The organism is Micromonospora sp. CPCC 205546, from assembly GCF_036902715.1.
Taxonomy (GTDB): domain Bacteria; phylum Actinomycetota; class Actinomycetes; order Mycobacteriales; family Micromonosporaceae; genus Micromonospora.
Genome location: NZ_JBAKHL010000001.1, coordinates 113,465 through 168,525 on the forward strand (window position 1 = coordinate 113,465; position 55,061 = coordinate 168,525).

General features: G+C 74.3%; 58 protein-coding genes (2 of these 58 running past the window's edge). 27 read left to right on the forward strand and 31 right to left on the reverse strand.

Translation table 11 applies throughout. The features are described 5' to 3' along the window. A protein-coding gene (locus V6U77_RS00510) for a GNAT family N-acetyltransferase (RefSeq protein ID WP_334604042.1) crosses the window boundary here: on the forward strand, positions 1 to 26 show its end. 877 nt of this gene lie to the left of the window's left edge; 26 of the gene's 903 nt are visible here — the last part of the coding sequence; the start codon falls outside the window, past its left edge; its stop codon occupies positions 24 to 26. A gap of 46 nt (positions 27 to 72) precedes the next feature. Here the strand turns inward: V6U77_RS00510 and V6U77_RS00515 are convergent, their stop codons facing one another. The 5 genes from V6U77_RS00515 to V6U77_RS00535 form a co-directional block, all read right to left on the reverse strand. After that, on the reverse strand, positions 73 to 810 hold the full coding sequence (locus V6U77_RS00515; RefSeq protein ID WP_334604043.1) for an alanyl-tRNA editing protein: 738 nt from the start codon (positions 808 to 810) through the stop codon (positions 73 to 75). Between the two features lie 11 nt (positions 811 to 821). Further along, complete coding sequence (locus V6U77_RS00520; protein ID WP_334604044.1) at positions 822 to 1,709, reverse strand: alpha/beta fold hydrolase; 888 nt, start codon at positions 1,707 to 1,709, stop codon at positions 822 to 824. Continuing rightward, positions 1,706 to 2,020, reverse strand: coding sequence for a DUF2516 family protein (locus tag V6U77_RS00525; protein WP_210832681.1), 315 nt, complete (start codon positions 2,018 to 2,020; stop codon positions 1,706 to 1,708). The genes V6U77_RS00520 and V6U77_RS00525 overlap by 4 nt, the downstream gene beginning before the upstream one ends. A gap of 70 nt (positions 2,021 to 2,090) precedes the next feature. Next, positions 2,091 to 2,912, reverse strand: coding sequence for a hypothetical protein (locus V6U77_RS00530; protein ID WP_442934343.1), 822 nt, complete (start codon positions 2,910 to 2,912; stop codon positions 2,091 to 2,093). Further along, entirely contained in the window at positions 2,912 to 3,535 is a 624-nt protein-coding gene (locus V6U77_RS00535; protein ID WP_334604046.1) for a helix-turn-helix domain-containing protein, read from the reverse strand. Before V6U77_RS00535 ends, V6U77_RS00530 begins: the two co-directional genes overlap by 1 nt. Positions 3,536 to 3,697: 162 nt before the next feature. Here V6U77_RS00535 and V6U77_RS00540 point away from each other — a divergent pair, with 162 nt between their 5' ends. Together V6U77_RS00540 and V6U77_RS00545 are read left to right on the forward strand one after the other, a co-directional pair. Continuing rightward, positions 3,698 to 4,339, forward strand: a complete 642-nt coding sequence (locus V6U77_RS00540) for a GNAT family N-acetyltransferase (RefSeq protein WP_334604047.1) — start codon at positions 3,698 to 3,700, stop codon at positions 4,337 to 4,339. Between the two features lie 107 nt (positions 4,340 to 4,446). Then, positions 4,447 to 5,244, forward strand: a complete 798-nt coding sequence (locus V6U77_RS00545) for an alpha/beta fold hydrolase (RefSeq protein ID WP_334604048.1) — start codon at positions 4,447 to 4,449, stop codon at positions 5,242 to 5,244. Between the two features lie 69 nt (positions 5,245 to 5,313). On the opposite strand, the gene V6U77_RS00550 is transcribed toward V6U77_RS00545, so the two are convergent. The 4 genes from V6U77_RS00550 to V6U77_RS00565 all read right to left on the reverse strand — a co-directional run bounded on the left by V6U77_RS00550 (position 5,314) and on the right by V6U77_RS00565 (position 8,842). Then, positions 5,314 to 6,273: an asparaginase gene (locus V6U77_RS00550; protein WP_334604049.1), complete on the reverse strand. Its 960-nt coding sequence runs from the start codon at positions 6,271 to 6,273 to the stop codon at positions 5,314 to 5,316. Positions 6,274 to 6,369: 96 nt separating this feature from the next. Next, the gene (locus V6U77_RS00555; RefSeq protein ID WP_334604050.1) at positions 6,370 to 7,212 is read right to left on the reverse strand and encodes a 3-keto-5-aminohexanoate cleavage protein; all 843 of its coding nucleotides are present in this window, start codon (positions 7,210 to 7,212) and stop codon (positions 6,370 to 6,372) included. Positions 7,213 to 7,304: 92 nt separating this feature from the next. Then, complete coding sequence (gene ygfZ, locus V6U77_RS00560; protein ID WP_334604051.1) at positions 7,305 to 8,417, reverse strand: CAF17-like 4Fe-4S cluster assembly/insertion protein YgfZ; 1,113 nt, start codon at positions 8,415 to 8,417, stop codon at positions 7,305 to 7,307. Then, positions 8,414 to 8,842, reverse strand: coding sequence for a Fur family transcriptional regulator (locus V6U77_RS00565; RefSeq protein WP_334604052.1), 429 nt, complete (start codon positions 8,840 to 8,842; stop codon positions 8,414 to 8,416). The genes ygfZ and V6U77_RS00565 overlap by 4 nt, the downstream gene beginning before the upstream one ends. A gap of 67 nt (positions 8,843 to 8,909) precedes the next feature. On the opposite strand from V6U77_RS00565, the gene V6U77_RS00570 reads away from it, so the two are divergent. Beyond that, on the forward strand, positions 8,910 to 9,758 hold the full coding sequence (locus V6U77_RS00570; protein WP_334604053.1) for an aminotransferase class IV: 849 nt from the start codon (positions 8,910 to 8,912) through the stop codon (positions 9,756 to 9,758). 12 nt (positions 9,759 to 9,770) lie between these two features. Here V6U77_RS00570 and V6U77_RS00575 read toward each other — a convergent pair whose 3' ends face one another. Further along, complete coding sequence (locus tag V6U77_RS00575) at positions 9,771 to 10,364, reverse strand: FABP family protein (protein WP_334604054.1); 594 nt, start codon at positions 10,362 to 10,364, stop codon at positions 9,771 to 9,773. Positions 10,365 to 10,537: 173 nt separating this feature from the next. After that, a complete protein-coding gene (gene mtfM / locus V6U77_RS00580; RefSeq protein ID WP_267897534.1) occupies positions 10,538 to 10,642 on the reverse strand; it encodes a small membrane protein MtfM in 105 nt (34 codons plus the stop codon). Positions 10,643 to 10,654: 12 nt separating this feature from the next. On the opposite strand from mtfM, the gene V6U77_RS00585 reads away from it, so the two are divergent. From V6U77_RS00585 to V6U77_RS00595, 3 genes are read left to right on the forward strand one after another with little or no spacing between them, the layout of a single operon-like run. Further along, a complete protein-coding gene (locus tag V6U77_RS00585; protein WP_334604055.1) occupies positions 10,655 to 11,029 on the forward strand; it encodes a DsrE family protein in 375 nt (124 codons plus the stop codon). A 55-nt stretch (positions 11,030 to 11,084) separates the two neighbouring features. Further along, a complete protein-coding gene (locus V6U77_RS00590) occupies positions 11,085 to 11,465 on the forward strand; it encodes an SCP2 sterol-binding domain-containing protein (RefSeq protein ID WP_334604056.1) in 381 nt (126 codons plus the stop codon). After that, on the forward strand, positions 11,462 to 13,507 hold the full coding sequence (locus V6U77_RS00595) for an amylo-alpha-1,6-glucosidase (RefSeq protein WP_334604057.1): 2,046 nt from the start codon (positions 11,462 to 11,464) through the stop codon (positions 13,505 to 13,507). The genes V6U77_RS00590 and V6U77_RS00595 overlap by 4 nt, the downstream gene beginning before the upstream one ends. 8 nt (positions 13,508 to 13,515) lie before the next feature. Here the strand turns inward: V6U77_RS00595 and V6U77_RS00600 are convergent, their stop codons facing one another. From V6U77_RS00600 to V6U77_RS00625, 6 genes are all read right to left on the reverse strand, one after another. Continuing rightward, the gene (locus tag V6U77_RS00600; RefSeq protein WP_334604058.1) at positions 13,516 to 14,370 is read right to left on the reverse strand and encodes a hypothetical protein; all 855 of its coding nucleotides are present in this window, start codon (positions 14,368 to 14,370) and stop codon (positions 13,516 to 13,518) included. Between the two features lie 97 nt (positions 14,371 to 14,467). Beyond that, on the reverse strand, positions 14,468 to 14,791 hold the full coding sequence (locus V6U77_RS00605) for a DUF1416 domain-containing protein (RefSeq protein ID WP_334604059.1): 324 nt from the start codon (positions 14,789 to 14,791) through the stop codon (positions 14,468 to 14,470). A 3-nt stretch (positions 14,792 to 14,794) separates the two neighbouring features. After that, positions 14,795 to 15,643, reverse strand: a complete 849-nt coding sequence (locus tag V6U77_RS00610; RefSeq protein WP_334604060.1) for a sulfurtransferase — start codon at positions 15,641 to 15,643, stop codon at positions 14,795 to 14,797. Between the two features lie 205 nt (positions 15,644 to 15,848). Continuing rightward, positions 15,849 to 15,926 (reverse strand): Ms5788A family Cys-rich leader peptide, encoded by a 78-nt coding sequence (locus tag V6U77_RS00615; protein ID WP_325050676.1) that lies wholly within the window; start codon positions 15,924 to 15,926, stop codon positions 15,849 to 15,851. 204 nt (positions 15,927 to 16,130) lie between these two features. Beyond that, positions 16,131 to 16,919, reverse strand: coding sequence for an LmeA family phospholipid-binding protein (locus tag V6U77_RS00620; protein ID WP_334604061.1), 789 nt, complete (start codon positions 16,917 to 16,919; stop codon positions 16,131 to 16,133). Positions 16,920 to 17,001: 82 nt separating this feature from the next. Next, positions 17,002 to 18,063, reverse strand: a complete 1,062-nt coding sequence (locus V6U77_RS00625; RefSeq protein WP_334604062.1) for a hypothetical protein — start codon at positions 18,061 to 18,063, stop codon at positions 17,002 to 17,004. A 246-nt stretch (positions 18,064 to 18,309) separates the two neighbouring features. On the opposite strand from V6U77_RS00625, the gene V6U77_RS00630 reads away from it, so the two are divergent. The 8 genes from V6U77_RS00630 to V6U77_RS00665 all read left to right on the forward strand — a co-directional run bounded on the left by V6U77_RS00630 (position 18,310) and on the right by V6U77_RS00665 (position 26,097). Next, entirely contained in the window at positions 18,310 to 19,029 is a 720-nt protein-coding gene (locus tag V6U77_RS00630) for a winged helix-turn-helix transcriptional regulator (protein WP_334604063.1), read from the forward strand. A gap of 82 nt (positions 19,030 to 19,111) precedes the next feature. After that, positions 19,112 to 20,101, forward strand: coding sequence for a polysaccharide deacetylase family protein (locus tag V6U77_RS00635; protein ID WP_334604064.1), 990 nt, complete (start codon positions 19,112 to 19,114; stop codon positions 20,099 to 20,101). Between the two features lie 102 nt (positions 20,102 to 20,203). Next, a complete protein-coding gene (gene mshD, locus V6U77_RS00640) occupies positions 20,204 to 21,130 on the forward strand; it encodes a mycothiol synthase (RefSeq protein WP_334604065.1) in 927 nt (308 codons plus the stop codon). 284 nt (positions 21,131 to 21,414) lie between these two features. After that, positions 21,415 to 22,518, forward strand: coding sequence for a phosphate ABC transporter substrate-binding protein PstS (gene pstS / locus V6U77_RS00645; RefSeq protein WP_334604066.1), 1,104 nt, complete (start codon positions 21,415 to 21,417; stop codon positions 22,516 to 22,518). 49 nt (positions 22,519 to 22,567) lie between these two features. Next, complete coding sequence (gene pstC, locus V6U77_RS00650; RefSeq protein WP_334604067.1) at positions 22,568 to 23,659, forward strand: phosphate ABC transporter permease subunit PstC; 1,092 nt, start codon at positions 22,568 to 22,570, stop codon at positions 23,657 to 23,659. Further along, positions 23,656 to 24,744, forward strand: coding sequence for a phosphate ABC transporter permease PstA (gene pstA, locus V6U77_RS00655; RefSeq protein WP_334604068.1), 1,089 nt, complete (start codon positions 23,656 to 23,658; stop codon positions 24,742 to 24,744). Before pstC ends, pstA begins: the two co-directional genes overlap by 4 nt. A gap of 20 nt (positions 24,745 to 24,764) precedes the next feature. Next, positions 24,765 to 25,541 carry a phosphate ABC transporter ATP-binding protein PstB gene (pstB, locus tag V6U77_RS00660; protein WP_334604069.1) on the forward strand — a complete coding sequence of 259 codons (777 nt, stop codon included), beginning with the start codon at positions 24,765 to 24,767 and terminating at the stop codon, positions 25,539 to 25,541. Positions 25,542 to 25,683: 142 nt separating this feature from the next. Continuing rightward, entirely contained in the window at positions 25,684 to 26,097 is a 414-nt protein-coding gene (locus tag V6U77_RS00665; RefSeq protein WP_334604070.1) for a VOC family protein, read from the forward strand. Positions 26,098 to 26,130: 33 nt separating this feature from the next. Here the strand turns inward: V6U77_RS00665 and V6U77_RS00670 are convergent, their stop codons facing one another. Further along, positions 26,131 to 26,964 carry an NUDIX hydrolase gene (locus V6U77_RS00670; RefSeq protein ID WP_334604071.1) on the reverse strand — a complete coding sequence of 278 codons (834 nt, stop codon included), beginning with the start codon at positions 26,962 to 26,964 and terminating at the stop codon, positions 26,131 to 26,133. A gap of 71 nt (positions 26,965 to 27,035) precedes the next feature. Between V6U77_RS00670 and V6U77_RS00675 the strand changes: the two genes are divergently transcribed. After that, positions 27,036 to 28,004, forward strand: a complete 969-nt coding sequence (locus V6U77_RS00675) for a Gfo/Idh/MocA family protein (RefSeq protein WP_334604072.1) — start codon at positions 27,036 to 27,038, stop codon at positions 28,002 to 28,004. A 50-nt stretch (positions 28,005 to 28,054) separates the two neighbouring features. Here V6U77_RS00675 and V6U77_RS00680 read toward each other — a convergent pair whose 3' ends face one another. From V6U77_RS00680 to V6U77_RS00690, 3 genes are all read right to left on the reverse strand, one after another. Beyond that, positions 28,055 to 29,059: an inorganic phosphate transporter gene (locus V6U77_RS00680; RefSeq protein ID WP_334604073.1), complete on the reverse strand. Its 1,005-nt coding sequence runs from the start codon at positions 29,057 to 29,059 to the stop codon at positions 28,055 to 28,057. A gap of 4 nt (positions 29,060 to 29,063) precedes the next feature. Then, positions 29,064 to 29,690 (reverse strand): DUF47 domain-containing protein, encoded by a 627-nt coding sequence (locus V6U77_RS00685; RefSeq protein ID WP_088998168.1) that lies wholly within the window; start codon positions 29,688 to 29,690, stop codon positions 29,064 to 29,066. A 143-nt stretch (positions 29,691 to 29,833) separates the two neighbouring features. After that, complete coding sequence (locus tag V6U77_RS00690) at positions 29,834 to 30,739, reverse strand: PPK2 family polyphosphate kinase (protein ID WP_334604218.1); 906 nt, start codon at positions 30,737 to 30,739, stop codon at positions 29,834 to 29,836. A 356-nt stretch (positions 30,740 to 31,095) separates the two neighbouring features. On the opposite strand from V6U77_RS00690, the gene sigJ reads away from it, so the two are divergent. After that, positions 31,096 to 32,049: an RNA polymerase sigma factor SigJ gene (sigJ, locus tag V6U77_RS00695; protein WP_442934344.1), complete on the forward strand. Its 954-nt coding sequence runs from the start codon at positions 31,096 to 31,098 to the stop codon at positions 32,047 to 32,049. 50 nt (positions 32,050 to 32,099) lie between these two features. On the opposite strand, the gene V6U77_RS00700 is transcribed toward sigJ, so the two are convergent. Next, positions 32,100 to 32,606: a DUF402 domain-containing protein gene (locus V6U77_RS00700; protein ID WP_334604075.1), complete on the reverse strand. Its 507-nt coding sequence runs from the start codon at positions 32,604 to 32,606 to the stop codon at positions 32,100 to 32,102. 138 nt (positions 32,607 to 32,744) lie between these two features. Here V6U77_RS00700 and V6U77_RS00705 point away from each other — a divergent pair, with 138 nt between their 5' ends. Beyond that, positions 32,745 to 34,913: an ATP-dependent DNA helicase gene (locus tag V6U77_RS00705; RefSeq protein ID WP_442934345.1), complete on the forward strand. Its 2,169-nt coding sequence runs from the start codon at positions 32,745 to 32,747 to the stop codon at positions 34,911 to 34,913. 129 nt (positions 34,914 to 35,042) lie between these two features. On the opposite strand, the gene V6U77_RS00710 is transcribed toward V6U77_RS00705, so the two are convergent. Continuing rightward, complete coding sequence (locus V6U77_RS00710) at positions 35,043 to 36,347, reverse strand: AI-2E family transporter (RefSeq protein WP_442934346.1); 1,305 nt, start codon at positions 36,345 to 36,347, stop codon at positions 35,043 to 35,045. A 153-nt stretch (positions 36,348 to 36,500) separates the two neighbouring features. Between V6U77_RS00710 and V6U77_RS00715 the strand changes: the two genes are divergently transcribed. Next, complete coding sequence (locus V6U77_RS00715) at positions 36,501 to 36,839, forward strand: GroES family chaperonin (RefSeq protein ID WP_088998164.1); 339 nt, start codon at positions 36,501 to 36,503, stop codon at positions 36,837 to 36,839. 100 nt (positions 36,840 to 36,939) lie between these two features. Continuing rightward, complete coding sequence (locus tag V6U77_RS00720) at positions 36,940 to 37,107, forward strand: hypothetical protein (RefSeq protein ID WP_334604077.1); 168 nt, start codon at positions 36,940 to 36,942, stop codon at positions 37,105 to 37,107. Between the two features lie 63 nt (positions 37,108 to 37,170). Here the strand turns inward: V6U77_RS00720 and V6U77_RS00725 are convergent, their stop codons facing one another. Both V6U77_RS00725 and V6U77_RS00730 read right to left on the reverse strand, forming a co-directional pair. Continuing rightward, entirely contained in the window at positions 37,171 to 38,661 is a 1,491-nt protein-coding gene (locus V6U77_RS00725) for a PrsW family intramembrane metalloprotease (RefSeq protein WP_334604078.1), read from the reverse strand. A gap of 113 nt (positions 38,662 to 38,774) precedes the next feature. Beyond that, positions 38,775 to 39,713 carry a DMT family transporter gene (locus tag V6U77_RS00730; protein WP_334604079.1) on the reverse strand — a complete coding sequence of 313 codons (939 nt, stop codon included), beginning with the start codon at positions 39,711 to 39,713 and terminating at the stop codon, positions 38,775 to 38,777. On the opposite strand from V6U77_RS00730, the gene V6U77_RS00735 reads away from it, so the two are divergent. Continuing rightward, positions 39,712 to 41,103 carry an aminotransferase-like domain-containing protein gene (locus V6U77_RS00735; RefSeq protein ID WP_334604080.1) on the forward strand — a complete coding sequence of 464 codons (1,392 nt, stop codon included), beginning with the start codon at positions 39,712 to 39,714 and terminating at the stop codon, positions 41,101 to 41,103. The two genes, V6U77_RS00730 and V6U77_RS00735, sit on opposite strands and share 2 nt — an antisense overlap. 84 nt (positions 41,104 to 41,187) lie before the next feature. Here the strand turns inward: V6U77_RS00735 and V6U77_RS00740 are convergent, their stop codons facing one another. Then, complete coding sequence (locus V6U77_RS00740) at positions 41,188 to 42,444, reverse strand: FUSC family protein (protein WP_334604220.1); 1,257 nt, start codon at positions 42,442 to 42,444, stop codon at positions 41,188 to 41,190. Positions 42,445 to 42,518: 74 nt separating this feature from the next. On the opposite strand from V6U77_RS00740, the gene V6U77_RS00745 reads away from it, so the two are divergent. Beyond that, a complete protein-coding gene (locus V6U77_RS00745; protein ID WP_334604081.1) occupies positions 42,519 to 43,160 on the forward strand; it encodes an HD domain-containing protein in 642 nt (213 codons plus the stop codon). A 51-nt stretch (positions 43,161 to 43,211) separates the two neighbouring features. On the opposite strand, the gene V6U77_RS00750 is transcribed toward V6U77_RS00745, so the two are convergent. Further along, a complete protein-coding gene (locus V6U77_RS00750; protein ID WP_334604082.1) occupies positions 43,212 to 43,541 on the reverse strand; it encodes a DUF4031 domain-containing protein in 330 nt (109 codons plus the stop codon). 103 nt (positions 43,542 to 43,644) lie between these two features. Here V6U77_RS00750 and V6U77_RS00755 point away from each other — a divergent pair, with 103 nt between their 5' ends. Continuing rightward, positions 43,645 to 45,045, forward strand: coding sequence for an FAD-binding oxidoreductase (locus tag V6U77_RS00755; protein WP_334604083.1), 1,401 nt, complete (start codon positions 43,645 to 43,647; stop codon positions 45,043 to 45,045). A 99-nt stretch (positions 45,046 to 45,144) separates the two neighbouring features. On the opposite strand, the gene V6U77_RS00760 is transcribed toward V6U77_RS00755, so the two are convergent. Continuing rightward, positions 45,145 to 46,962 (reverse strand): glycerol-3-phosphate dehydrogenase/oxidase, encoded by a 1,818-nt coding sequence (locus V6U77_RS00760; protein ID WP_334604221.1) that lies wholly within the window; start codon positions 46,960 to 46,962, stop codon positions 45,145 to 45,147. Positions 46,963 to 47,039: 77 nt separating this feature from the next. On the opposite strand from V6U77_RS00760, the gene V6U77_RS00765 reads away from it, so the two are divergent. Further along, a complete protein-coding gene (locus V6U77_RS00765; protein ID WP_442934347.1) occupies positions 47,040 to 49,481 on the forward strand; it encodes a S8 family serine peptidase in 2,442 nt (813 codons plus the stop codon). Between the two features lie 19 nt (positions 49,482 to 49,500). On the opposite strand, the gene V6U77_RS00770 is transcribed toward V6U77_RS00765, so the two are convergent. Beyond that, positions 49,501 to 50,091 (reverse strand): dienelactone hydrolase family protein, encoded by a 591-nt coding sequence (locus V6U77_RS00770; protein ID WP_334604084.1) that lies wholly within the window; start codon positions 50,089 to 50,091, stop codon positions 49,501 to 49,503. 63 nt (positions 50,092 to 50,154) lie between these two features. Here V6U77_RS00770 and V6U77_RS00775 point away from each other — a divergent pair, with 63 nt between their 5' ends. From V6U77_RS00775 to V6U77_RS00785, 3 genes are all read left to right on the forward strand, one after another. After that, positions 50,155 to 50,745, forward strand: coding sequence for a helix-turn-helix domain-containing protein (locus V6U77_RS00775; protein ID WP_334604085.1), 591 nt, complete (start codon positions 50,155 to 50,157; stop codon positions 50,743 to 50,745). Between the two features lie 99 nt (positions 50,746 to 50,844). Then, positions 50,845 to 51,771: a GNAT family N-acetyltransferase gene (locus V6U77_RS00780; RefSeq protein ID WP_334604086.1), complete on the forward strand. Its 927-nt coding sequence runs from the start codon at positions 50,845 to 50,847 to the stop codon at positions 51,769 to 51,771. A gap of 91 nt (positions 51,772 to 51,862) precedes the next feature. Next, on the forward strand, positions 51,863 to 52,060 hold the full coding sequence (locus V6U77_RS00785; protein ID WP_334604087.1) for a hypothetical protein: 198 nt from the start codon (positions 51,863 to 51,865) through the stop codon (positions 52,058 to 52,060). 56 nt (positions 52,061 to 52,116) lie between these two features. On the opposite strand, the gene groL is transcribed toward V6U77_RS00785, so the two are convergent. Further along, on the reverse strand, positions 52,117 to 53,739 hold the full coding sequence (gene groL, locus V6U77_RS00790) for a chaperonin GroEL (protein WP_088998150.1): 1,623 nt from the start codon (positions 53,737 to 53,739) through the stop codon (positions 52,117 to 52,119). Positions 53,740 to 54,012: 273 nt separating this feature from the next. After that, positions 54,013 to 55,061 carry the 3' portion of a hypothetical protein gene (locus tag V6U77_RS00795; protein WP_334604088.1) on the reverse strand. The gene runs 190 nt beyond the window's last position, so 1,049 of the gene's 1,239 nt are visible here — the last part of the coding sequence; its start codon lies beyond the right edge, outside the window — the gene reads right to left on this strand; it ends in the stop codon at positions 54,013 to 54,015.

Sequence of the window (55,061 nt, forward strand, 5' to 3'; positions counted from 1 at the left end):
AGCGGGAACGCATCGATCTCGTGTGACGGCCCGGCTCCCGGCGCCGACGACCGGCGCCGGGAGCCACCCGGTTCAGTCGGCCAGCCGTACGCGGACCCGACGGTTGGCCCGCCCCTTGCTCTCCACCTTGACCACCTGCACCTTGCCGATCTGCGCGGTGGAGGCGACGTGCGTGCCGCCGTCGGCCTGCACGTCCAGCCCGACGATGTCGACGATCCGCACCTCCTGCTCCTCCGGCGGGATCAGGTTCGACTGGGTACGGATGATGTCGGGCAGCGCCAGGGCCTCCGCCCGGGGCAGCACCCGCACGGCCACCGCCCGGTCGGCGGCCACCTCGGCGTTGACCAGCTCCTCGATGCGGCTCTTGAAGTCGGCGGGCACCTCGGGCAGGTTGAAGTCCATCCTGGCCTCGCCCGGCTCCATGTTGCCGCCGGTGACGAGCGCGCCGAAGTCGCGGAACACCACGCCGCAGAGCACGTGCAGCCCGGAGTGGGTCCGCATCAGCCGGGTGCGCCGGTCGTCCTCGACCGCCCCGGTGACCGCCGTTCCCGCCGGCGGCAGCGGGTCACCCTCGGCAGGGACCAGCCACAGGTCGTCGCCCTTGCGGGTGCCGACGATCCGGGTCTGCACCCCCTGCCAGAGCAGTACGCCGTGGTCCGGCGGCTGCCCGCCGCCGCCCGGATAGAACGCCGACCGGTCCAGCACGATGCCCTGCTCGGGATCGGCGTGCAGCACCGTGCACTCCCACTCCCGCAGTGTCGGATCGGCCAGGTCCAGCCGGTGCGTACGACCGTGGTGTGTGACGCCCATGACAGGGCACGTTACTCGTTGAGGAAGGCGGATATCCGGCTTCGCAGGTCGGCGCGTTCCGTCCAGAGGACGCCGGGCCGGTCGTACACGTGCAGGGTGGCCCGGGGCAGCGCGGCGGCGAGCTGCTCGGCGACCTCGACCGGGTGCAGGTCGTCGCCGGCGCAGCCGATGACGAGGGCCGGCGCGGTGACCGCGGCCAACGCACCGGCGTCGCGCAGGGGCGCCTGCTCGGGCAGGGTCGCCAGTCCCGGAGCGAGCCCGTCGCGCAGGAGCTGGTCGAGGCGCTGCCGCAGGTAGGCCCAGCCGGCCGGGGTGTTGCGTACGGCGGGCGGCAGCTCGGCCTGGACCACGTCGGCCACGGCGGAGGCGTCGCCGCTCTCCACGGCCTCGAACAGCGCGGTCAGCCGGGCCCGGGCGACCTCGCCGCGCGGCCGGTCGAACGCGGCGGGCAGGAACACGACCAGCCGCTCGAAGCGTTCGGGGCTCTCGGCCAGCAGCCGGCAGAGCGCGCCGGCGCCGAGGCTCGCGCCGAAGGCCCTGGTGGCACCGCCGAGGTCGGCGACCGCGCGCAGGTCGCGGGCCAGGTCCAGGTAGCTCCACGGGCCGGGCGGCGCGTCGGAGCGGCCATGCCCGCGGAACTGGAAGAACAGCTTGCGGCCGGTCACCCCGCTGCCGAACGGCCGGGTGGTGGCGATGCCGTTGCCCAGCCCGTGGGCGAACACCGTGACCGGCTCACCCGTACCGGTGACGAGCTGCTCCAGGCGTACGCCGTGCGGCGTGGTGATCAGCTCGGTCTCCGGCTCCGGCAGGGCCGGGCGGCCGGTGCGCGGGCCACCCGGGCCGGGACCCCAGGTGCGGGGCCCGCCGTCCGGCGGCGGCGGCCAGCGGAAACTCCTCACCAGAACCCTTTGCCGTCGCTCAGGTCGCGCAGCCCCACCCGGACGTCGAGCAGGTAGATCAGGCCGGCGGCGATGCCGACGAGCCCGAAGAGACTGATCGGGCCGAAGCCGAGCAGGGTCAGCACCAGGCAGACGGCGAGGATGCCGATCCAGCCGCCCTTGGGCAGGGTGCCGATGGCGGAGAAGGCGTCGGAACGTTGGGTGATGGCGTGCACCAGGGCGATGCCCTGCACGATCAACGCGAAGACGAGCAGGATCAGCTCGATCACGTAGCGAACATCGAAGGCGAAGAGCGGCGCGGCGTAGGCCATGTCGGCAAGCTTATGCCGGTGAGCCCGGATACGTCCGACAGGACGTATCCGGGCTCACCGGCGCGACGAACTACTCGGCGGCCGGACGGGTCCGCTTGGTGGCCCGGGGCAGCTTCGCCGACGGGGTGACGGCCTGCTCGGCGGCGGACTTGGTGGCCCGGGTGGCCTTGGTCGCCCGGGTCGTCGCCTTCTTCGCGGCTGCCGGCTTGGCCTCCAGCACCTCGGCCACCTCGGCCGGGGTCGGCACCTCGGCGGTGGCGGCCGGCTTCGCGACGTCCGGCTCAACGACGGCCGGCTTCGCGACGGACTCGACCGGGGTCGGCGCCGCGGCGGCGGTGACGGTCGGCTTCACGGCGACCTCGGCCGGCACGGTCTCGGTCTCGGTCGCCTCGATGTCGGCGTTCACGGTCTCGGCGGCCTCCAGCACGCCGGCGCCGACGACCCGCTCGCCGCGGCTGACCAGCGCGACGTACGCGGCCTGCGCCCGCTCCTGCGCGGCCTGGGCACCGGCGACCACCACGGCGGCGTTGCGGGTCGCCAGCGCCCGGAGCCGGTCCAGGTCCGCGACCTCACGCAGCCTGTCCAGGTCGGCGACCTCGCGCAGCTTGTTCAGGTCGGCGGCTTCGCGCAGGCGCTTGAGGTCCAGCTCGGTCGGGACGGCCTTCTCGCGCAGTCCGCCGGCGGTCAGGTTCGCCGTACGCAGCGTGTCGTTGGCCTTCTGGCGCAGCTCGACGCCGGTCACGACGGCCTTGCCGCCCAGGTCGGCGACGACCTTGGTGCCGAGGTCGGTCACCACGGCGGGGAGCTTGCGCAGCTGCTGGAGGGCGAGCTCCCCGGCGCCGGCGGCGGCGTAGATCGGGGCCGGGATGCGACTGGTCTTCGGCTGGGTCATCACTTCTCCTCTTCGGCCGCGTCGGCGGCCTTCCGGACCGCACTGCGGGCGGCCTTCTTCTCGGGGGTGTCGGTCAGAGCGGGAGCGGGGCCGGCCTCGGTGACGGCGACCGACTCCAGGACCGCCTCGGTCGGGGTGCCCTCCGGCGTGGTGGGGCCCGTGGCGGCGAGGTTGGCCAGGTCGGGCGCCGCCCCGGCGGGATCCGGCGCCGCCGCGCCGGGGGTCGCGTCGGGTCCGGTGGCCGGCGCCGCGCCGGTGGCCGCCGCGGTCGCCTCGGCGACCCGCACGTTCTCCCGGCGGAACGTCTCGTAGATCTGGGTGAGCGACTGCTTCTGCGCCATGGTCAGGTCGGGGTCGACGGAGATGGCCGCGAGAACGCCCTGGCCCTCCTTGTCGTCGAGCAGCCCGGCCCGCAGGTACATCGCCGGGGTGGAGACCCGCAGGGCGCTGGCGAGCTGCTGGAGCACCTCCGCGCTCGGCTTGCGCAGGCCGCGCTCGATCTGACTCAGGTACGGGTTGCTGACCCCCGCCTGCTCGGCGAGCTGCCGCAGCGAGATCTTCGCGTTGCGGCGCAGATCGCGGATGAACCCGCCGACGTCGGGAAGGTCCTTACCAGTGGCCATGACCCGACGCTAACGCGCCCTGCTAGCTCCTGCAAGCAGAACGCTAACCAGAGTTAGCGAGGTCTCACTTCCGGTTGTCTCCGCCGTCGTACCCGTCGGCGCACCGGTGGCCGCCGGAAATCCGGTGGCGGCACGGCGGTTCCGACCGCCACGATCGAACTCGTGCTCGTCGACCTGTGGCCCCTGTACGGCCTCACCATCTCCACCTCACGACTTCAGCTCCGCCTGCCCCGCGACGAGGAGCTGGCGGAACTCGCGCACCTCGCCGGCCGGGGCGTGCACCGTCCGGACGAGCGCCCGTTCCTGACACCGTGGACCGACGGCGGCCCGGAGGATCGGGCGCGCGAGGTGCTGCAGGGCCACTGGGGCCGGCTCGCCGATTGGAGTGACCCCGCGTGGCGGCTCGGGCTCGGCGTCTTCCGGGACGGCGATCCGCTCGGCGTGGTCACGCTCGGCGCATGCGACTTCCGGGTCGTCCGAGAGGTCACGACGACGTCGTGGCTCGGGATCGGACACCAGGGCATGGGCTACGGAACCGAGGCCCGCGCCGGCCTGCTCACGCTGGCCTTCGACCACCTCGACGCCCGTGCCGCGCGCACCGAGGTCTTCCAGGACAACCACTCGTCCCAGGGGGTCTCCCGCAAGCTCGGCTACGAGCACGACGGCATCTCCGTCGACGCCCGCGGTGACGAGGCCCTCGTGTCCGACCGCCTACGGCTCACCCGCCAGAAGTGGAGCCGACAGGAGCGGCCCGCGGTGACGGTCCGGGGCGTGGCGGCCTGCCTGCCGCTGTTCGGGCTCTGACCGGGATCCCCACACCACCCGGCGGGCGCGCCTGGGTCCGCTCGCCCGACGCCCGCGCCGACACCGGGCGGTTGCGCCCCCGTCCCCCCGGTGCGTACCTTGCCGCAGTGGCCAAGATCGAAGTGAACGGCGCCCTGCTCGCGTACGACGACACCGGCAGCGGCACGCCCGTGGTCCTGCTGCACGCCGGCATCGCGGACCGCCGGATGTGGCGCGAGCAGGTCGGCCCGCTGGCCGCGCGGCACCGGGTGATCGCCCTCGACCTGCGCGGCTACGGGGACTCCGAGCTGCCGCCGACCCCGTTCGCCCACCACGACGACGTGGCCGGGCTGCTCGACGCGCTCGAGATCCCCCGGGCCGCCCTGGTCGGCTGCTCGTTCGGCGGCGCCGTCGCCGTCGACACCGCGCTGGCCCACCCGGAGCGGGTCACCGCGCTGGCCCTGTTCGACACCGCCGTCTCGGGTAACGAGTGGTCCGACGAGACGAACGACCTCTGGGACAGCCTGGTGGGCGAGGTCGACCCGGAGGACTTCGCCGCCAGCGCCGCCGGTGAGGTGCGGTTCTGGGTGGTCGGCCCGGGCCGCGAGCCCGCCGACGTCGACCCGGAGCTGCTCGCCTTCGCCCGCGAGATGGACCAGCGGGCGCTCGCCGCCGAGCTGGCGCTCAGCGCGGTCGACGTCGCCGAACTCGACCCGCCCGCGACCGGCCGCCTCGGCGAGCTGCGGATGCCTGTCCTGGTGGGCGCCGGCGCCGCCGACGTGCCCGACATCCGCCGGCTCGCCGACCGGATCGCCGCCGAGGCGCCCGCCGGCGTCCGCCTGCCCGACGTGCCGGACGCCGGCCACCTGCTGCCGCTGGAGCGACCCGCCCCGGTCAACGCCGCCCTGCTCGACTTCCTGCCCTGAGATTTGCGCCGTCGTCGACGGTGGCCGGGGGCGGCGAACCCGTTGATCGCCGCGTGACGGGCGGGGCGGTCACCAGAGGGAGCGCACCGCGCCGACCGGCAGGCCGCCGCCGAAGATCGGCAGCTCGGCGTACTCGGCCAGCACCGGGGCGTCCAGCCCGAGCCGGCGCAGGGCGGAGACGAGCACCGGCATCCGGGCGCGGCCCGCGCCGTCGTCGACCTTGAGTGCGACCGCCCCGACGCCGGGCACCGCGGCGGCGATGACTCCCTCGGCGCCCACCTTGGCGAGCAGCCCGGGAACCCCGTGCATGAGCCGGCTGTCCTCGGCCCGCGTGCCGCCGACCAGGTCCGGGTGCGCGCGCATGGCGTCGGCGACCGTGCGCGGCACGGAGCCGGGCTCCGCCGAGACGAGCCGGAGGTACGCCCCGGCCAGCCCGGTCAGCGACACGGCGAGGACCGGGGCGCCGCAGCCGTCCACCCCGGTCGCCGCGGCCCGCTCACCGGTGAACTCCTCCACCGCGTCGCGCAGCCGCTGCTGCAACGGGTGCTCCGGGCGCCAGTACCCGTCGAGCGGCCAGCCGGCCGCCAGGCAGGTCAGCAGCATCCCGCTGTGCTTGCCGGAGCAGTTCATCTGCGTACGGGTGGGACCGCCGCCGGCCCGCAGCACGGCCGTGCGCGCCTCGTCGCCCACCGGCAGGTCCGGCGGGCAGTGCAGGGCCGACTCGTCCAGCCCGGCGCGGGCCAGCAGCGCGCCGACGCGGGCCAGGTGGAAGTCCTCCCCGGCGTGGCTGGCCGAGATCAGCGCCACGTCGGCGGGGTCGGCCAGCGCCAACCCGGCGCGGAGCATCCCGACCGCCTGCATCGGCTTGTTGGACGAGCGGGGGAATACCGGGGAGGTCACGTCCCCGGCGCCGGTCACCGTCGCACCGGCGGCGTCGAGCACCACCACCGAGCCCCGGTGCACGCCCTCGACGAACCCCGACCGGACCACCTCGGCGAGCGGCGCGCCGCCCTCGTACGTCTTTCCCACAAGGTGGAAGGTACCGGCATCGCCGGCCGCGCCCGCCAGGCGGGTGAGCAGGACCTCGGCGGCCCCGTGTACAGCAGCGCCGGCCGGGGTCGCCGCTTACCGCCCGGCGGCCGGCAGGCCGAGCAGACCGCGCGCCTCGGCGGTGGTCAGCGGCGGCCGCTGGGCGAGCTGGGCGAAGCCGACCGCCCGGGCGACGAGCTGCATGTTGGACTCGACCGGGCGGCCCTTGGCGTACGTCACCGTGTCCTCCATGCCGACCCGCAGGTGCCCGCCGGCCGAGAGCGAGGCCAGCATGACCGGGATGGTGCTGCGGCCGATGCCGGTGGCCGAGAAGGTGGTGCCCTCGGGCAGGTCGCGCAGCGCCTGGTGGGCGGCGACCAACGCCGGCGTGGTGCCCGGCATGCCGCCCGGCACGCCCATCACGAAGTCGACGTGCACGTGCCCGCCGGCCGGCAGCCCGTACTTGCCGAGCAGCCGTTGCAGGGCGCTCAGGTGACCGAGGTCGAAGATCTCGTACTCGGGCACGATGCCGCGCTCCTGCATCCGGGTGTGCAGGTCGACGATGAACTCCCAGCGGTTGAGGAAGACGTCGTCACCGAAGTTGAGCGTGCCCATCGTGCAGGAGGCCATGTCCGGCCCGGCGTCGAGCACCGCGAGCCGGGCCGCCTCCGGGTCGGTGACCGCGCCACCCGAGCTGAGCTGCACGATGAGGTCGGTGTTCTCCCGCAGTGCCGCCACGGTCTCCCGCAGCCGCCCCTGGTCCAGGGTGGGCCGCGCCTCGTCGTCGCGGATGTGGACGTGGATCACGGCGGCACCGAGCGCCTCGCACTCCTTGGCGGTCAGCAGCAGCTCGTCGAGCGTCACCGGCAGCGCCGGCACCTCGGCCTTGGCCGACTCCGCGCCGGTGGGGGCAACCGTGATCAACGTCCCTGTCGTCATGCCCGGATCCTAGACCGAGGTCGGCGAGCCAGTCGACCGGAACTTTTCCGGCCTGAGCACCGTAGAGCAGAGATTCTTTCGCCGACGAGCGGTCAGGCCGGATCGATCGCGGCGGCGGACTCCCCCACCAGGAGGCGGGCGTCGTCGGCGACGTTGCGCTTGACGACGGCCAGGGCGACCTGACCCAGTTCGTGGTGGTGCACGGCCGTGCCGACGAAGCCGACCGCCCGCCCGTCGAGGGTCACCGGAGTGCCGGCGACCGGCGGCTGGTCGGTGGTCACCCCGTCCAGGTGCAGCAGTACGAGCCGACGCGGCGGGCGGCCCATGTTGTGCACCCGGGCCACGGTCTCCTGACCCCGGTAGCAGCCCTTGTCCAGGTGGACGGCGCGGGCGACGAGGTCCACCTCGGCCGGGATGGTCCGGTGGTCGGTGTCCACCCCGACCCGGGCCCGTCGGGCGGCCACCCGCACCGCCTCGTACGCCCACAGCCCCGCGACCGGCACCCCGTCGCCCCGCAGCTCGGTGACCACCTGCTCCATCGCGGCCCGGGGCACCAGCAGGTCCACGCCGAGCGGGCCCCGACGCGCCCAGCCGCCCACGGGCAGCGGGCGCACGTCGTACAGCGCGGTCGGCCGTGGCGGCAGCTCGCCGGCGCGGAACTTCGGACCCGGCACCGCGACGACGTCGGGCGCGGCCAGCCCGGTCACACCCAGGATCTCCACGGCGGCGGGCGCCTCCGGCCCGACCAGTGAGAGCAGCGCGTGCTCGGCGGTGACGTCGCGCGGCTCGACCTTGCTGAAGAAACGCATCCGCTCCAGGTACGCCAGCAGAGCCCCGGTGGCCCCCGGCTCGGTGTCGAGCCAGGTGGTGATGCCGTCCTCGGCGACCATGGCGTGCTGCTCGACGTGCCCGTGCGGCGAGAGCACCAGCAGCTCGGTGCCCTGACCGGCGCCGAGCTGCGCCAGATGCTGGCTGGTGAGGGTGTGCAGCCAGCCGATCCGCTCCTCGCCCGGCACCGCGACGACGCCCCGGTGCGACCGGTCGACCAGCCCCACCGCCGTGTCGAGGGTGCGCTGCTCGCGCATCGGGTCGCCGTAGTGCGCCGCCACGCCCCGCACGCCGGCCGCCGCGTGCGCCGGCTCCGGCTGGTCCCGGCTGGCCTCGTCGATGCTCTCGACGCTCACCGCGCCCGCGATCTCGATCATTTCCGGTCCCCGTTCTCGCAGCGGCCGCAGACCCCGAAGAACGACACGTGGCCGATGTCCACCCGGAATCCACGCTGGCTCGCCAACTCGTCGGCCAGCGGGCGCAGCAGCTCCGGATCCATCTCGTCGATCGCGCCGCAGTCCCGGCAGACCAGGTGGACGTGCTGGTCCTCGCCGGCCGCGTGGTAGGTCGGCGAGCCGTGCGAGAGATGGGTGTGGGTGACCAGGCCGAGTCGTTCCAGCAGCTCCAGCGTGCGGTAGATGGTGGTGATGTTGACCCCTGCGGCGACCTCCCGGACGGCTGTGTGCACCTGCTCCGGGGTGGCGTGCCCCAGGTCCAGCACGGCCTGGAGGATCAACTGCCGTTGCGCCGTCAGCCGCAGCCCACGGGCGCGGAGCATTTCCGCGAGGGAGGATTCGGACACCGTCCGATCATAGTTCGCCGCGCCGCGTCCGCCGCCCGTCGACCGGTCGCCGCTACGCTCGGCGGTCATGGTGACGCCGAGGACCGCCGTGCCGGGGCGGGGGCTGGTGCCGCCCGGTGAGCCGGTGCTGCGCGGCGACGACCGGGGCGTGCTGCACGGCGACGGGCTGTTCGAGACGATGCACCTGCGCGACGGGCAACCCTGGCTGCGCGACGCGCACCTGGCCCGGCTGGCCCGGTCGTCGGCGGCCGTCGACCTCGCGCTGCCCGCCGTCGAGGTGCTGGTGGAACTGCTGGACGCCGTGTGCGCCGGCTGGCCGGTCGAGGTGGAGGGGGCACTGCGGCTGGTCTGCACGCGGGGCCCGGAGGACGGTGGCCCGCCCACCGTCTACGCCACGCTGGCCGAGGTGCCGGCGGCGGCCCGGGCGGCGCGCCGGGACGGGATCACCGTGGCGACCCTGCCGCTGGGGGTCGCGGCGCGGGCCCGCGCCGAACTCGACTGGCTGCCGGCCGGGATCAAGTCCACCTCGTACGCGGTGAGCACCGCCGCCCGCCGCTGGGCCGCCCGCGCCGGCGTGGACGACGCGCTCTGGGTCTCCTCCGACGGGTACGCGCTGGAAGGGCCCACGGCCAACCTGGTGTGGCTGACCGGCGACACCCTCTGCACGGTGCCCGCCGCCGGGACCGGCATCCTGCCGGGCGTGACCGTCGCGTGGCTGCTCGCGCACGCCCCCGGGCTGGGCCTGCGCGCCGCCGAGCGCCTGGTCACCCCGGCCGAGCTGCGTACCGCCGACGGCGCCTGGTTCAGCTCGTCGGTCCGGGGCCTCGCGGAGATCCGCACCCTGGACGCCGTCCCGCTGCGCCGCTGCGCGCGCACCCCCGACCTCCAGGCGCTGCTGGGCTTTCCCCGCCCGTGACCTCGGGCGGGGTCAGCCGGCCACCCGGGTGAGGCGTGCGGAGAGGTGCGGGGAGAGGGGATGCCCGACGGCCGCCATCTCCTGGGCGTAGAGCAGGGCACCCTCGACGATGCCGAAGAGGCGGTGCCCGGCCGTCACCTCCTTGGCGGTCGACGTGCGGACCACCGCGTCGGTGACGAACTCGATCTGGGTGCCCTTGCGCTTGCCGATGTGCAGCTCCATCACCCCGGTGGGGACGGTCATCAGCGCTTCCAGCTCGTCGGTGACCCGGTCGCCGTCCAGCACCGGCCGCCACCAGCCGACCTCGCGGCCCGCCGGGCGGACCGGCCGGCTCTGCTCGTCGAGCAGCCAGGCACGGGACTCGTAGAACAGGAACGGCCGGCCGTCGTGGCTGATCCGGATCTCCTGCGCGAAGTCGAAGTCCTCGATGGTGGGGAAGCCGCCCCGCCCCCGGCCGCGCCACACCCCGACGTACGGCAGCAGGCCGTCCAGCGTCGGGTGCAGCTTCGGGCCGACGCGCAGGTCGTGGCTCTCCTCGTACGGGTACGGGTCGACCGGCGGCGCGTTCAGCCACGGCGGTGGCTGCAGGGGGTTCTCGTCGCTCACCGGGCCACCTTCGTTCGCGACTGCGGGGCTCGCAGACCCGGCTCACTCCTCGCGCTCACCGGGCCACCTTCGTTCGCGACTGCGGGGCTCGCAGACCCGGCTCACTCCTCGCGCTCACCGGGCCACCTTCGTTCGCGACTGCGGGGCTCGCAGACCCGGCTCACTCCTCGCGCTCACCAGCGTCCTCTCGATATGCGTACGGCCAGGTAGACCAGGCCACCGGCGAGCGCGCCCAGGCCGGCGACCAGCAGGCTGACGAACCCGATCTCGGTAACCATCGCGGACATCCTATGCTGGGCCCCATGGCCCGCACTCTCGTCGTCAAGGCCACCGCCGGGGCGGACGCCCCGGAGCGGTGCGCCCAGGCCTTCACCGTCGCCGCCACCGCGGCCGCCGCCGGGGTGCACGTGTCGCTCTGGCTCACCGGGGAGTCGACCTGGTTCGCCCTGCCCGGCCGGGCGCAGGAGTTCGACCTGCCGCACTCGGCCCCACTGGGCGAGCTGCTGCACGTGATCCTGACCACCGGCACGGTGACCGCCTGCACCCAGTGCGCCGCCCGACGGGACATCGGGCCGGACGACGTGCTGCCGGGCGTCCGCATCGCCGGCGCCGCGGTCTTCGTGGAGGAAGCCATGGCCGAGGGGACGCAGGCGCTGGTCTACTGACGGCGGCCCGCCGATACCGACCCGGACACGTCGGGCGGATGCCTACGATTCGGGTGTGACCGAGGCGACGGAGCGATTCTTCGAATCACTGCCGGCGCGCGCCCCCGAGGTGCTGGTCAGTCCGGTCAGCGGGACGCTGCAGATCGACCTCGCGCAGGACGACCAGACGGTGCACTGGCTGGTCCACCTACGCCAGGGCGAGATCGACGTGAGCCGCGACCGGGGACCCGCCGACGCGATCTGGTACACCAGCGCCGACCTGTTCGACCGGCTCGTCACCGGCCGGGCCCAGGCGATCTCGTCGGTGTTCCGCAACGAGAGCAGCTTCAGCGGCGACGTCGTGCTCTTCCTGCTGTTCCACCGGTTCTTCCCCGACCCACCCGGCACCCGGGACCCCCGCACGGTCGCCCGCGAACAGGTCGGGCGCCTGCGGTGAAGGACCTGGTCAGCATCCTGGACGGCAACACCTTCCTGGTCAGCGACGACCGCGGCGACATCGAGCCGTCCCTCGACTTCCCGACCGGGCTCTTCTCGTTCGACACCCGGCACCTCTCGACCTGGCTGCTGACCCTCGACGGTGAACGGCTGCACCCCCTCTCCGTCGACACCGCGGAGTCCTTCCGCACCCGGTTCTTCCTCGTCCCGGGCGAACCGACGCACTACCTGGACGCGAAGGTCTCGATCATCCGGAGCCGGGCCATCGGCGGCAGCTTCGAGGAGGAGCTGACGCTGCTCAACCACTCGGGGAAGGAGACGGAGTTCGTCGTCCACCTCGACATGGCCGCCGACTTCGCGGACCTCTTCGAGATCAAGCACGCCCGGCACAAGCAGGGCCTCACCACCGCCACCGTCGGCGACGGGGAGCTGCGCCTGGGCTACCGCCGGGAGCGGTTCCACCGCGAGACGGTGATCAGCACCAGCGCGCCCGCGCACATCGAGGTCTCCGGCATGACGTACCGGGTCCGGGTCGGCCCGCACGGCGAGTGGAAGACCCGGTTGCACGTGTCGACCATCGTCCACGGCGCGCGCGGCGAGGACATCCGGGCCAACCTCCCGCAGTACATGGGCAGTCGCAACCCGGACGCGATCCGGGCCGAGCAGAACGAGGTCCTCGCCCGGGCGCCGAAGCTCGGCTGCGACTGCCAGCCGCTGGCCGGGGCGTACCGGCAGAGCCTCAACGACCTGGCGGCGCTGCGCTACGAGTCGATCACCCTCGGCGTACGCCTGGTGGCCGCCGGCCTGCCGTGGTTCATGACCCTGTTCGGCCGGGACAGCATCATCACCTCGCTCCAGGTGGTGCCCTTCCTGCCGGAGCTGATCCCGCCGACCCTCATGATGCTGGCCGGCCTGCAGGGGCACCGGATCGACGACTTCCGGGACGAGGAGCCGGGCAAGATCCTGCACGAGCTGCGCTACGGCGAGACGGCGGGCTTCGAGGAACAACCCCACTCGCCGTACTACGGCTCGGCCGACTCGACCCCGCTGTTCGTCATCCTGCTCGACGAGTACGAGCGGTGGACCGGCGACGACAAGCTGATACGGGGCCTGGAAGCGCAGGCCCGGGCCGCCCTCGCCTGGATCGACACGTACGGGGACCTGCTCGGCACCGGCTACCTCTGGTACCAGACCCGCAACCCGGACACCGGGTTGGCGAACCAGTGCTGGAAGGACTCCTGGGACGCGATCTCGTACCGCGACGGCCGGTTCCCCGGTTTCCCCCGCGCCACCTGCGAGCTCCAGGGCTACGCGTACGACGCGAAGATCCGCGGTGCCCGGATGGCCCGGAAGTTCTGGGGCGACCCCGCGTACGCCGACCGGCTGGAGCGGGAGGCGGCCGAGCTGAAGATCCGGTTCAACCGGGACTTCTGGATCCCCGACCGGGGGTACTACGCGCTCGCCCTGGACTCCGACGGGCGGCAGGTGGACGCCCTCACCTCCAACATCGGGCACCTGCTCTGGAGCGGCATCGTGGACGAGTCACGGGCCGGGCGGATCGCCGCGCACCTGATGGGGCCGCGGCTCTACTCCGGGTGGGGCGTCCGCACGCTCGCCACCGACGAGGGGCGGTACAACCCCGTGGGCTACCACGTCGGGACGGTGTGGCCGTTCGACAACTCGATCATCGCCTGGGGACTGTGGCGGTACGGCTTCCGCAGGGAGGCCGGGCAGATCTGCGACGCGATGCTGGCCGCGTCGCGCTTCTTCGACGGGCGGCTGCCGGAGGCCTTCGCCGGCTACGATCGGGCCCTCACCGACTATCCGGTGGAGTATCCCACCGCGTGCAGCCCGCAGGCCTGGTCGGCGGGCACGCCACTGCTGCTGCTCCGGGTGATCCTGGGGCTGGAGCCGCAGGGCGACCACCTGATCATCGATCCCGCCGTGCCCGAGGGGATGGGGCGCGTCGAGCTGCTCGACATCCCCGGCCGCTGGGGCCACGTCGACGCCCTCGGCCGCAGCCGCACCCCGCGCGGTCGCTGACCCAGCGGTCAGGCGGGGCAGCCGGTGTTGGCCGAGACGACGATCCGGTCGCCGGAGAGGTCGGCGACGACGGTGACCGGGCCACGCCGGTAGGCGTACGCCTGTGGGGCGTCCAGCACCGGGACGCGGGTGACGGGGGCCAGGGCGGCGGCCGGGGACGCGGGGGCCTCGACGCCGGCGGAGCGCGCGGAGCGGGCGGTGCCGCCGCCGGGGCAGGGCGCGGTGACCAGCTCGGGGGCCGGACCGGCCGGAGCCCCGAGGGCCCGCAGCGCCTCCCCGAGGGCGTCGGTCTCCGCAGCGGCGGCACCGGCCGCGGGTACGTCGTAGCCGTCGCCCACCGGCCGGCAGCCGGTGTCGGCGATCAGCCGGACCCGGCCGTCCTCCGCGACCCCGCCGGAGACGGTGACGAACTCGCCCGCGTCGGCGCGTAACCGGGGACCGTCCGAGGTGCTGCGGACCCCCGCCTGCCAGTCCGCCGGCAGCCGGTCGGCGACCTGCTCCAGCAGCGTCGCCTCCCCGCCCGCCGCGACGAAGACGTCCACCCCGCGTGACAGGTCGGCGCCGTCGGCGAACGGGGTGACCCGACAGCCACGGTCGATCTCGGGCGGGGTCAGCACGGCGGTGTCGCCGGCCGCCGCGACCAGTGCCCCGACCGCGCGGTCGACGACGCGACCGGCCTCGGTCAGGGTGCGCTGCTCCCGGACGGTCGGCGGGTCGTCGCGCACCGACGTCCAGGTCAGCGCCGCCAGCAGCACCGCCCAGGCCACCGTGCCGGCCAGCAGCCAGGGCAGCCACCGCCGGGGGGACGCCGGCCGACCGGGACCGGTAGGCGGGGCCTGCCCCGCCGCTTCCACGCCGTTCACGGGGGCAATCGTGTCACGCCGCCCGGCCGCGCCCGGAGACGGTCGTGGCCCGCCACCTGCGAAGGGGACGGGCCACGGGCCGATCTGGGCGCGGGGGTCAGGAGGCGACCGTGACGGCGACCTCGTTGATGCCCCGGGCGGCGGTCACGGCGGTGTCGCCGTTGCCCTGCCGGGAGAGCGCCCGCAGGGTCCAGGAACCCGGCGCGGCGAAGAACCGGAACTGGCCGGCCGGCGAGGTCACCACCTCGGCGGTGAACTCGCCGGTCGAGTCCAGCAGGCGGACGTACGCGCCCGGGACGGCCTCGCCCGCGGCGGAGCGGACGACGCCGGTGATCACGGTCTCCTTCTCCAGGTCCAGGCTCGCGGGCAGCGGGGCGGCCTGGTCGGGAGCGGCGCAGCCGGCAGCGGTGGGTGCGGTCATGGCTCAGGCCTCCCCGGGCTCGTCGCCGAGCGCGACCGGCACGCCGACGAGCGAGCCGTACTCGGTCCAGGATCCGTCGTAGTTCTTCACGTTGCGGTGCCCGAGCAGCTCCTGGAGCACGAACCAGGAGTGCGAGGAGCGCTCGCCGATGCGGCAGTACGCGATGGTCTCGCGGCTGTCGTCGAGCCCCGCGTCGGCGTAGATCCTGCGCAGCTCGTCGTCGGACTTGAAGGTGCCGTCCTCGTTGGCCGCCCTGGACCACGGCACGCTGATCGCCGTGGGGATGTGCCCGGCCCGCTGCGCCTGCTCCTGCGGCAGGTGGGCGGGGGCGAGCAGCCGGCCGGCGAACTCGTCGGGGCTGCGCACGTCGACCAGGTTCTTGGTGCCGATGGCGGCCACGACCTCGTCGCGGAAGGCCCGGATCGAGGTGTCCGGCTCCTGCGCCACGTACCGCGTCGCCGGACGGGTCACCGCGTCGCGGACCAGCGGACGGGCGTCGAGCTCCCACTTCTTGCGACCGCCGTCGAGCAGCTTCACGTCGCGGTGACCGTAGAGCTTGAAGTACCAGTACGCGTACGCGGCGAACCAGTTGTTGTTGCCGCCGTAGAGGATCACGGTGTCGTCGTTGCTGATGCCCCGCTCGGAGAGCAGCGCCTCGAACTGGCTCTTGTTGACGAAGTCCCGGCGCACCTGGTCCTGGAGGTCGGTCTTCCAGTCCAGCTTGACGGCGCCGGCGATGTGGCCGGTGTCGTAGGCCGAGGTGTCCTCGTCGACCTCGACGAAGACGACGCCCGGGGCGTCGAGGTTCTTCTCGGCCCATTCGGCCGAGACGAGTGCGGTGTCGCGACTCATCAGATCACTCCCTGGTGCAGATGAATGGTGAACCAGCACGGTGGCATCGAAAATCACGATGATCGCACCACGCGCAGGATCCACGGTTGGACGGATCTCGGGTTTGTGCGACGGCGCCGCTGCCGGGCGTTGGGAGAGAGCACGGGAGGAGAAAGAGCTCCTGCGTGCCGATGGCCGCGCCAGGCGGCCTAGGACAGCCCCGCCGTCAGATGGCGGGGCGACACAGGCAGGTGGCCACGCGGCACAGGTCGACCGCGCGCCGTTTGGTGAGGAGCGTCCCCATGAGCAGGGAGCCTATCAGTCGGGCGCGTGGGCGCCACCGGGCCGACCAGCATCCGGGACACCCCGGGCGGGGCACCCGGGCTCCGGCCGCGCGGCGCTCCGGCACGGCGCGCCGCGCGCGTCGTCGCCGGGAACAGCCGGGGCACCGCGCGGGTCAGCGGGAGCCGCGCCGGTCGTCGCCGGGAACAGCCGGGAGCCGCGCGGGTCAGCCGGTGGCGGAGTTGATCGGCACGTTCCTGGCGTCCGCGGTGACGGCCAGCCCCTCGGGCAACGGCCGGACCTCCCGGACAGCGAGTTGGAACGGCAGCTCGGGCAAAGGCACGTCGATGGAGATGCTGCGGGCGTAGTTGTTCAACAGGGTCCGGGCCAGCGGCAGGTTCGGCAGGCCGTCGGCGTTCAGGTCGTTGAAGCGCAGCGCCACCTTGCCCTCCTTGCCGACCGTGACGTCGGCGGTGCCGGTCACGGTGAGCCGCTTACCGAGGATGTCGACCGGGGCGGTGACGGCCAGCCGGCCGTTCTGCTCGCCGAGGGTCAACCCCGGCCGGTCGAGCAGCTTGGCGAGGCTGTCGTAGCTGATGGTGCCCGTTCCGTCGACCGTCTCGGCGACCACGTCGCCCTGGCCGGAACGGATGGTGTCGAGCGAGGCGCGCACGTTGCGGGCGTCCACGTCGAGCTTCGGCAGCGCCACCGCGTCGCCCCGCACCGAGCCCTGCACGTCACGCAGCGCGATGGAGATGCGCTCGTAGCGGCCGTCGAGCACCTGGGTCAGGAACGGGACCCCGCCGACCTCCACCTCCGGCGGCGAGGACTGCGCCCCCTGCTTGGCGATCTCCTGCCGGACCTGGTCGGCGATGGCCCGCTCGGCCACGCCGACCGCGACCCGGTCGGCCACCACGATCAGGCCACCGAGGACCAGCAGCAGCACGACGAGGGTGATGAGCACCTTGCGCCCGCGTCGCCGGGGCCGCTCCTCGTACGTGTCGTCGTGCGCCACGCCGCCTCCTGTTCGTCAATGCCGGGGGTGCCGCGGAGCGGCCCATCGGTGGTACCCGGACGGGGAAAACCTCAACCCGGTGTCAGAGAACGAGCTTGCACATGGCGTACGCGGCCGGCGCGGCCAGGGCGAAGCCGCCGAGCGGCCCCTGCATGTGCCGGGCCACCCACATGGTCGGCGGCTCCCCCGCCATCAGCCGGCCCGCCTCGGCGTAGCCGACGGCGAGGTCGGCCAGTACGGCGGCGACCGCCGTGACCAGCCCGATGATCGCGGCCCGGGTCGGGGTGAAGGGCGTCACCAGGTAGCCGCCGAGGAGGGCGCTGACCAGCGTGCCGGCCATCGCGCCGGCGACCACGCCGGCCGCGCCCCGGGGCACCTGGGGGGCCAGCCGGGGCCACGGGGCCACGGCGTCGGTCAGCCGGGCGACGGTGAGCGCGACGGCGCTGGCGGTGAGGCACACCGTGATGGCCTGCGTGCCCGCCGGGATCCGGCTGAGCACGATCAGGGTGGCGAAGGCGACGACACCGACCACGACCAGCAGGGTGCTGCCCAGCGAGTCGGTCACCCGCACCCGGTCGACCCGCCGGACGAGCTGGCCGAGCACACCGAGGACGAAGCCGCCCGCCGCCACGTAGCCCAGCGGCGCCAGGCCGGCGACGTCCGTCTGCACGGCCGCCGTGTCGGCCGCCACCGCGGCGGCGACGCTGACCGCGGCCACCAGCAGCAGCGCGGGCGGGCGCATGGCCATCGTCCAGGCCAGCACGAAGAGCAACTGGACGCCGAGGATGACGAACGCGAAGGGCAGCCGGTGCCCCGGGCCGGAGGTCTGGGCCCCGAGCACCAGACCCACCCCGAGCAGGACGGCGAACCCGGCGACCGTCAGCGCGAGCGGGCGACGCACCTCGACCGGCTCGATTGGCTCCTCGTCCGGCTCGTCGTCCGGCTCGTCGTCGGGCCGTCGGGCCGGCTCGCCGGCGCGACGGGCGCGGCGGGGGCCGGTGCGCTCCTGGCGCTCGCCGTCGTCGTCCGGGGTCGGCCCGGTGCGCGGCGCCGGCGGCTGGCCACGGGAGGGATCGGACGGCCCGGGACGGGGCCCGTCGGGCCACTGGTCGCGGCCGGTCTCGGGCGAGCTGGAGGGAAACACGCCCCGATCGTGCCAGACCCGCCGGCCGTCGCGGGTGCCACGGTTTCCGCAACGTTAAAACCTGGGGCACGATCACGGGCAAGCCGGGCAAACGGGAAAGGACGCGGAGGTGCGGCCGAGGCGATCCGTTACGCTCGAGCCGCTACCCCGACCCGTCAGTGACGCCGGGACCCACGCAAGTTCATCAGCGCCACACCCGTTGCGGAGTGCGCTGGTCGCGCGCGGCCGACGGCCGCCGGGACGGAGGTGATCGTGGAGATCCTGCTGCTGGTGACACCTCGCGCAGGCGAGCCGTCCGCAGTGCTGCCGGCGCTCGACCTGCTGCCGCACTCGGTGCGCACCGCGCCACGCGACGTGCGCACCCTGGTCGCCGGCCCGAGTCCGGACGCGGTGCTGGTCGACGCCCGCTCCGAACTGAGCGAGGCCCGGGCGACCTGCCGGATGCTGCACGCCACCGGGCTCGGGGTGCCGCTGGTCGCGGTGGTCACCGAGGCCGGCCTGATCGCGCTCAACGCCGACTGGGGCGTCGACGACGTCATCCTGGCCGCCGCCGGCCCGGCCGAGGTGGAGGCCCGGCTGCGGCTCGCCGTCGGACGGCTGAGCAACGCCACCGCCGGGTCCGGCGGCTCGATCCGCGCCGGCGAGCTGACGATCGACCCGGACACCTACGCCGCGAAGCTCAAGGGCCGACCGCTCGACCTCACCTACAAGGAGTTCGAGCTGCTGAAGTTCCTGGCCCAGCACCCGGGCCGGGTGTTCACCCGCGACCAGCTCCTGCGGGAGGTCTGGGGCTACGACTACTTCGGCGGCACCCGCACCGTCGACGTGCACGTGCGGCGGCTGCGGGCCAAGCTCGGCTCCGAGTACGAGTCGATGATCGGCACGGTCCGCCAGGTGGGTTACAAGTTCGTCGTACCGCCGTCGCGTTCCCTGCCCGAGAGCGAGCGCGCGCCCCTGCCGGCCTGAACCTCCCCGCTCCTCCGAGGCTTTACCCATTTGCCCCTTTCGCGTTGCTAGCCGGTTCTATTCTGATTGCCGGGTTTGCGACATGCGAGGGGGCAACGGGGTGCGCATCGACCACGGGAGCGGCGGCGGATCCGCACGGACGGGCCCACTGATCCGAGATCCCTCGGCCGTACGCACCATCGGTCTCGTCACGCTCGTCGTCGCCGCGCTGCTCGGCTCCGCGTACGCCCTCGGGCGCAGCCTGGTCCCCGACCCGCCGACCTCCCGATCCAGCGTGACCACCAGCGCCACCGGCCCGCACTACGCCGACCAGCCACCGGCGGACGACACCGCGCGGCGTACGCCGACGGGCGACCCGGGCACCGCCCCGGCCACCGCCCCGGCCAGCGACCCGGGCACCGCCCCGACGGAGGCCGGGCAGGAGGGCGACACCGGGCCCGACGGCGCGCCGCAGCCGGGCCCGGCCGACGGGCCGTTCGGCACGCAGACCACCAGCGGCACCGCGCTGGTCGCGCTGACCTTCGACGACGGGCCGGACCCGCAGTACACCCCGCAGGTGCTCGCCCTGCTCCGCCAGCACCAGGTGCGGGCCACCTTCTGCGTGGTCGGCGAGAACGCGCAGCGCCACCCGGACCTGATCCGGGCCATCGCGGCCGACGGGCACACCCTGTGCAACCACAGCTGGAACCACGACGTCACCCTCGGCCAGCGCTCGCTCGGCGCCATCCGGGCGGACCTGCTCCGCACCAGTGCGGCGATCCGGGCGGCGGTGCCCGACGCGCCGATCGCGTACTACCGGCAGCCCGGCGGCGCGTGGACGGGCCAGGTGGTGTCGGTGTCCCACGAGCTCGGCATGACGCCGCTGCACTGGACCGTGGACCCGGAGGACTGGGAGGTGCCGGGAGCCGGCCGGATCGCGGCGACGGTCGTCGCGGGCGTCGTACCCGGCTCGGTCGTGCTGCTGCACGACGCCGGCGGCGACCGGCAGGGCACGGTGGACGCGTTGCACCACATCCTGCCGGAGTTGACCAGCCGGTTCGAGGTGGAGGCGCTGCCCCGCGGGGCGACATGAGCCGGCACGTGGACGCGCGCGCCCGCGCGGGACGTCCGCCGGGCAGCCGGCGACCGGTCCGAGCGCGGCGGCGCCGGGCGCGGACCCGACTACGGTGACGTCATGAGCAACCCCGATGCGAGCGGCGGCCGGGTGACCCGGGCCGACCGCCTCAGCCCCACGGAGATCGCCGACGTGACGACCCTGGCCGGGGCCGCCGGCGACGCGGACGGGGCGGACCCCTTCGACGAGCACGTCCTGCTCCGGCTCCGCGACCCGGACGCGCCCGCCGTGCACCTGACCGCCCGGTCGGACGACGGCACCCTGATCGGGTACGCGCACCTGGACACCACCGACGCGGCCGCCGGGGTCGGGGTGGAGCTGGTGGTGCACCCGGCGTACCGCCGGCGCGGGACCGGTCGGGCGCTGGCCCGGGGCGTCCTGGCGGCGGCGGACGGTCCGCTGCGGGTCTGGGCGCACGGCGACCATCCCTCGGCCGCCGCGCTCGCGGTCGACCTGGGCCTGCACCGGGCCCGGGTGCTCTGGCAGTTACGCCGGCCGCTGACCGCCCCCGTCCCGCAGCACCCGCTGCCGGACGGCGTGACGCTGCGCGCCTTCCGGCCCGGCGCCGACGACGAGGAGTGGCTGGCGCTCAACGCGCGGGCCTTCGCCGCGCACCCGGAGCAGGGTCGCTGGTCCCCCGCCGACCTGCGGGTACGCCTCGCCGAGCCGTGGTTCGACCCGGAGGGCTTCCTGCTCGCCGTCGACGATTCCACCGGCCGGCTGCTCGGCTTCCACTGGACGAAGGTCCACGAGCGACCGGGCTCGGCCCGCATCGGCGAGGTCTACGTCCTCGGCGTGGACCCGTCGGCCCACCGTGGTGGGCTGGGGCGCGCGCTGACCGCGGCCGGCCTGGCGCACCTGCGCGACCAGCGTGACCTGGACCGGGTCATGCTCTACGTCGACGAGTCGAACTCCGCGGCGGTGGCGCTCTACGAGCGGCTCGGCTTCGCCCGCTGGTCGGCGCACGTCAACTACCAGTCGGCCTGACGTCGCCACGGGCCCGGGGCGCGTCGCCACGGGCCCGGGGCGCGTCGCCCCGGGCCCGGGACGCGACGCCCGCCCGCACCCCCGGCAGGCGCATCCGCGTTCACCCGACGGACAACTCACCCTCAGCGAGCGGTCATCCGCGCTGCCGCACCTGTTCACTCCCCGTTCACTTCCGACCGGCGAACCGGCTACCTGGCGCTCCTAGCTTTTGGATCAGCCGGTCAGCGCCGGCACCCCGGGCCCCAATCCGGGTGCGATGTCAGACGTGAAGGGAAACCCCTCAGGTGAAGCTCCAGCGGCACGGCACCCTCGCCTGCCTCGCTCTTACCGCGACGCTCGCTCTCAGCGCATGCGGCTCGGACAACAACGAGCCCGCGAGCAGCGCCTCCGCCTCCGGATCGGCCGCCGCCGACTGCGCCACCGGCACGCTGAACGCCCAGGGCTCGTCGGCGCAGAAGAACGCCATGGACGAGTGGATCAAGGCGTACCAGCAGAAGTGCTCCGGCGCCAAGATCAACTATGAGCCCTCCGGCTCGGGCGCCGGCATCCAGGCCTTCATCGCCGGCACCGCCGACTTCGCCGGCTCGGACTCCGCCCTCAAGGAGGAGGAGCAGCCGCAGGCCGACGCCAAGTGCGTCGGCGGCGCCGCGATCAACCTGCCGATGGTGATCGGCCCGGTCGCCATCGCCTACAACGTCAGCGGCGTGGACGACCTCCGGCTCAAGCCGGCCACCCTGGCGAAGATCTTCGCCGGCAAGGTCACCAAGTGGGACGACCCGGCGATCAAGGCCGACAACCCGGACGCCAAGCTGCCGTCGACCGCGATCAACGCGGTGCACCGCTCGGACTCCTCCGGCACCACCGACAACTTCACCGACTTCCTCACCAAGACCGCCGCGTCCGACTGGACGTTCGGCAAGGCCAAGGAGTGGAAGGCCCCGGGCGGCACCGGCGCGGCGAAGTCCGACGGCGTGGCCAGCGCGATCAAGGGCCAGGACGGCACCATCGGCTACGTCGAGTGGTCGTACGCCGAGAACGGCGGCCTGAAGACCGCCAAGGTCGGCAACGGCGCGGGCGAGTTCGCCGAGCTGACCGCCGAGTCGGCCGGCAAGACCATCGCCGGCGCCGAGGTGGTCGGCCAGGGCGACGACCTGAAGATGAAGATCGACTACAACACCAAGGAGGCCGGGGCCTACCCGATCGTCCTGGTGACCTACGAGATCGTCTGCACCAAGGGCCTCGCCGCCGACAAGCTCCCGCTGGTCAAGGGCTTCCTCGGCCACGCCGCGAGCCCCGCGGGCCAGGCCGACCTGACCGAGCTGGGCTACGCCCCGCTGCCCGAGACGGTCCGCACCAAGGTCGAGGCCGCGGTCAAGAACCTCGCCTGAGCCGGCCGCACCGACACCACCACCACCTCAACCCGAAGCGAGCGAGCAGATGGGTGAAACCCCTCACCGCTCGGCCCACGCCGGCACCGGCGGGACCAGCGTGACCGACGGTCACGACCGGCCCGCCGGTGCCTCGGCGCGTGTGGTCGAGGCACCAGTCAGCACCCGTACGCCGGGCGGAGCCGGCCTGGGCGGCGGCGGCGCGCTGCCCCGGGCCCGGGCGTTCGGCGCCGAACGGGCCTTCCGTGGTCTCACCCTGGCCGCCGGCACCACCGTCCTGGTCGTCATCGCGGCGATCGCGGTCTTCCTGGTCGCCAAGGCGGTGCCGGCGCTGCGGGCCAACACCGAGAGCTTCTGGACGTTCGAAGGCTGGTTCCCGAACGACGCGGAACCCAAGTTCGGCATCGGGGCGCTCGCCTTCGGCACCGTGCTCAGCTCCGCGCTGGCCCTGCTCATCGCGGTGCCGGTCGCCCTGGGCATCGCGCTCTACCTGTCCCACTACGCGCCGCGCCGCCTCGGCACCGCCCTGGGCTTCCTGATCGACCTGTTGGCCGCGGTGCCGAGCGTGGTCTTCGGCCTCTGGGGCCGCGACGTCTTCATCGACCCGGTGCGGAACTTCTCGACCTGGCTGAACACGTACTTCGGCTGGATCCCGATCTTCGGCGGCGACGGCCCGTTCGGCAAGTCCATCATGCTGGGCGCGCTGGTCCTGGCGATCATGGTGCTGCCGATCATCACCTCGCTCTCCCGCGAGGTGTTCCTGCAGACCCCGACCGCCAACGAGGAGGCCGCCCTCGCCCTCGGCGCCACCCGCTGGGAGATGATCCGCACCGCGGTGCTGCCGTACGGGCGGCCCGGCATCGTCGCCGCGGTGATGCTCGGTCTGGGCCGGGCGCTCGGCGAGACCATCGCCCTGGCGATGACCCTCGGCATCACCTTCGGCATCTCGTTCAACCTCATCGAGAGCGGCGGCAACACCATCGCCGCCAACATCGCCAACACGTTCGGCGAGGCGAACGACACGGGACGGGGCGCGCTCATCGCCTCGGGCCTCGTGCTCTTCGCCATCACGCTGATCGTCAACATCACGGCGCGGGCGATCATCCACCGCCGCCGGGAGTTCACGGAGTCGGCCGCATGACCACCACTCTCACGTCGCACCGCACCCGTCCGCCGGCCCAGCCGCCCACGCTGCGGGCCCGGCGCCTGCCGAGGTACGCCGCGCCGGCCATCGCGGCAGCCGCGATCCTGGTCGCCGCCGCGTTCGTGTACGGCACCGGCACCGGCGGCCCGGTGCTGGTCGTGGTGGTCGCCGCGCTGCTCTACCTGGCCGGCCTGTTCGCCGCCGCCAACAGGGTGGAGGGGCGGCGGTCGGCGCGCAACCGCACCTGGAGCGCGCTGATCCACTCCGCGTTCGTGCTGGCCGTCCTGCCGCTGGCCTCGGTGGTCTGGACGCTGGTCAGCAAGGGCGCCGAGCGGCTGGACGCCGACTTCTTCCTCACCTCGATGAACAACATCGGCGCGCGGGATGCGAACGGCGGCGCGTACCACGCGATCGTCGGCACGCTCCAGCAGGTCGGCGTCGCCACCCTGATCACCGTCCCGCTCGGCATCCTCTGCGCGATCTACATCGTCGAGTACGGCCGGGGCCGCTTCGCCGCCGCGATCCGGTTCTTCGTCGACGTGATGACGGGCATCCCGTCGATCGTCGCCGGCCTGTTCGTGCTGGCCTTCTGGGTGCTGATCGTCTCGCCGTGGTTCAACGACGGGCGGCCCAGCTTCTCCGGCTTCGCCGCCGCGCTCGCGCTCAGCGTGCTGATGCTGCCCACCGTGGTCCGCTCCACCGAGGAGATGCTGCGTCTCGTCCCGGCGCCGCTGCGCGAGGGGGCGTACGCCCTCGGCGTGCCGAAGTGGAAGACCATCCTGCGGGTCGTACTGCCGACCGCCCTGCCGGGCATCGTCACCGGCGTCATGCTCGCCATCGCCCGAGCGGCCGGCGAGACCGCCCCGGTGCTGCTCGTCGCCGGCGGCGGCGCGGCGATCAACTTCAACCCGTTCGAGAACAACCAGTCGTCGCTGGCCCTCTTCGTCTACCAGCAGGCCGGTGACGCGTCGAGGTACGCGCCGGCGCGGGCGTGGACCGCCGCACTCACCCTGGTCGCCCTCGTGCTGATCCTGACCGTCGCGGCGAAGCTGCTGGCCCGTCGCAACCGGCTCGGCCGATGAACCCCGGAGGTACCACCACCATGGCCAAGCGCATCGAAGCCTCGAGCGTCACCGCCTACTACGGCGCCTTCAAGGCGATCGAGAACATCAACCTGACGGTCGAGCCGAAGACGGTGACCGCCCTGATCGGCCCGTCCGGCTGCGGCAAGTCCACCTTCCTGCGGTCGATCAACCGGATGCACGAGGTGCTCCCCGGTGCCCGGGTCGAGGGCAGCCTCACCATCGACGACCAGGACATCTACGACCGGGACGTGGACGTCACCGCCGTCCGGCGCATGATCGGCATGGTCTTCCAGCGGCCGAACCCGTTCCCCACCATGAGCATCTTCGAGAACGTGGTGGCCGGGCTGCGGCTCAACGGCGTACGCAGGAAGTCGATCCTGGAGGAGGCGGCCGAGCGGGCGCTGCGCTCGGCCAACCTCTGGGACGAGGTGAAGGACCGGCTGGGCAAGCCCGGCGCCGGGCTCTCCGGCGGTCAGCAGCAGCGGCTCTGCATCGCCCGGACCATCGCCGTCGAGCCGCAGGTGGTGCTGATGGACGAGCCCTGCTCGGCGCTCGACCCGATCTCCACGCTGGCCATCGAGGACCTGATGTTCCAGCTCAAGGACAAGTTCACCATCATCATCGTCACGCACAACATGCAACAGGCCGCCCGCGTCTCGGACCGGACCGCCTTCTTCTCGATCGAGAAGACCGGCGACCCGGGCCGCCTCATCGAGTACGACAACACGCAGAAGATCTTCAGCAACCCCGGCGTGAAGAAGACCGAGGACTACATCACCGGCCGCTTCGGCTGAGCGGCGGGGCAGTGGCCCCTTCTCCCGCTTCTCCTGCGGGGAAGGGGCCCTTCCCTTCCCCGCCCGGGCCGTGGCGAGCCCGGGCGGGGAAGGGATCTGCCCTAGAGTCGAAAAACGCCTACGGTCGCTGTGGAGGACGGGAATGTCGGAATACCCCCGGTTGCTGCAGACCGTGCTCGACAGCACGAACCCCCGGGAGCTCGCCGAGTTCTACCGGCGGCTGCTCGGGCTGCGGTACCGACCCGGTGACGAACCACCGACGGACGGGACGGCCGACGACCGGGACTGGCTCGTGCTCCGAGACTCCGACGGAGCGGCCAAGCTCGCCTTCCAACTTGTCGATCGTCTGCCCCGGACCACCTGGCCCCGGCACGACGTGCCGATGCAGTTGCACCTCGACCTCACGGTCCCGAACGCGTCCGAACTGGAGAGGCAGCGGGAGCGGGCCGAGGCCCTGGGCGCGGAGCTTCTGCTCGACCGGACCGACGACCCCGACGAGCCGTTGTACGTGTTCGCGGACCCGTCCGGTCACCCGTTCTGCATCTTCGTGGCCTAGCCGCGCCGGCCTGCGCGCACGCGACGACCACGGTCAGCCCAGCACGAACCGGGGCTCGCCGGTCGCGGGCACGTCGAGGCGGGGCGTGACCGGGGTGGCCGCGTCCCGGGTCGCCGCCGCGCGGGCGACGCCGGCCAGGTCGCCGCCGGCCGCCACCTGGGCCAGGTTCACCAGGGTGGGCGGGAGCATGGTCAGCTCGCCGGCCTCCGCCCGGGCCAGGGCGTCCGCCGGGCGGGCCCACAGGGTGTGGTCGGCCTCGCCGGAGACGTCCCGGGTCCGCTGCCCCTCGGGCAGCAGGGCCACGAAGAAGTACGTGTCGAAGCGGCGCGGCTCGAACTCCGGCGTGATCCACCGGCTCCACGGCAGCAGCAGGTCCGACCGGAGGGTGAGCCCGCGCCGGGCGAGCAGGTCCGCGAAGCCGCCCCGGCGCTGCTCCAGCGCCACCCGGTCGGCCTCCCAGTCGTCACCGCTCACGTCGCCGACCACGGTCTGTGCGTCGGGGCCGGCGAGCAGGACCCCGGCCTCCTCGAAGACCTCCCGGGCGGCGGCGCAGACGACCGCCTGCGCGGCCTCGGGGGTCAGCCCCAGCCGCTCACCCCACCCGGCCGGCGACGGGCCGGCCCAGTCCAGGTGCGCCTGCGAGTCCGAGGGGTCGACCCCGCCGCCGGGGAAGGCGTACATCCCGCCGAAGGCCATCGCGGCGACCCGTCGGATCAGGTAGACCTCGAAGTCGTCGCCGGCGGGGCGGAGCAGCAGCACGGTTGCCGCGACCCGGGGCGCCGCCGGGGTGCCGCCCTCGGCGCGGAAGCGGCGGGCGTGCTCCACGAGCGCCGGGGGTGCGGGGAAGCCGTCGGCGTCGATCGTCATGCGCCGAGCCTAGTTCCCGACGGGTGGATCGCCCCCGCCGCCGTCGGGTGATCTTCGCTAGCGTGGCCGGCATGACTCGATGGGGCATCCTGGCCACCGGCAACATCGCCGCCCGTTTCGCCGAGGATCTGCGCCTGGTCCCGGGCGCCGAACTCGCGGCGGTCGGCTCCCGCACCGCCGAGAGCGCGCAGCGGTTCGCGGCCCGGCACGGCGTGCCGCGGGCGTACGCCTCCTGGGCGGAACTCGCCGCGGACGACGAGCTGGACGTCGTCTACGTCGCCACCCCGCACGCCGCGCACCACGAGGCGGCCATGACCTGCCTCGCGGCCGGCCGGGCGGTGCTGCTGGAGAAGCCGTTCACCCTCGACCTGGCGACCAGCGTCGAGCTGGTCGACACCGCCCACGCGGCCGGGGTCTTCCTGATGGAGGCCATGTGGATGCGGACGAACCCGCTCGTACGCCGGCTCTGCGGGCTGGTCACGGATGGCGCGATCGGCACGGTGACCGGCGTGCGGGCCGACTTCGGGTTGGCCGGGCCGTTCCCGCCTGAGCACCGGATGCGGGCCCGGACGCTCGGCGGCGGCGCCCTGCTCGACCTCGGCGTCTACCCGGTCAGCCTGGCCCACCTGCTGCTCGGCGTGCCCGACCACGTCCGGTCCTGGGCGCGGCTGAGCCCCGAGGGGGTGGACGAGAACACCGGGATCGTCCTCGGCTACGACTCGGGGGCGGTCGCCACGCTGAGCTGCGGCATGGTCGGGGCGACCGCGCCGGTCGCCTCGATCACCGGCACCACCGGCCGGATCGACCTGCCCGAGCCGTTCTTCCGCCCCGGCTCGGCGACCCTGCACCGCGCGGGCGCCGAGCCGGAGACGATCACCGACGAGCTGGTCGGCGGCGGCTACCAGCACGAGGCCGCCGAGGTCCAGCGCTGCCTCGCCGAGGGCCTGCTGGAGAGCCCCCTGGTCCCGCACGCCGCCACGCTGGAGGTGATGGCGCTGCTCGACTCCATCCGCGCCCAGATCGGCGTCTCCTACTCCTGACGGCAGAACGGAGAAGGGGCCCCTCGTCGCCGGGGGCCCCTTCGCCTGCGTCAGCTGAACAGGGGGCGGACCAGGAAGTACATCAGGGCGCCGATCGAGCCGGCGGCCGGGAAGGTGAGGATCCACGCGCCGACGATGTTGCCGGCCACGCCCCAGCGGACGGCGGAGAGCCGCTTGGTGGCGCCGACGCCCATGATCGCCGAGGTGATCGTGTGGGTCGTCGAGATCGGCGCGCCGAGGACCAGGGCGTTGAAGTAGAGCACGCCGCTGGCCACGGTCTCGGCGGCGAAGCCCTCCGGCGGCCGCAGGTCGATGATCTTGCGACCCAGGGTCCGGATGATCCGCCAGCCACCGGCGTACGTGCCGGCGGCCAGCACGGCGGCCGACGTCCAGAAGGCCCACTCGGGGATGAAGCTGGGGTCGTCCTGGTAGCCGCCGACGTAGAGGGCGAGCACCACGATGCCGATGGTCTTGGCGGCGTCCTGCATGCCGTGGCCGACCGACATGGCGGCGGCGGACGCGGTCTGCGCCCAGCGGAAGCCCCGGTTGAGCTTGCCCGGGTGGCCGTTCCGGAAGATCCACTGCACGGCGATCATGACGATGTAGCCGAGCAGGAAGCCCACCATGGGCGAGAGCACCATCGGGATGATCACGCTCTCCCCGATGCCGGTCCACAGCACCGTGCCGGACGCCGCGACGGTCGAACCGACCAGGCCGCCGATCAACGCGTGCGACGAGGACGACGGCAGGCCGAAGTACCAGGTGACCAGGTTCCAGACGATCGCGCCGATCACGCCGGCGAAGACGATGCCGAGGCTCGCCGTGCCGGTGGGTAGTTGCACCAGGCCGCTGCCGACGGTCTTGGCGACCTCGGCGCCGAAGTGGGCGCCGATGAAGTTGCCGACCGCCGCCATGGCCAGGGCCACCCGGGGTGTGAGCGCCCGGGTGGAGATGCTGGTCGCGATCGCGTTGGCGGCGTCGTGGAAGCCGTTGGTGTAGTCGAACGCCAACGCCACCGCGATCACCGCCAGCACGGCGATGAGTTCGGGACTCACAGGATCAGGACTCCTTGACCGCGATGGTCTCGACGGTGTTCGCCACGTGCTCGAAGGCGTCGCAGGCGGCCTCCAGCTCGTCGGCGACCTCCTTCATCTTCAGCACGGTCAGGGCGTCGTACTCGCCGGAGAAGAGGCGGACCAGCAGCATCCGGTACACCTGGTCGCCGTCGTTCTCCAGGCGGTTGCACTCGATCCAGTAGTCCTCGAGGTCCTTCATCGACTTCAGCCGCGGCATGGCGTCGGCGGTGAGCTTGGCCTGCGCGTCCAGCACGTTGACCATCTCGTGCATCTCGCGGGGCAGCGAGGGGAGCTTGGTCAGGCCGTAGAGGTAGAGCAGGTTCCCGACCGCCTCGAGGTGGTCCATCACGTCGTCCAGCAGCGACCCGAGCCGGTAGATGTCCTCCCGGTCGAACGGCGTGATGAAGGTGGAGTTGATCTTCTTGTACAGCTCGTGGGTGATCTGGTCGCTGTCGTGCTCCACCTCGGTGAGCCGCTCGCTGACCGACTGCACCTCCACCCCCGGAAGGGCCAGCTCGTTGAGCAGCTCGGTGCCCTTCACCAGGTTCTGTGCGGCCCTGGTGAAGAGCTCGTAGAAGGCGCCCTCGTTCGGGCGGAAGGAAAACTTCACAGCACGGACCTCGTCGTGTCGGTGGAAGGGTGGCGGCCGCCCGGAGGGTGCCCGCCTGGGAATGCTAGAAAACGACCACAGCGGGAATTCGGCGGCCTCCCCCTGATCAGACCGCATTCACCAGTCGTTCACCCGTTGTTCACCTACGACGTTCTCTCGGGTCCCAGCAGCCGCTCCCGTTCGCGCCGGACGTCGAAGCCGGCAGGCGGATACCCGAGATCGAGGGTGTCGAACGTCTCGCGGAGCAGGTGCGCGACGGCCCAGTCGCGGTACCACTTGCGGTCCGCCGGCACCACGTACCAGGGCGCGGCGTCCGTGCCGCACCGGCTCAGAGCCTCGGCGTACGCGGCCTGGTAGTCGTCCCAGCGGGCACGGGCGTCGATGTCCGAGGGGTCGTACTTCCAGTGCTTGCGCGGCTCGTCCAGCCGCTCCAGCAGCCGCCGGCCCTGTTCGGCGTACGAGATGTGCAGCATCACCTTCACCAGGGCCACGCCGGCGTCCACCTGCTCCCGCTCGAACGCGTTGATCTCGTCGTACCTGGCCTGCCAGACCGGCTCGGGCACCAGCGACTCGACGCGCGCCACGAGCACGTCCTCGTAGTGCGAGCGGTTGAAGACCCCCACCTGGCCGGGCGGCGGGAGCGCCCGCCGGATCCGCCACAGGAAGTCGTGCTGCAGCTCCTCGGGGGTGGGAGGCCCGAACGAGCGGACGTGCAGGCCCAGCGGGTTCATCGCGCCGGCCACGCGCTTGACGGTCCCGTCCTTGCCGCCGCAGTCCATCGCCTGGAGCACCAGCAGCACCCGGCGGCCGGCGGCCGCGCCCTCCTGCCGCGTACCGGCCGGCCGGCCCGCCTCCCGTGCCTTCGCGTCGGCGAAGAGCATCTCCTGCTGCCTGCCCAGCTCCGCGCCGATCAGCGTGACCTGGCCACGGGCCCACTCCTTGCGCCGGCCGCCGGTCTCGTCCGGACCGGGCAGCCCGGGCGTCGACCGGGGATCCACGGCCCGCAGGTCGACCGCCCCGCCCGGCGCCAGCCGGAGCAGGTCCCGCATGGCGCCCCCGACCGGCCCCACGACCCCACCGCCCCGGTCCACGCCTTCACGGTCCACGCCGCCCACCTCAGTCGCTCGCATCCCCGGATCATCACCCAGATCCGCCCACCCCGCCCCCCAACCCACCCCGCCCACACCCCCACCCCGCCCGCGATCATGCACCTGTGGTGGGCGGTACACACCACTTCGCCCCTTACGTGGGGCACCACGACTGCATGATCGGCTGCGTCTCGGCCGGCGTGCCGGCGCGGTCCGCCCCCGCTCCTTCGGGTGCGGGTGTCGAGGGGGCGAGAATCGGGGCGGGTGGGCGCAGCAGGGCGTCGCGGCACAGGGGCGGGGGCACCGTGGGGGATCTGGTGGCGGAGTTCGAGGCCGAGCGGGGGCGGCTGCTGGCGGTGGCCCACCGAATGCTCGGCAGCCGCAGCGAGGCGGAGGACGCCGTGCAGGAGACCTGGCTGCGGTACGCCGCCGCGCTCGCCGACCCGGCGGCCCGCGCCGAGATCCGGCACCTCGGCGCCTGGCTCACCACCGCCTGCGCCCGGATCTGCCTCGACGTGCTCCGCTCGGCGCGGGTGCGGCGGGAGGCGTACCCCGGCCAGTGGCTGCCGGAGCCCGTGGTGACGCCGCTCGACGAGGGCCCGCGCCTCGACGGCTTCGCGCCCGACCCCGCCGAGCGGGCGGTCCGCGCCGACCAGGTCGGCACCGCACTGATGGTGGTGCTGGAGCGGCTCGCGCCGGAGCAGCGGGTCGCCTTCGTGCTGCACGACGTCTTCGCCGTGCCGTTCTCCCGGATCGCCGAGGTGCTCGCCACGAGCGACGCCGCCGCCCGCCAGCTCGCGTCCCGGGCGCGCCGGGCGGTGCAGGGGTCCGACGCGCCCCGGCACACCGCCGACGCGGTCGAGCAGCGCCGGGTGCTCGCCGCCTTCGTGGCCGCCGTCGAGTCGGGCGACCTGGCGGCCCTGGTGCGGGTGCTCGCCCCCGACGTGGTGGCCATCGGCGACAGCGGCGGCCACTTCCCGGCGGCCCGGCGCCCGGTGCTCGGCGCCGACGCGGTGGCCCGCTTCGTCCTGGGCCTGTTCGGTCGGGCCGGCCGGTACGGCGGCACGCTGCGCGCCCGCCGGGTGCTGGTCGACGGCGTGGAGGGCCTGCACCTGGAGAGCCGGCACTCGGACGGCCGGCCGCTGCGGGTCGTCGCCGCCCTCGCGGTGGACGAGGGCCGGGTTACCGGGCTCTTCCACCAGCTCAATCCGGAGAAGCTGGGTGACCTGCCGCCGCTGACGGGCGACGACGGCTGGCCGCCGCGCTGGTGACCCCCGGCGCCTGTCCCGACGGGGTCCGTCGGGCGGGTCGCGCCGCCCGGTCAGACGACCAGGGCCAGCCACTTCCGGTACGACGAGGCGAACGGCTCGACGCCGTCGCCGAGCGCGTCGAGGAGCCACCGGGCCGCCGCCTCGGCCTGCGCCACCACGTCGTCGGGGTAGCCGAAGCGGGCCCGGTGCTCGGCGAACTCGTCCTCGTCGCGCAGCTCCACCAGGCCGGTCGTCCGGCGGCGCACCACGTCCAGGTCGAGGTCGATGAGGTGGACGGTGTCGTCGTTCTCCCAGCGGGCCGGGCTGGCGATGTCGCAGTAGACCTCGCTGGTGCGCGGCGGCGGGTTGAACATGCCGGTCCACCAGGCGTGGTGCGGCACCAGGAGGACGAACGGGATCCGCTCCACCGACGGGCGGCCGTGGTAGACGGACTTCGTGCCCTCGGTGACGCCGAGCCAGACGCCGAGGTCGTCCTCGGCGAGGCGGCGGGCCGGGTAGTCACGGTGGGCGCTGCCGTCGTACTTGCGGTAGATCACGCGGACCACGTCGCTCGGCATGAGTCGCACCCTAACCGATACCGCCCATCCGTCGCCGCACGGAAGTAACCGGACGCGGTCGACGGGAGACCGTACCGTGACGACGCCACGCCCCGGATCGGCGCGGCCGGTGTCGGGGACGGCGGGTACCGTCGCACGGTGACTCCGCGCCTCGCCACCGGTTCCGCCGCCCCCTCGCCCCGCACCGGAGGCCGGCGGCGGGGCGCCCGCCCGAGCGGGGTGGAACTGCTCGCCGCCGCGGTCGGCGCGGTGCCCGGCGGGGCGGCGCGGCCCGGCCAGCAGCAGATGGCGACCGCCATCGAGGAGTGCGTGCAGGAGCGGGAGCACCTGCTGGTGCAGGCCGGCACGGGCACCGGCAAGTCGTTGGCCTACCTGACGCCCGCGCTGACGGTGGACGGTCCGGTGGTGGTCTCCACGGCCACCCTGGCGTTGCAGTCCCAACTGGTCGACCACGACCTGCCCCGGCTCGCCGACGCCGTGGAGCCGGTACTCGGCCGGCGGCCCACCTTCGCGGTGCTGAAGGGGCGGCACCACTACCTCTGCCTGGCCCGGCTGGACAACTCCACCGAGGACGAGCCGGAGGACACGCTCTTCGACGCCCCGGCCGCGCGCCCCGGCGGCGGCACCAGGTGGCTCGGCGAGGCGGGCCGGCTCGGCAAGCAGGTCCAGCGGCTGCGCGACTGGGCGGAGAAGACCGACACCGGCGACCGGGACGAGCTGGACCCGGGCGTCGACGACCAGGCCTGGCGGCTGGTCTCCATGCCGGCCCGGGAGTGTGTCGGCGCGTCCCGCTGCCCGTTCGGCGCGGAGTGCTTCGCGGAGGCGTCCCGGGCCCGCGCGCGGGAGGCCGACATCGTGGTCACCAACCACAGCCTGCTCGCGGTGGACATGCTCGCCGGCCGGCACATCGTGCCGCCGCACAAGCTGCTCATCGTCGACGAGGCGCACGAGCTGGCCGACCGGGTCTCCTCGGCGGCGCAGGCCGAGCTGGTGCCGGAGCTGATCGACCGCTCCGCGAAGCGGGCCCGCCCGCTGCTGCGGCCGGACGTCGCCGAGTCGCTCACCGCGGCCGGCGACGCCCTGGCGGTCGGGCTGGCCGAGGCGCCGGCCGGGCGGATCACGTCGGGGCTGCCGTCCGTGCTGCGCGAGGCGTGCACCCTGCTGGACGCGGCCACCCGGGCGGCGCTCGACGCTATCGGCGAGGTCAAGTCCGACGACCCGGACCCGGTGCGCAAGCAGCAGGCCAAGGCGGTGCTCGACGAACTCTCCGCCACCGCGCAGCGGCTGCTGGAGGAGGCCGACCACGACGTCGCCTGGGTGGAGAAGAACGACAACACCGGCCGTCGGGCTCTGGTGGTCGCGCCGCTCTCGGTCGCCGGCACGCTCGCCACCCACCTGTACGACGAGCGCACGGTGGTCGCCACCTCGGCGACGCTGACGCTGGGCGGCCGGTTCGACACGGTGGCCCGGGCGCTGGGCCTGGAGGCCGCCCCGGCCGACCCGCCGTCCCCGGCCGCCGCCGCCCTGGCCGCCCGGTCCGCCAAGCGCACGGGCGGCACCGGGCCGGCGGACGGCACCGGGTCGGCCGAGGGCGGCCCGGTGGCCGGTCCGGCCGGGGCACCGGCCACCTCGGGGCCGGGCTGGCGCTCCCTCGACGTGGGCTCGCCGTTCGACTACCCCCGGCAGGGCATCCTCTACGTCGCCGCGCACCTGCCCCGACCCAGCGTCTCCGGGCTGCCCGACGCAGCCGGTGAGGAACTGCTCGCGCTGGTCACCGCGCTCGGCGGGCGTACGCTCGGCCTCTTCTCCTCCCGACGGGCCGCGCAGCAGGCGGCGGAGCTGCTGCGCGCACGGACCGACCTGCCGGTCCTGCTGCAGGGCGAGGAGGCGCTTCCGCTGCTGGTACGCCGGTTCCGCGAGGAGAAGTCCAGCTGCCTGTTCGGGGTGATGTCGCTCTGGCAGGGCGTCGACGTGCCGGGCGACTCCTGCCAGCTGGTGGTCATCGACCGGCTGCCCTTCCCCCGGCCGGACGAGCCGCTGGCGGCGGCGCGGGCCGCGGCCGTGGACGCCGGCGGCGGGTCGGGCTTCGCGGCCGTCAGCGTGCCGATCGCCGCGATCCGCCTCGCCCAGGGGGTGGGGCGGCTGATCCGGTCGACGGGCGACAAGGGCGTGGTGGCGGTGCTCGACTCGCGCCTGGAGACCGCCCGGGGCTACGGGGCGTTCCTGCGCCGGTCGCTCCCGCCGTTCTGGTACACCACCCGGCCCGAGGTCGCCCGCGGCGCCCTCGAACGCCTCGCCAAGACCTGACCCAGGCGACCCGCCCCGTCGGCCTCGACCCTGCCCTGGCCGGCCCGGGCCTGCGACGCCGGGAGGGCGGCCTCCCCCGGTGGGGAGACCGCCCTCTCGGCGGCTGTGGGGGTCGCGCCCCGCGCGGGGTCAGGGGGCCTGGGAGGCCACCACGACCGCGTCGGGCGGGGTGTCCGGGACGGTGCGGGCGGCGAGCCGGCGGACAGCCGTGTTGAGCACGGCGATCAGCGGCACCGAGACCAGCGCGCCGGTGATCCCGGCGAGCACCACGCCGGCCGCGATGCCGATGATGACGGCGAGCGGGTGGATGGCCACCGCCCGGCCCATGATCAGCGGCTGGAGGAGGTGCCCCTCCACCTGCTGCACCCCGATCACCGCGCCGAGGATGATCAGCGCGGTCACGGGGCCGCTGTCGACGAGCGCCACCAGGACCGCGACGACGCCCGACAGGGTCGCCCCGACGATCGGGATGAACGCCCCCAGGAAGACCAGCGCGGCGAGCGGGAAGGCGAACGGGATGTCGAAGATGACCAGGAAGACGCCGATGCCGACCGCGTCGATGAAGGCGACCAGCACGGTCGCCCGGACGTAGGCGACCAGGGTCGACCAGGACGCCCGCCCGGCGTCGTCGACCTTCCAGCGGGCGGCCACCGGCAGCAGCCGGACCAGGAAGCGCCAGATCTTGTTGCCGTCGCGCAGGAAGAAGAAGGTGGCGAAGAGCACCAGCAGCGTGCCGGTCAGCACCTCAGCCAGCGTGGCGGCCGTGGAGAGGGCGCCGCTGGTGAACCTCTCGGTGTTGTTGTTGATCCACTTCTGGCCCTCCTCGATGTAGTTGTCGAGTTGGCCGTCGGAGAGGTGCAGCGGGCCGGTCTTCAGCCAGTCCTGGATCTGCCGGACGCCCTCCGAGGACTTCTTGCTCAGCTCCGGCACGCCCTGGATGAACTCGTTCACCACCAGCGTCAGCGTGCCGATCACCCCGGCCAGGCCGCCCACCAGGACCACCGCCGTCGCCAGGGACCGGGGGAGGCGGGCCCGCAGCAGCCAGCCGACCGCCGGCGCGAGCAACGCCGAGAGCAGCAGGGCGACGGCCAGAGGGATGACCACGATCCGGACGGTGCCGACGATCTTCAGAAGCGCCCAGGCCACGACGCCGATCACGATCAGCCGCCAGGACCAGGCGGCGGCGATCCGCAACGCGTGCGGCACGTCCGCGTCGTCCCGGCTGGCGGTCGAGTTGTGCATCGCCCCGGGCGGCGGGGCGCCGACCACGGTCGCGGACGACGCCGCCACCGGGCCGGGGGACGTCGGCGAGGCCACGCCGGCCGTTTCGGGATCGTCGGCCGGGTCCGTGCGCCGTGTGCGCGCCGCCTCCCGGCCCGACTCGTACGCGCGACGGAGCCGTCCGCGTATCTGCTCGAAGCGGCTCAAGCGCACCTCCTGGCATGAGAACCGGCTCGCCCACGCCGGTGGGCGGACAGGATACGTCCGACGACGCCACCGTAGGGCAGGTCCGCCACCCATTGCCCCCGGCCCCCGGCGCGTAACCGCCCCACGGGGGGCCGACCGGGACACGGTAGCGTTTCCGGCGTGACCGCCGACCAGAATCTCGACTCCGGGCTGCCGATCCGCCTGCTGCACGACCGCGTGCTGGTGCGGATGGAGGGCAGCGAGGGTGAGCGACGCTCGACCGCCGGCATCGTGATCCCGGCGACCGCCGCCGTGGGCAAGCGCCTGGCCTGGGCCACCGCCGTGGGGGTGGGGCCGAACGTGCGCGCCATCGTCTCGGGCGACCGGGTCCTCTTCGACCCCGACGACCGCTCCGAGGTCGAACTGCACGGCCGCGGGTACGTCCTGCTGCGCGAGCGCGACGTGCACGCCGTGGCAGCCGAGCGGGTCGAGAACGACTCCACCGGCCTCTATCTCTGACCCCTGTCCCCCGCCCCGCCCGCCCGGATGAGGGCGCTGGTGCCGTTTGCGTCGTCCCCGGCCGGGAAGCCAGCCGCACCACCGGCCCTGGGGAGGGACGATGCCGGTACTCGTGAAGAAGATTCTGCTGTGGGGAAGCGTCGCGTTCCTGATCTACTTCATGGCCTTCCGGCCGGACGGCGCGGCGGAGATGTTCAAGGCGATCGGGGCGGGGCTGATGGCGATGGCGCAGGGCCTCGGTGACTTCCTCACCAGCCTCATGACCTGACGACCGGGGCCGGCCTCGACGGGCGGCCCCGGCGTCGGGTCAGGGCTCGACGGGCGGCCCGCGTCAGGGGTGCCCGGGGGGCCACGGCGCCGGTGGGCGCTGGCCGTACCAGCCGGGCGGGCCGAAACCGGCCGGGTGCGCCGGGGGCGGCGGTGGGACGAGCACCACGGGGATCGGCACCACCGGCTCGTCGGGCGCCTCGACCGAGCGCTGCGTGCCGTCCGGGAAGCGCAGGTGGTAGCGCTGCCCGTCCCAGATCCCCGCCGGCACCTGCGGGTCGCGGCCCACGAAGAACGACCGGTACGCGCCGATCGCCTCCAGCAGCTCCCGTTCCTCCTGCGCGGAGCGCTCCCGGTCCGCGGGGCGCCGGTCCAGGCCGCGCAGCGCGCCGTCGCGCAGCAGCGCCAGCCGGGTCGCCGCGAACTGGTAGCCGCGCATCGCCCTCAGGCCGCCGTCGCCGGCCACCCGCTTGGCCCACACCCGGGCCGCGTGCCGCCGGCCCAGACTGCTCAGCGCGGCCACCTCGGGCGGGGTGAGCCAGCCCGCCCGGACGTAGTCGGGGAGGGTCCGCTCGGTGAGCCGCCCCTCCCAGGCCCGCAGCCACAGGGCGAGCCCGACCATGGCGAAGAAGACCGGCACCATCACGCCGATGAAGCCGTACAGCATGATCAGTGTCTGGCCGGTGGCCTGGGTGAGCGTCGGCAGCAGGTTCCACAGCCCGTGCAGCATCATCGCCAGGAGCAGGCCGGCGAGTGGGGCGAGCACGCGGACCCACCGGCTGGCGGCGCGCGCGGCGATGCCCAGCCCCACCCCCGTCATGGAGGTGAAGAGCGGGTGGGCGAAGCCGAAGAGCAGGATCCGGACGATGAAGATGGCGATGACCTGCTGGGTGCCGGTCGCCGGCCCATAGCGCTCCACGCCGGTGGCGTAGCCGTAGCCGCCCAGGTAGAGGATGTTCTCCACCATCGCGAACCCGACGGCGGAGAGCCCGCAGTAGACCAGGGCGTCGGTGATCCCGGAGATCTCCCGGCGGCGGAAGATCAGCAGCAGGATCGGCCCGAGGGCCTTGGTCAGCTCCTCGATGAACGGCGCGACCAGCACCGCCGTCAGCGCGGTCGGCAGCCCCCAGTCCTCGAACAGCCCGGCGGAGAACTCGTTGACGGTCAGCGAGGCGGCGGTGGAGACGAACGCCCCCCAGGCGAAACAGAAGACCAGGTACTTCAGGGGTTCCGGTTCGTAGCGGTCGAGCCAGAGGAAACAGCCCACCAGCACCGGGACCGGGAGGATCGCGGCGACGACGCCGATCAGCAGCGCCTCGACGCCGAGGTTCTCGCCCAGCGTGAAGACCATGAACAGCGCGCAGGCCGCGATGAACAGCACGGTGCCGGCCAGCACCACGGCCCTTCGCCACCCCAGCCGCCGCAGCGGCATCCGGGGCCCGGCCCCGACCGGCGACGGGACGGCGGGCGCGGTCGGCGACGGCAGGGGCGCGCCGGGCGGGGTGTCTGCCATGCGGTCAGCGTAGCCATCCCCGACCGGCCGGTCCGGCCGCATCGACCCGGCCGAGCTGCCGGCCGGTCACGAGCGCCGGCGTCAGGCCCCGGCTCGCCGGCCGGCACCCCTCGGCGAGTTCGCGGTGGGTCGGGTCTCGACGCCGGTGCGCCGGGTCAGACCTTCCGGGCCACGGGTGCCGGTGACCCGGCGCGGGTGCGTTGGGTCAGCACGACGCACGCCAGCACCACCAGCGCCGCCGCGACGGAGGCGGTGGTGACGGCCTCGCCGAGCAGCAGCGCCGACCAGGCCAGGGTGAGCACCGGCTGCGCGAGCTGGATCTGGCCGACCTGGGCGACGCCGCCCCGGGCCAGGCCCGCGTACCAGGCGAAGAAGCCCAGGAACATGGAGACCGCCGTGAGGTAGCCGAACGCCGACCAGGCGACCGCGTCGGCGCGCGGAGGAGCGGCCACGGCGGCGACGACCGCGACGGGCACGGTGACGGGCAGCGAGAGCAGCAACGCCCAGCAGATGGTCCGCGCGCCGCCCAGCTCGCGGGCGAGCGCGCCGCCCTCGGCGTACCCCAGGCCGCAGAGCACGACCGCCGCGAGCAGGAACAGGTCGGGCGGCGAGAGGGCACCGCGCACCGCGCCGCTGACGCCCAGAAAGGTGAGCACCGCCAGCAGCCCGCCGCCGCTCGCGACCCAGAACAGCGGCGGCGGTCGCTCCCCGGCCCGCAGCACCGCGAACACGGCGGTCGTGGCGGGTAGCACGGTGATGACGACCGCGCCGTGCGCGGAGGTCTGCGTGGTGAGCGCCAGCGAGGTGAAGAGGGGGAAGCCGACGACCACGCCGAGGGCGACGACCGCCAGCCGCCGCCACTGACCGGCGGTGGGCCGCGACGCGCCGGTGGACCGCAGGTAGGCCCAGGCCAGCAGCGCCGCGCCGACGGCCCGGCCGAAGGCGACGAACCACGGGTCGAGCTGCTGCACGGCGACGCGGGTCGCGGGCAGCGACATGCTGAAGGCGAGCACGCCCAGTGCGCCGAGGACCAGACCGACCGTCCGGTCCACCGTTACCGCGGTCCGGACAGTAGCGCTACTCTTGTCGTTCATGAATGACGGTAGCGCAGCCGACCGCGTCAGCCAAGATCTGCGGGGGCTGGTGGCGGCTGCGGAGCCCGGCACGCTGCTGCCCTCGGTACGCGAGCTGACCGCCCGGCACCAGGCGTCGCCGGTCACCGTCGCCGAGGCTGTACGACAGCTGGTGGCCGAGGGTCTGGTCGAGACGCGGCCCGGCCGGGGCACGTTCGTGGCCGCCCGGCCCCGCGAGCGGCGCGCGGCCGACCTGTCCTGGCAGACCGTGGCGCTCGGGCCCCGCCGGCCGGGCGAGGAGGAGATGCAGGCGCTACTGGCGTTACCGCCCGCTGGGGCGATACCGCTGGCCGGCGGCTACCTGGACGCGGAGCTCCAGCCGGCCGCCGCGCTCGGTGCCGCGCTCACGCGCGCCGCCCGGCAGCCCGCGTCCTGGCAGCGCGGGCCGACGGAGGGGCGCGAGGACCTGCGCGCCTGGTTCGCCCGCGAGGCCGGGGCCGGGCTACGCGCCGAGGACATGGTGATCTGCCCCGGCGGACAGGCCGCGCTGTCGTCCGCGCTGCGGGCGCTCGCCGCCGCCGGCGACACCCTGCTCGTCGAGTCCCCCACCTACCTCGGCGCACTGGCCGCCGCCCGGGCGGCCGGCCTCCGGGTGGTGCCGGTGCCCGCCGACGCCGACGGCGTACGGCCCGACCAGCTCGTCGCCGCTCTCGCCCGCACCGGCGCCCGGCTGTTCTACTGCCAGCCGCTCTACGCCAACCCGCACGGCGCGACACTGGCCGCTCACCGCCGCACCCGGGTGGCCGAGGCCGTACGCGATGCCGGGGCGTTCCTGATCGAGGACGACTACGCCCGCGACCTCACCATCGACGGCCAGGCCCCGCCGCCGCTGGCCGCCGACGACCCCGACGGTCACGTCGTCTACCTGCGTTCGCTGACGAAGTCGACCGCTCCCGGGCTGCGCGTCGCCGCGATCGGCGCCCGCGGCCCGGCCGGTGCCCGGCTGCGGGCGGCCCGGCTGCTGGACGACTTCTTCGTCGCCGGACCGCTGCAACAGGCCGCGCTCGAGTTCGTCACCGCCCCGGCCTGGGCGCGTCACCGCCGCGGCCTGCGCACGGCGCTGCGGGCACGCCGCGAGGCGCTGCTGGCCGCGCTACGCCGGCACCTCCCGGAACTCGCCCGGCAGCCGGTCCCGCGCGGCGGGATGCACCTCTGGGTCCGCCTCGCCGAGGGCACCGACGACGTGGCGTTGGCTGCCGCCGCGGCCGCCGAGGGGGTCGTCGTCCTGCCCGGCCGCCCCTGGTACGCCGCCGAGCCCCCGGCCCCCCACCTGCGCCTCACCTACGCCGCCGCCCCGCCCGACCGCATGGACGAGGCCGTCCGCCGCCTCGCCCGCGCCCTGGAGGCCTGACGGGGGACACTCGCCCGCGCCTGGAGGCCCGACCGGGGACACTCGCCCGCGCCCTGCGGGTCTGAGCGGTCGACGGTGCGCGGGTCAGCCCAGCGGCGGGGCGGCGGGCGGCTTCGGGGTGTCGTCCCGCTCCCCCTCGCCGCGCGGCCGGTCCTGGTCGCCGAAGGACTGTCGGACCCCGCGGTTCGCCTCCTCCTGGCTGATGCCGGAGGCCACCATCAGGTCACTCGCGGTGGTGCGCACCTGCGCGACCACCACGCTGCCGGAGAAGCCGACCCCCTCGGCGTACGCCCGGCCGGCCTCGCTGACGGCCCGCAGCGCCCGCTCCCGGGCCTGCTCCGGCTCGTCGCCGACGGCGAACTCGTGCTTGAGCTGGCGTACCGACTCGGCGAGATGGGCCACCGCGTCCGGCAACGACTCCGGGATGGGCTCCTCGTCCTCGATCAGGGTCACCGCGCGCCGGGTCAGGGTGCCGGCGTTGCGCATCGCCCGGTCGATCGGGCCGGCGGCCTCCGCGTAGTGGGTCAGCTCGTCGCGCCGGTGCCACCGGGCGGGCGAGAGCATGGCGGTCTCCTTCGCCCCCTCGATGGCCTCGGTGAAGGCGCCCAGTTCCTCCTGGTTGTTGCGGAGCCGGTCCAGGGCCCGCTGGGCCTTCTCCCGGTCCCGGTCCCGCAGGGCGTCCGCCGCGGCGTCGAGCTGGCCGGCGAGCAGGTCCAGGGCCGGCCGGGCGGCCCGGTTGACGACCCGCAGCGGATTGAGCGGCAGCAGGACCGCGGTGACCAGGAGCGCGATGCCGCCGCCGACGAACGCGTCGATGAACCGGGGGATCTCCAGGTTCTCGGTCGACGGGCTGAGCGTCACGATCAGCACCGCCGTGGCCGCCGCCTGGATGACGATGGCCACGCTCGCGCCCGCGAAGATGGTCAGCACGATGGCCAGGGTGACCACCAGGCCGAGCTGCCACGGGCCGGTGCCGAGCAGGTAGATGAGGAAGTCGCCGACGGCGACTCCGATCGCCACCCCGGCGATCAGCTCCACCGTGCGGCGGAACCGCTGGCCGACCGAGGCGGCGAGGGTGCCGACCGCGGAGATCGGCGCGAAGACCGGCTGCGGGTTGCCCAGCAGTTCGTGCGCCGCGACCCAGGACAGCCCGGCGGCGAGGCCGGCCTGCACGGCGAGGCCCATCGCCATCCGCAGCCGGTGCAGGCGGTCGTGCAGGGTGGTCCTGCCGCGCTCCCGCAGGTACGCCACCGTCTGGGCGATCCGGGCGCCGTCCACGTCCGTGGCCCGGTCACGCAGGACGGCTCGTCGCACCAGTGAGGGTCGACGGTCCCGCGCCACGGCCATGGCGGGGACTACCCGTGCCGAGCCCGGTGAATCCTTGGCGGCGCTGACGGTACGGCAGACTCGTCGGCGTGGATGACCTTCTCGACCGGTGGCGGGCCGCGGCCCGGGGTGCCGGGGCGACCGACGCCGCTGCGCTGAGCCGGGTCGGGGCGGATCTGCTGGCCCGCTGGCGGGAGCCGCACCGGCACTACCACGACGCCGACCACCTGGCGGCCGTCCTCGACGTGGTCGACGCGCACGCGTCGGCCGCCCGGCGACCGGACCTGGTGCGCCTCGCGGCCTGGTGCCACGACGCCGTCTATGATCCGCGCGCCCTGGGCGACACCAACGAGCGCGACAGCGCGACGCTCGCCGGCACCCTGCTCACCCGGGCGGGCCTGCCGGCCGACGCCGTGGCCGAGGTGCGCCGGCTGGTGCTGCTCACCGCCGGGCACGCCGTGGACCCGGGTGACGCCGACGGGGCGCTGCTCTGTGACGCCGACCTGGCCGTCCTGGCGGCGCCGCCCGAGGCGTACGACCGCTACGCCGCCGCGATCCGCCGGGAGTACGCGCACGTGCCCGAGCCCGCCTTCCGGGCCGGCCGGGCCCGGGTACTGGTCGGACTGCTCGCCCTGCCGGCGCTGTTCCGGCTGCCGCCACTGGCCCGGCGCTGGGAGGCCCGGGCCCGCGCCAACCTCACCCGCGAGCTGTCCGCCCTGCCCCCCGCCTGACCCGCGCCCAGGGAGGCCCCGCACGGTCGCCGACCGCACGGCGGCCGCGGGTCACCGCGCGGGCAGGGCGGGGAGCGCGGGACCGCCGGACGGGCCGGGGGCGGGCGGGCCGGGGCGCGGGCGGGTCAGGTGCTTGGGGCGGCGCAGGCCGGCCTGGCGGAGCAGGCGCACCAACTCCCGGCTCGGCACCACCCGGGCGCCCAACCAGACCGCCATGGCGAACCGGTCGGCGGGGATGTCGTAGTGGTCCCGGTCGAACCCCCGGCGGGGCACGCCCAGCGCCTCGGCGAAGGCGTGCAGCTCGGCCGCGGAGACGTCGCTGATCAGATGGGACCAGAGCCGCCCCCGCCACGGCCAGGCGGGCCGGTCCAGGTAGAGCATGTCGGCCAAAATACCCGGGCCCGAGAGCGCGCGGTGGAGGCCGGCCGGGTCCCCGGCGCCGACCGGTTGGTGATCGCGCGGCGGCGACCGTAGCCTCGGCGACATGGCCGGATCCCCCCTCCTCGACGACCTGCGGGCGGCGCTCGGCGCCGACGCCGTGCTGACCGACCCGGACCTGTTGCGGATGCACGAGCGCGACGAGGCCGACCTCTGCGCCTCCGGCACGCCCCTGGTCGTGGTCCGTCCCCGCAGCACCGCGCAGGTCTCCGCCGCACTGCGGGCGGCCGCGCGGCACGGCGTACCGGTGGTGCCGCAGGGTGCCCGCACGGGGCTGGCCGGCGCGGCCAACGCCGTCGCCGGGGCGATGGTGCTGAGCACCGTCGCGATGGACGCGGTCCTGGAGATCGACCCCGTCAGCCGCATCGCGGTGGTCCAGCCGGGTGTGGTCAACGCGACGCTCGCCGCCGCCGTGGCGAAGCAGGGGCTGTGGTACCCGCCCGACCCCGGCTCGTGGGAGTCGTCGACGATCGGCGGGAACGTCGCCACCAACGCCGGCGGCATGTGCTGCGTCAAGTACGGCGTCACCACCGAGTACGTGCTGGGCCTGGAGGTCGTGCTCGCCTCCGGCGAGGTGCTGCGCACCGGCCGGCGTACCGCCAAGGGCGTGGCGGGGTACGACCTCACCCGGCTCTTCGTCGGCTCCGAGGGCACCCTCGGGGTGATCACCGAGGTGACCGTGGCGCTGCGACCCGCGCCGGCGGAGTCGCTGACCATGGTGGCCGTCTTCCCGTCCACGGCCGCCGCCGGCGCGGCCGTCGCCGAGATCTCCGCCCGTGGGCTCTCCCCCAGCCTGCTGGAGCTGCTCGACCGGACGCACCTGCGGGCGATCGAGGCGTACCGGCCGATGGGGCTGCGGACGGACGCCCAGGCGCTGCTGCTGGCCGCCGCCGACACCGGCTCCCGCGCGGCCGACGACCTGGCCGGCCTGGCCGCGGTCTGCGAGGCGGCCGGCGCCGACGAGGTCTACGCGGCCACCGACGCCGTGGAGGCGGCGGCCCTGTTGCAGGCCCGCCGGCTCGCGCACCCGGCGATGGAGAAGTTCGCGGCGGAGACCTACCCGGGCGGCAACGGCGGCCTGGTCATCGACGACGTGGCCGTGCCCCGGGGCGCGTTGGCGGCTCTGCTCGACGGGGTGGCCCGGATCGCGGCCGAGTGCGACGTGCCGATCGGCGTCGTCGGCCACGCCGGGGACGGCAACATGCACCCGAACATCGTGGTGGACCGGGCCGACCCGGCGAGCGTCGAACGCGGCCGGCGCGCGTTCGACGAGATCATGCGCCTCGGCCTGGACCTCGGCGGCACGTGCACCGGCGAGCACGGCGTGGGTCTGCTGAAGCGGGACTGGCTGGCCCGCGAGATCGGCCCGGTGGGCGTCCGGGTGCACCACGCGATCAAGGCCGCGCTGGACCCGGAAGGCCTGCTCAACCCCGGCAAGGTCCTCTGACCCGACCTCCGCGGGTCCTCCGGCGGGCAGGGCTCGTCAGGTGGGTCATCTCGGCCGGGGTGGCCTGCGTGCGCAGCAGCGTGGACCGGGGCTGCGCGCTCAGCGGGACGAGGACGGCACTTCGGCCTGGTCGTCGTCCGCGCCGCGGTCCGCCGCGAAGCCCCGTACGTCGGGCGCGCCGAGCCGGGCGGCGTCGGCGGTGGCGTCGTCGGGCATCAGCTGGGACTGCCGTTCCGCCTCCACCCGGGCCCGGTAGTGCTCCACCTCGCGGGCCCGGGTGGCCTCGTCCCAGCCGAGCACCGCGCCCATCAGCTCGGCCGCGTGACCCACCGACTCCAGGCCCCGGTGTGCCGTCTCGAAGGAGATCCGGGTCCGCCGGGTGAGCACGTCCTCCAGGTGCAGCGCCCCCTCGGCCCGGGCCGCGTACGTCACCTCGGCGGCCAGGTATTCCGGGGCGCCGGCCAGCGGGGAGGCGAGCAGCGGGTCCGCGTCGATCAGCGCGAGCAGATCGCGGGTGAGGGTGCCGTAGCGCTCCAGCAGGTGCTCGACCACCCCGACCGGCATCCCGTGCCGGCGCGCCAGGTCCGCCCGGTCCCGCCACGTCGCCGCGTAGCCGTCGGCACCGAGCAGCGGCAGGTCGGCGGTGCGGGAGGGGCGTACGGCACCGAGCCGGTGGGCGGCCCGGTCGACCACGTCGGAGGCCATCACCCGGTACGTCGTGTACTTGCCGCCGGCGACCAGCAGCAGACCGAGCATCGGCTCGAAGACGGCGTGCTCGCGGGAGAGCTTGGAGGTGGAGTCGGCCTCGCCGGCCAGCAGGGGGCGCAGCCCGGCGTAGACGCCCTCGATGTCGGCCGTCGTGAGCGGCCGGTCGAGCACCGTGTTGACCTGTTCCAGCAGGTATTCGATGTCCCGGGCGGAGGCAGCCGGGTGGGACCGGTCCAGCCGCCAGTCGGTGTCGGTGGTGCCGATGATCCAGTGCCCGCCCCACGGGATGACGAAGAGCACGCTGGTGGCCGTACGCAGGATCAGCCCTGCCTCACCGGTGATCGCCGAGCGGGGCACCACCAGGTGCACGCCCTTGGAGGCCCGGACGCGGATGCCGGGGCGCAGCCCGACGTCGTTCAGCATCCGCGACATGTCGTCGCTCCACACGCCGGTGGCGGCGATGACGGTGCGGGCGCGTACCTCGAACTCGGCGTCCGGGTCGCCGGGGGGCGCCTCCAGGTCGCGGATCCGGACGCCGGTGACCTCGCGGGCCTGCCGGATCAGCCCGACCGCCCGGGTGCTGTTCACCACGGTCGCGCCGAGGCTGGCCGCCGTGCGGGCCAGGGTCACCACCAGCCGCGCGTCGTCGACCTGCCCGTCGTAGTAGCGGATCGCGCCGGCCACCGCGTCGGAGCGCAGGCTGGGAAAGACGCGGCGGGCGCCCTCGCGGCTCAGGTGCCGGTGCAGCGGCATGCCGCGACCACCACCGAAGATCCCGGCGAAGGCGTCGTAGGCCGCCACGCCGGCGCCGTAGTAGGAGCGGCGCAACACCCGCGCCGGCAGGCCGCGCACGCCCTGTCCGTCGGGCAGCGGGACCAGGATGGGCACCGGCCGGACCAGGTGCGGGGCCAGCCGGGTGGCGAGCAGCCCGCGCTCGGTGAGCGCCTCGTGCACGAGGTGGAACTCCAACTGCTCCAGGTAGCGCAGGCCCCCGTGGATGAGCTTGCTGGAGCGGCTGGAGGTGCCGGCGGCGTAGTCGCGCGCCTCCACCAGGGCCACCTTCAACCCGCGCGAGGCCGCGTCCAGGGCGGCGCCCGCCCCGGTCGCACCACCGCCGATGACCAGCACGTCGAAGCGTTCGGCCCGCAGGCGGCGCAGGTCGGCGGCCCGCCGCTCGGGGGAGAGCTGGCCGGCCGTCGTTCGGGACACGTTGGGGTCACGCACCCGTCCACGGTAACGGTCGCCGTCCCGGGCGGCACACGGCGTCCGCGTCGTACTGTCGCAGGATGGAGGTCGGTCCCCCGTTTCCCGCCGGTCAGCCCGCCCCCCGCCCCCCGGTCGCGCCGGGCCGCCCGGGTCCCTGGCCGGTGGTCGCGGCGGCGGTGACCGGCTGCTGGACGGTCGGGCTCGTTGTCGTCGGCCAGCTCGGCGGGTGGCTGGCCGACCAGGTCGTGCTGGCCTCCGGGCTGGAGCGCGTGGTCTGGCTCTGGCCGGCGACGGTGCTCTTCACCGTGCTGCTGGCCGGCGCCCCCGCCCTGGCGCTCGCCCTGCTGCCCCGCTCGGCGGCGGTCCGTGCCGCCGGCCGGGTGTGGCTGGCGGCGGCGCTCGTGCTCGGCGCGCTGGGGCTGCTGCGGGCGGTCCCACCGGTGCACCACGAGGCCTACCTCGCGGCGCTGGCCGCCACGGCCGCCCTGGCCGCCCTCGTCCTGGGGCGGGCCCGCGGGAGGGCCGTCGCGCCGCCCCGGGCGTCCGCGCCGCCGGCCACGCTGCTCGGCGTGGCCGGCGGGCTGGCGCTGCTGCTGCCCTGGGTCTGGCTGGGGGCGCTCGGCGGGCTGCTGGAGACCGTGCTCGCCGGGGTCGCGGCCGCCGCGCTGGGCACGCTGGCCGGGGCGCTGCTGGACGACACCTTCTGGTCCCGCTTCGCTCTCGGCGAGCCGCCCCGGCCGGCCCGGCTGGTGCTGGTCGGCGGGCTGGTCGCCGGGGTCGCGCTGCTGCTGCTCGCCGCCGGGGTCGGGCAGTCCGGGGCGCAACTGCCCCTGCTGCTGACCCTGCCGCCGGCCGGCTTCGCGCTGGCGGCCCTGCACGCGGCGGCAGGGTCTCCGGCGCCCGCCGCCGCTGCCGGCGAGCCGGACGGGCGGGCGGATCAGGCCGCCGCCCGGCCCGCGACCCGTTGGCTGGTCGGGCTCGCCGTGCTCGGCCCGCTGGCCTTCACGGACCCCGAGGAGATCACCCTCGTCCTCGCCGGGACCCGCGACGTGCCGTTCTGGGTGGCCGTCACCGCCGGCGCCGGGCTCGCCGTGGCGGCCGTCCTCGCCGTGGCGTACGGCGTGCCGCTGACCCGGGGGCGGCGGCCCAGCCGGCGGGTCGCCGGGGCGACCGCCGGCGCCCTACTGGTGGCGGTCGGCGTGGTGGCCGTCGGGGTGGGCCAGCCCGGCCTGCACGGCGAGCGGCTCTTCGTGGTGCTCCGCGAACAGGCCGACCTCGGCGGCGTCCCCGCGACGACCGGCCGGGCCGGCCGGGACGCCCGGGTCGGCGAGGTCCACCGACGGCTCGTCGAGACCGCCGAGCGGACCCAGGCCGACCTGCGCCGGGACCTGCGCCGGCTGCGGCTGGACCACACCCCCTACTACCTGGTGAACGCGGTCGAGGTGGACGGCGGGCCGGCGGTACGGGCCTGGCTGTCGCGCCGGCCGGAGGTGGCCCGGGTGCTGGTGAGCCAACGGGTGCGGCCGCTGCCCGCGCCGGCCGGCCGCAGTCACGGCGCCGCGCCCGCGCCGACCGGGCCGCAGTGGAACGTCCGGATGGTCGGCGCGGAGCGGGTCTGGTCCCAGCTCGGGGTGGACGGCTCCGGGATCGTGGTGGGCAGCTCGGACTCGGGCGTGGACGGCGGGCACCCCGCGCTGGCGGGCGGCTTCCGGGGCGGCGACGACTCCTGGTACGACCCCTGGAACGGCACCCGGGAGCCGACCGACCTGGGCGGGCACGGCACCCACACGACGGGCAGCGCGGTGGGCCGGGGCGGCATCGGGGTGGCCCCGGGCGCCCGGTGGGTCGGCTGCGTCAACCTGGACCGCAACCTCGGCAATCCCGCGTACTACCTGGACTGTCTCCAGTTCATGCTGGCGCCCTTCCCGCCGGGCGGGGACCCGTTCACCGACGGGCGCCCCGCACGCGCCCCGGACATCCTCACCAACTCGTGGGGCTGCCCGCCGATCGAGGGCTGCGACCCCGGCGCGCTCCGGCCGGCCAGCGCCGCCCTGGCCGCCGCCGGCATCCTGGTCGTGGCCGCGGCCGGCAACACGGGGCCGTACTGCGGCTCGATCGACGACCCGCTCGCCCCGTACGCGGACGTGCTGACCGTCGGCGCGGTGGACCGGCAGCGCCGGGTCACCATGTTCTCGTCTCGGGGCCCGGTGCCGGGGGCGGCCAAGCCCGACCTGGTGGCGCCGGGCGACGAGGTGCTGTCGGCGATGCCCGGCGGCGGGTACGCCACCCTCAGCGGCACCTCGATGGCGACCCCGCAGGTGGCCGGCGTGGTGGCGCTGATGTGGTCGGCCGACCCGACGTTGGTCGGCGACCTGCCCCGCACCCGGCAGATCCTCACGGAAACGGCCACCGCCGTCCTGCCCACGTACGCCTCCCGGACGCAGACCTGCGGTGGCGACCGGAACGTCACCGGCGCCGGCCTGGTCGACGCGTACGCCGCCGTTCGCGCGGCGCGGGGATGAGGGTCGGGTGGAGCGCCGGTCACCGCAGCCGGTCGAGGAACTCCCGCGAGCGCCGCAGCACCAGTGCCGTCGCCCCCGCGTCGTACGACGGAAGCGTGCTGTCGGTGAACAGGTGCCGGTCGCCCGGGTAGACGAACAGCTCGCCGAGGTCGGACCCGGCGATGCCGACCAGCTCGCGGGCGGGTTCGATGTCGCCCTCCAGGGCGAAGAACGGGTCGGCGTCCATGCCGTGGATCTGCACCGGAACCCCGGCGGGCCAGGGGCCGACGGCCCATTCGCCGGTGACGGGCAGGCAGGCTTCGTAGAGCAGCGCGCCGCGGGCGCCGGGCCGGGTCTGGGCGAGCCGCTGGGCGGTGGCGGCGCCCCAGGAGAAGCCCGCGTAGACCAGGCCGTCGGTCAGCCCGGCCACGGCCCGGTCGGCGCGCTCGCGGAGCACCTCGCGGCCGACGCGTTTCGTGAGCGCCAAGCCTTCGTCGAGGGTCGGCGGGCGTTCCCCCTCGAACAGGTCGGGCGTGTGCACGGTGTGCCCGCCGGCCCGCAACTGTTCGGCGAACCCGCGCAGCCCGTCGGTGACCCCACACAGATGGTGGAACACCACGACTTCGGCCATCTCTACACTCCTGTCGACAGGCGACGACGATCGAATGATCCATGATTCTAGAACGGTCGAGAAATGTCGAGCAATGAGCGGATCCCGGACTACGACCTCGACGAGATGCTCGTGGTCACCGCGCCCGCCCAGCTTCGCGCGCTGGCCGATCCCCTGCGCGCCACGCTCCTGGAGCTGCTCCTGGAGCGCGCCGCCACGGTGACGGAGCTGGCAAGAGCGGTCGATCGGCCCAAGAGCAGCGTCGCCTACCACGTGAACGCGCTCGTCGACGCCGGCCTGCTCCGGGTGGTGCGGACCCGGCGGGTGCGGGCGATCGACGAGCGGTACTACGGCCGGGTCGCCCGCACGCTCTACATCGGCGCGCTCACCCACCCCGAGGACAAACAGGTCGCGTTCGCCGTCAACGGGCTCGCGGAGGCCGTCGCCGAATCCGCCGCGGCCCACGCCGCCGACGACCTGCGCTGCACCCTCGTCCACGCCCGCATCCCGGTCGAGGAGGTACGCGCGTTCTGGGCCGAGGTGCAGGCGCTGGCCCGTCGGTTCGCCCAGATCCCCCGGTCGGGCGACCAGGTGTACGGGTTCGTCGCCGGCCTCTACCCGACCGACGCGCCGACCCTCCCCGAGCCCGACCCGGAGCCGAAGCCGGCCGACTGACGCGGTCGGGCGGGCGGCGGCGGGCCGCGTGGTCCGCCGACCGGGCCGCGCCGGCAGGGCCCCTTCACCAGGATCGCCGGGTGATCTAGGGTCGGCGCCATGGACCTGGAGATCGCCGAGCTGGGACCGGACCAGCGACACAGCGTGGTTGATCTCTGCGGCCGGGCGCTGGACCTGCCCGAGGACGCGGCCGAGGCGCCCGACGTCGTGGACGCGCTCTGGACCCGGGCGGCCGCCGACCGGCCGGTGGTCGCGCTGGGCGCGTACCGGGGGACGGACCTTCTCGGGGTGCTGGTCTGCTCCGGCGCCGCCGGGGACGCCCGACTCGGGCACGTGGACCTGGTGGCGGTGGACCCCGCCCACCGGCGGGGAGGCGTGGGGCGGGCGCTGCTGTCGTCCGCCGAGCGGATCCTCGCCGGCCTCGGCGCGGCCGAGGTGCTGCTCGCCGGCAACCCGCCGTACTACGCCTGGCCCGGCATCGACGTGCGCTACACGCCGGCGGTCTGCGCCGCGCTGGCGCTCGGCTACCGGCAGGACCGCACGGCGTGGAACATGACCGCCGACCTGTCGTACGACGGCTCGCCCGCGCTGCGCCCGACGGAGCCCGCGGAGGCGCGGCTGGCCGGACGGGGGGTGACGGTCCGCCGCGCCGGCGCGGGCGACCTCCCGGCGCTGACGGAGTTCGCCCGCGCGACCTTCGGTGGGGCCTGGGACGCCGAGCTGGCCGGCTCGGTGGGCCGGGATCGGGCGGGCTGCCACCTGGCCGAACGCGATGGCGAGCTGCTCGGTTTCGCCGCGTACGGATCGTCGCGGCCGAGTTGGTTCGGCCCGATGGGCACCGCCCCGGCAGCCGAGGGCTCGGGGATCGGCGGGGTGCTGCTGCGCCGGTGCCTGCGCGACCAGCGGGCGGCGGGCGTGACGGCGGCGCAGATCGGGTGGGTCGGGCCGGTGCCCTTCTACTCGGGCAGCGCGGGCGCCCGGATCGAACGCGTCTTCTTCCTGTACCGCAAGGCACTCGGAGCCTGACGACGGGGCGAACCGGATATAGACGCCCTTAACGTCATTCGCCCGCATCGGTGATCGTCGCGCCCTACCGTGTGCGGTAGAGGAGGCAGCCATGACCACGGACGACGAACGCCCCGGCCCGTTGCCGTTCGACCGGCTCGACTACGGCGACGCCGAGCAACAGGCGGAGATGGCCGGCGTCGACGAGCCGGGCGACGAGCCGGTGACGCTGGTCGACGAGCCGGTGCAGGTCCCGCAGCCGTACGACCGGGCGCGCAGGAGACGCAACCAACGGCCACTGCCGACGTGACAGCGGAAGGGGCGGACCGCTGACGCGGCCCGCCCCTTCCGGCGTTGGAGCTGGACTCAGAAGTCCATGTCCCCGCCACCCGGACCAGCCGGGGCGGCCGGGGTCTTCTCCGGCTTGTCCGCCACGACGGCCTCGGTGGTGAGGAAGAGCGCCGCGATCGACGCGGCGTTCTGCAGCGCCGAGCGGGTCACCTTGGCCGGGTCGATGATGCCCGCGGCCAGCAGGTCGACGTACTCGCCGTTGGCGGCGTTGAGGCCGTGACCCGGGTTGAGGTTGCGGACGTGCTCGACGACCACGCCACCCTCGAGACCGGCGTTGACGGCGATCTGCCGCAGCGGGGCGTCCAGCGCGATCTTGACGATCTGCGCACCGGTCGCCTCGTCGCCGACCAGGTCCAGCTTGTCGAAGGCGGTCTTGCCGGCCTGCACCAGCGCGACGCCACCACCCGGGACGATGCCCTCCTCGACGGCGGCCTTCGCGTTGCGGACGGCGTCCTCGATGCGGTGCTTGCGCTCCTTCAGCTCGACCTCGGTGGCCGCGCCGACCTTGATCACCGCGACGCCGCCGGCCAGCTTGGCCAGCCGCTCCTGCAGCTTCTCACGGTCGTAGTCGGAGTCGCTCCGGTCGATCTCGGCCCGGATCTGGTTGACCCGGCCCTGGATCTGCTCCGCGTCGCCGGCACCGTCGACGATGGTGGTCTCGTCCTTGGTCACCACGACCTTGCGGGCGCGGCCCAGCATGTCGAGGCCGACGGCGTCCAGCTTGAGGCCGACCTCCTCGCTGATGACCTGGCCACCGGTGAGGATGGCGATGTCGGCGAGCATGGCCTTGCGGCGGTCACCGAAGCCCGGCGCCTTGACGGCGACCGACTTGAAGGTGCCCCGGACCTTGTTGACGACCAGGGTCGCCAGGGCCTCGCCCTCGATGTCCTCGGCGATGATCAGCAGCGGCTTGCCCGACTGCATGACCTTCTCCAGGATCGGGAGCAGGTCCTTCACCGACGAGATCTTGCTGTTGACGATCAGGAGGTAGGGGTCGTCGAAGACGGCCTCCATGCGCTCCGGGTCGGTCATGAAGTAGGCCGAGATGTAGCCCTTGTCGAAGCGCATGCCCTCGGTGAGCTCCAACTCCAGCCCGAAGGTGTTGCTCTCCTCGACGGTGATGACGCCTTCCTTGCCCACCTTGTCCATCGCCTCGGCGATGATCTCACCGACGCTGGTGTCACCAGCGGAGATGGAGGCGGTGGAGGCGATCTGCTCCTTGGTCTCGACGTCCTTGGCGAGCTTGAGCAGCTCCTCCGAGACGCTGGCCACGGCGGCCTCGATGCCCCGCTTCAGGGCGATCGGGTTGGCACCGGCAGCCACGTTGCGCAGGCCCTCGCGGACCAGGGCCTGGGCCAGGACGGTCGCCGTCGTCGTGCCGTCACCGGCGACGTCGTCGGTCTTCTTCGCGACCTCCTTGACCAGCTCGGCGCCGATCTTCTCGTAGGGGTCCTCGAGCTCGATCTCCTTGGCGATGCTCACACCATCGTTGGTGATGGTGGGGGCACCCCACTTCTTCTCGAGCACGACGTTGCGGCCCTTGGGGCCGAGCGTCACCTTCACGGCGTCGGCGAGCTGGTTCATGCCCCGCTCGAGGCCGCGGCGCGCCTCTTCGTCGAACGCGATCATCTTGGCCATACGGCGTTGTCCTCCTGGACACTCACGGGCCACCCGAGTGTGTGTCCCGGATGGGCCGCCTGGTGTACGCACCTTGGGACGTCGCCACCTGGCGACGACGACGTCTCCTCGATCGGGCCGGATAGCCCGCGACGACCGGCCATGTGCCGCGGCCGCGTCTGGACGCCGCCGCAGCCGTGGCCCTACCGCCCCGACCGTTGGCACTCACGGTATGCGAGTGCCAATGACTTGTTTAGCACTCTCCCCTGCCGAGTGCAAGCACGATGGCCCCGGTCAGCCGAGTTCACCGGCCAGCCGGGCGCTGTCCACCGGGCCCTCGTGGGCGCGCTGCTCGGCGTACGTGACGACCAGTCCGACCAGCTGGGCGAGGTGGGTCGGCAGGGCCAGCACCGCGCCCACCAGCGTCACCACGAGCACGCCGACCGCCGTGCCGGGCGACTCCAGCGGGGTGGTGCCGAACGGCAGCGCGCCGATGCCCTCCACCATGCCGGCCGCCCCGGCGCCGACGACGACCGCCGCCGCCACCAGCGCCACCCGGCCGAGCAGCAGGCCGAGCCGGTCGTGGAACATCCGGAAGGAGCGGCCGATCGGGTGCTGCCGCTCGAACAGGTAGACCGGGCCGGCCATGCTCAGCGCGAAGGCGAAGTAGATGCCGGGGATGACGCAGAGACAGACGCCGAGGCCGATGATCACGCTCATCAACAGGGTCCAGCCCCAGAGGCCCAGCGCCCGGCGTGCCCCGTAGGACAGGGCCGCGCCCATGCTCACCGGCTCGCCGGCCGCCTGCCGGGTGACCACCCAGGTGCCGGCCGCCCAGCCCAGGCTCTGCACCAGACCGAAGACGAGGGCGCTGCCGAGCACCACGGAGAGCATGACGCCCATGTCGGCCAGGAAGGTGTCGGGCAGCGCGGCGGGGTCGTCGGCCATCGACTCCTCCCATCTCGCGGACGGGTCGACGACCAGCGTGAGCACCGACACCACCACGGCCGGGAGCACCTGGGTGAGCAGCAGGATCGGCACCAGCAGCCGCCAGCCACGGCGTACGGCGCCGACGCACCGGCCGAACCAGCCGTTGACGCCGGCACCGGGCGGGGTGACGAGCAGGTCGGCCGGGTCGAGGCCGTGTCCGGGCGGGTACCAGCCGTGGGCCGGCTGTCCGGGGTAGGCGACCGGCGCGCCGGGGTACCACGGCTGCCCGCCGTACGGGCCGGAGCCGACCGGATATCCGCCGGCGGGCGGGAGGACCCAGGCCTGCGGCGGCTGCGGACCCGCCGGCGCACCACCGCCCGGGACGACGGGGCCGTCCGGGGCCGGGACGGCCG

What these genes read in the sequence shown, in the direction of transcription:
- V6U77_RS00515 (WP_334604043.1), bottom strand. Translation starts at nt 810, where the DNA reads ATGGGCGTCACACACCACGGTCGTACGCACCGGCTGGACCTGGCCGAT.
- V6U77_RS00525 (WP_210832681.1), bottom strand. Translation starts at nt 2,020, where the DNA reads ATGGCCTACGCCGCGCCGCTCTTCGCCTTCGATGTTCGCTACGTGATC.
- V6U77_RS00530 (WP_442934343.1), bottom strand. Translation starts at nt 2,912, where the DNA reads ATGACCCAGCCGAAGACCAGTCGCATCCCGGCCCCGATCTACGCCGCC.
- V6U77_RS00535 (WP_334604046.1), bottom strand. Translation starts at nt 3,535, where the DNA reads ATGGCCACTGGTAAGGACCTTCCCGACGTCGGCGGGTTCATCCGCGAT.
- V6U77_RS00555 (WP_334604050.1), bottom strand. Translation starts at nt 7,212, where the DNA reads ATGACGACAGGGACGTTGATCACGGTTGCCCCCACCGGCGCGGAGTCG.
- ygfZ (WP_334604051.1), bottom strand. Translation starts at nt 8,417, where the DNA reads ATGATCGAGATCGCGGGCGCGGTGAGCGTCGAGAGCATCGACGAGGCC.
- V6U77_RS00570 (WP_334604053.1), top strand. Translation starts at nt 8,910, where the DNA reads ATGGTGACGCCGAGGACCGCCGTGCCGGGGCGGGGGCTGGTGCCGCCC.
- mtfM (WP_267897534.1), bottom strand. Translation starts at nt 10,642, where the DNA reads ATGGTTACCGAGATCGGGTTCGTCAGCCTGCTGGTCGCCGGCCTGGGC.
- V6U77_RS00585 (WP_334604055.1), top strand. Translation starts at nt 10,655, where the DNA reads ATGCTGGGCCCCATGGCCCGCACTCTCGTCGTCAAGGCCACCGCCGGG.
- V6U77_RS00605 (WP_334604059.1), bottom strand. Translation starts at nt 14,791, where the DNA reads ATGACCGCACCCACCGCTGCCGGCTGCGCCGCTCCCGACCAGGCCGCC.
- V6U77_RS00610 (WP_334604060.1), bottom strand. Translation starts at nt 15,643, where the DNA reads ATGAGTCGCGACACCGCACTCGTCTCGGCCGAATGGGCCGAGAAGAAC.
- V6U77_RS00615 (WP_325050676.1), bottom strand. Translation starts at nt 15,926, where the DNA reads ATGGGGACGCTCCTCACCAAACGGCGCGCGGTCGACCTGTGCCGCGTG.
- V6U77_RS00635 (WP_334604064.1), top strand. Translation starts at nt 19,112, where the DNA reads ATGCGAGGGGGCAACGGGGTGCGCATCGACCACGGGAGCGGCGGCGGA.
- mshD (WP_334604065.1), top strand. Translation starts at nt 20,204, where the DNA reads ATGAGCAACCCCGATGCGAGCGGCGGCCGGGTGACCCGGGCCGACCGC.
- pstC (WP_334604067.1), top strand. Translation starts at nt 22,568, where the DNA reads ATGGGTGAAACCCCTCACCGCTCGGCCCACGCCGGCACCGGCGGGACC.
- pstA (WP_334604068.1), top strand. Translation starts at nt 23,656, where the DNA reads ATGACCACCACTCTCACGTCGCACCGCACCCGTCCGCCGGCCCAGCCG.
- pstB (WP_334604069.1), top strand. Translation starts at nt 24,765, where the DNA reads ATGGCCAAGCGCATCGAAGCCTCGAGCGTCACCGCCTACTACGGCGCC.
- V6U77_RS00665 (WP_334604070.1), top strand. Translation starts at nt 25,684, where the DNA reads ATGTCGGAATACCCCCGGTTGCTGCAGACCGTGCTCGACAGCACGAAC.
- V6U77_RS00670 (WP_334604071.1), bottom strand. Translation starts at nt 26,964, where the DNA reads ATGACGATCGACGCCGACGGCTTCCCCGCACCCCCGGCGCTCGTGGAG.
- V6U77_RS00675 (WP_334604072.1), top strand. Translation starts at nt 27,036, where the DNA reads ATGACTCGATGGGGCATCCTGGCCACCGGCAACATCGCCGCCCGTTTC.
- V6U77_RS00690 (WP_334604218.1), bottom strand. Translation starts at nt 30,739, where the DNA reads ATGCGGGACCTGCTCCGGCTGGCGCCGGGCGGGGCGGTCGACCTGCGG.
- V6U77_RS00700 (WP_334604075.1), bottom strand. Translation starts at nt 32,606, where the DNA reads ATGCCGAGCGACGTGGTCCGCGTGATCTACCGCAAGTACGACGGCAGC.
- V6U77_RS00720 (WP_334604077.1), top strand. Translation starts at nt 36,940, where the DNA reads ATGCCGGTACTCGTGAAGAAGATTCTGCTGTGGGGAAGCGTCGCGTTC.
- V6U77_RS00725 (WP_334604078.1), bottom strand. Translation starts at nt 38,661, where the DNA reads ATGCGGCCGGACCGGCCGGTCGGGGATGGCTACGCTGACCGCATGGCA.
- V6U77_RS00735 (WP_334604080.1), top strand. Translation starts at nt 39,712, where the DNA reads ATGAATGACGGTAGCGCAGCCGACCGCGTCAGCCAAGATCTGCGGGGG.
- V6U77_RS00730 (WP_334604079.1), bottom strand. Translation starts at nt 39,713, where the DNA reads ATGAACGACAAGAGTAGCGCTACTGTCCGGACCGCGGTAACGGTGGAC.
- V6U77_RS00750 (WP_334604082.1), bottom strand. Translation starts at nt 43,541, where the DNA reads ATGCTCTACCTGGACCGGCCCGCCTGGCCGTGGCGGGGGCGGCTCTGG.
- V6U77_RS00755 (WP_334604083.1), top strand. Translation starts at nt 43,645, where the DNA reads ATGGCCGGATCCCCCCTCCTCGACGACCTGCGGGCGGCGCTCGGCGCC.
- V6U77_RS00765 (WP_442934347.1), top strand. Translation starts at nt 47,040, where the DNA reads ATGGAGGTCGGTCCCCCGTTTCCCGCCGGTCAGCCCGCCCCCCGCCCC.
- V6U77_RS00770 (WP_334604084.1), bottom strand. Translation starts at nt 50,091, where the DNA reads ATGGCCGAAGTCGTGGTGTTCCACCATCTGTGTGGGGTCACCGACGGG.
- V6U77_RS00775 (WP_334604085.1), top strand. Translation starts at nt 50,155, where the DNA reads ATGTCGAGCAATGAGCGGATCCCGGACTACGACCTCGACGAGATGCTC.
- V6U77_RS00780 (WP_334604086.1), top strand. Translation starts at nt 50,845, where the DNA reads ATGGACCTGGAGATCGCCGAGCTGGGACCGGACCAGCGACACAGCGTG.
- V6U77_RS00785 (WP_334604087.1), top strand. Translation starts at nt 51,863, where the DNA reads ATGACCACGGACGACGAACGCCCCGGCCCGTTGCCGTTCGACCGGCTC.
- groL (WP_088998150.1), bottom strand. Translation starts at nt 53,739, where the DNA reads ATGGCCAAGATGATCGCGTTCGACGAAGAGGCGCGCCGCGGCCTCGAG.